At 67.8% G+C, this 55593-nt stretch carries 56 protein-coding genes and 1 pseudogene (1 of these 57 running past the window's edge); 35 read left to right on the top strand and 22 right to left on the bottom strand.

Annotated elements, in window-relative coordinates; translation table 11 throughout:
- Nucleotides 1–118: 118 nt before the first annotated feature.
- The 5 genes from KTR9_RS18635 to KTR9_RS18615 all read right to left on the bottom strand — a co-directional run bounded on the left by KTR9_RS18635 (nt 119) and on the right by KTR9_RS18615 (nt 6013).
- The gene (locus KTR9_RS18635; protein WP_014927671.1) at nt 119–1411 is read right to left on the bottom strand and encodes a vWA domain-containing protein; all 1293 of its coding nucleotides are present in this window, start codon (nt 1409–1411) and stop codon (nt 119–121) included.
- Complete coding sequence (locus KTR9_RS18630; RefSeq protein ID WP_014927670.1) at nt 1408–2712, bottom strand: AAA family ATPase; 1305 nt, start codon at nt 2710–2712, stop codon at nt 1408–1410. Before KTR9_RS18630 ends, KTR9_RS18635 begins: the two co-directional genes overlap by 4 nt.
- Before the next feature lie 40 nt (nt 2713–2752).
- Nucleotides 2753–4057 (bottom strand): hypothetical protein, encoded by a 1305-nt coding sequence (locus KTR9_RS18625; protein ID WP_148281212.1) that lies wholly within the window; start codon nt 4055–4057, stop codon nt 2753–2755.
- 212 nt (nt 4058–4269) lie between these two features.
- Nucleotides 4270–4704 (bottom strand): DUF1801 domain-containing protein, encoded by a 435-nt coding sequence (locus KTR9_RS18620; RefSeq protein ID WP_014927668.1) that lies wholly within the window; start codon nt 4702–4704, stop codon nt 4270–4272.
- 109 nt (nt 4705–4813) lie between these two features.
- The gene (locus KTR9_RS18615; RefSeq protein ID WP_044507050.1) at nt 4814–6013 is read right to left on the bottom strand and encodes an NAD(P)/FAD-dependent oxidoreductase; all 1200 of its coding nucleotides are present in this window, start codon (nt 6011–6013) and stop codon (nt 4814–4816) included.
- An 88-nt stretch (nt 6014–6101) separates the two neighbouring features.
- Between KTR9_RS18615 and KTR9_RS18610 the strand changes: the two genes are divergently transcribed.
- Nucleotides 6102–7763: an ABC-F family ATP-binding cassette domain-containing protein gene (locus tag KTR9_RS18610; RefSeq protein WP_014927666.1), complete on the top strand. Its 1662-nt coding sequence runs from the start codon at nt 6102–6104 to the stop codon at nt 7761–7763.
- Nucleotides 7764–7765: 2 nt separating this feature from the next.
- Here KTR9_RS18610 and KTR9_RS18605 read toward each other — a convergent pair.
- Nucleotides 7766–9136, bottom strand: a pseudogene (locus KTR9_RS18605) (LLM class flavin-dependent oxidoreductase).
- A gap of 176 nt (nt 9137–9312) precedes the next feature.
- On the opposite strand from KTR9_RS18605, the gene KTR9_RS18600 reads away from it, so the two are divergent.
- Both KTR9_RS18600 and KTR9_RS18595 read left to right on the top strand, forming a co-directional pair.
- Complete coding sequence (locus KTR9_RS18600; RefSeq protein ID WP_010843435.1) at nt 9313–9684, top strand: ArsR/SmtB family transcription factor; 372 nt, start codon at nt 9313–9315, stop codon at nt 9682–9684.
- Between the two features lie 3 nt (nt 9685–9687).
- Nucleotides 9688–10176: an SRPBCC family protein gene (locus KTR9_RS18595; protein ID WP_014927663.1), complete on the top strand. Its 489-nt coding sequence runs from the start codon at nt 9688–9690 to the stop codon at nt 10174–10176.
- A 3-nt stretch (nt 10177–10179) separates the two neighbouring features.
- Here the strand turns inward: KTR9_RS18595 and ygiD are convergent, their stop codons facing one another.
- Nucleotides 10180–11022, bottom strand: coding sequence for a 4,5-DOPA dioxygenase extradiol (gene ygiD, locus KTR9_RS18590; protein WP_083888986.1), 843 nt, complete (start codon nt 11020–11022; stop codon nt 10180–10182).
- 137 nt (nt 11023–11159) lie between these two features.
- On the opposite strand from ygiD, the gene KTR9_RS18585 reads away from it, so the two are divergent.
- From KTR9_RS18585 to KTR9_RS18560, 6 genes are all read left to right on the top strand, one after another.
- Nucleotides 11160–12395, top strand: coding sequence for a serine hydrolase domain-containing protein (locus KTR9_RS18585; RefSeq protein WP_014927661.1), 1236 nt, complete (start codon nt 11160–11162; stop codon nt 12393–12395).
- Nucleotides 12396–12484: 89 nt separating this feature from the next.
- Nucleotides 12485–13084, top strand: coding sequence for a DUF1707 SHOCT-like domain-containing protein (locus KTR9_RS18580; protein ID WP_044507048.1), 600 nt, complete (start codon nt 12485–12487; stop codon nt 13082–13084).
- A gap of 99 nt (nt 13085–13183) precedes the next feature.
- Nucleotides 13184–14035: an ABC transporter permease gene (locus tag KTR9_RS18575; RefSeq protein WP_014927659.1), complete on the top strand. Its 852-nt coding sequence runs from the start codon at nt 13184–13186 to the stop codon at nt 14033–14035.
- Between the two features lie 40 nt (nt 14036–14075).
- Entirely contained in the window at nt 14076–14864 is a 789-nt protein-coding gene (locus KTR9_RS18570; RefSeq protein ID WP_010843429.1) for an ABC transporter ATP-binding protein, read from the top strand.
- 39 nt (nt 14865–14903) lie between these two features.
- On the top strand, nt 14904–15974 hold the full coding sequence (locus KTR9_RS18565) for an ABC transporter substrate-binding protein (RefSeq protein WP_014927658.1): 1071 nt from the start codon (nt 14904–14906) through the stop codon (nt 15972–15974).
- Between the two features lie 80 nt (nt 15975–16054).
- The gene (locus KTR9_RS18560; RefSeq protein ID WP_014927657.1) at nt 16055–17149 is read left to right on the top strand and encodes an LLM class flavin-dependent oxidoreductase; all 1095 of its coding nucleotides are present in this window, start codon (nt 16055–16057) and stop codon (nt 17147–17149) included.
- 39 nt (nt 17150–17188) lie between these two features.
- On the opposite strand, the gene KTR9_RS18555 is transcribed toward KTR9_RS18560, so the two are convergent.
- The 3 genes from KTR9_RS18555 to KTR9_RS27025 form a co-directional block, all read right to left on the bottom strand.
- The gene (locus KTR9_RS18555; protein WP_014927656.1) at nt 17189–18235 is read right to left on the bottom strand and encodes a PHP domain-containing protein; all 1047 of its coding nucleotides are present in this window, start codon (nt 18233–18235) and stop codon (nt 17189–17191) included.
- A 90-nt stretch (nt 18236–18325) separates the two neighbouring features.
- Nucleotides 18326–18670, bottom strand: coding sequence for a histone-like nucleoid-structuring protein Lsr2 (locus tag KTR9_RS18550; protein ID WP_010843425.1), 345 nt, complete (start codon nt 18668–18670; stop codon nt 18326–18328).
- A 191-nt stretch (nt 18671–18861) separates the two neighbouring features.
- Complete coding sequence (locus tag KTR9_RS27025; protein ID WP_014927655.1) at nt 18862–19755, bottom strand: hypothetical protein; 894 nt, start codon at nt 19753–19755, stop codon at nt 18862–18864.
- Between the two features lies 1 nt (nt 19756).
- Here KTR9_RS27025 and trhO point away from each other — a divergent pair, with 1 nt between their 5' ends.
- From trhO to KTR9_RS18515, 6 genes are all read left to right on the top strand, one after another.
- Complete coding sequence (gene trhO / locus KTR9_RS18540) at nt 19757–20602, top strand: oxygen-dependent tRNA uridine(34) hydroxylase TrhO (protein WP_014927654.1); 846 nt, start codon at nt 19757–19759, stop codon at nt 20600–20602.
- Nucleotides 20599–21657, top strand: a complete 1059-nt coding sequence (locus KTR9_RS18535; RefSeq protein WP_014927653.1) for a CobW family GTP-binding protein — start codon at nt 20599–20601, stop codon at nt 21655–21657. The genes trhO and KTR9_RS18535 overlap by 4 nt, the downstream gene beginning before the upstream one ends.
- A 207-nt stretch (nt 21658–21864) precedes the next feature.
- Nucleotides 21865–22887: an N-acetylmuramoyl-L-alanine amidase gene (locus KTR9_RS18530; protein ID WP_010843422.1), complete on the top strand. Its 1023-nt coding sequence runs from the start codon at nt 21865–21867 to the stop codon at nt 22885–22887.
- Between the two features lie 91 nt (nt 22888–22978).
- Nucleotides 22979–23902, top strand: coding sequence for an SDR family oxidoreductase (locus KTR9_RS18525; protein WP_014927651.1), 924 nt, complete (start codon nt 22979–22981; stop codon nt 23900–23902).
- A gap of 4 nt (nt 23903–23906) precedes the next feature.
- Nucleotides 23907–24704 carry a fructosamine kinase family protein gene (locus KTR9_RS18520; protein ID WP_014927650.1) on the top strand — a complete coding sequence of 266 codons (798 nt, stop codon included), beginning with the start codon at nt 23907–23909 and terminating at the stop codon, nt 24702–24704.
- On the top strand, nt 24701–25309 hold the full coding sequence (locus KTR9_RS18515; RefSeq protein WP_014927649.1) for a nucleosidase: 609 nt from the start codon (nt 24701–24703) through the stop codon (nt 25307–25309). The genes KTR9_RS18520 and KTR9_RS18515 overlap by 4 nt, the downstream gene beginning before the upstream one ends.
- 4 nt (nt 25310–25313) lie before the next feature.
- Here KTR9_RS18515 and KTR9_RS18510 read toward each other — a convergent pair whose 3' ends face one another.
- The 4 genes from KTR9_RS18510 to KTR9_RS18495 all read right to left on the bottom strand — a co-directional run bounded on the left by KTR9_RS18510 (nt 25314) and on the right by KTR9_RS18495 (nt 29914).
- Nucleotides 25314–26285 carry a DUF6542 domain-containing protein gene (locus tag KTR9_RS18510; protein ID WP_014927648.1) on the bottom strand — a complete coding sequence of 324 codons (972 nt, stop codon included), beginning with the start codon at nt 26283–26285 and terminating at the stop codon, nt 25314–25316.
- 4 nt (nt 26286–26289) lie between these two features.
- Complete coding sequence (locus KTR9_RS18505) at nt 26290–27543, bottom strand: DNA recombination protein RmuC (protein ID WP_035717750.1); 1254 nt, start codon at nt 27541–27543, stop codon at nt 26290–26292.
- Nucleotides 27544–27604: 61 nt separating this feature from the next.
- Nucleotides 27605–28249 (bottom strand): methylated-DNA--[protein]-cysteine S-methyltransferase, encoded by a 645-nt coding sequence (locus KTR9_RS18500; protein ID WP_148281211.1) that lies wholly within the window; start codon nt 28247–28249, stop codon nt 27605–27607.
- Between the two features lie 108 nt (nt 28250–28357).
- Nucleotides 28358–29914, bottom strand: a complete 1557-nt coding sequence (locus KTR9_RS18495; protein WP_014927645.1) for a DNA-3-methyladenine glycosylase 2 family protein — start codon at nt 29912–29914, stop codon at nt 28358–28360.
- Between the two features lie 119 nt (nt 29915–30033).
- On the opposite strand from KTR9_RS18495, the gene KTR9_RS18490 reads away from it, so the two are divergent.
- The 5 genes from KTR9_RS18490 (at nt 30034) to KTR9_RS18470 (ending at nt 33973) form a co-directional block, all read left to right on the top strand.
- Nucleotides 30034–30381 (top strand): hypothetical protein, encoded by a 348-nt coding sequence (locus KTR9_RS18490; protein ID WP_193363201.1) that lies wholly within the window; start codon nt 30034–30036, stop codon nt 30379–30381.
- 83 nt (nt 30382–30464) lie between these two features.
- Entirely contained in the window at nt 30465–31763 is a 1299-nt protein-coding gene (locus tag KTR9_RS18485) for an AI-2E family transporter (RefSeq protein WP_014927643.1), read from the top strand.
- 58 nt (nt 31764–31821) lie between these two features.
- Nucleotides 31822–32901, top strand: a complete 1080-nt coding sequence (gene ychF / locus KTR9_RS18480) for a redox-regulated ATPase YchF (protein ID WP_014927642.1) — start codon at nt 31822–31824, stop codon at nt 32899–32901.
- Nucleotides 32902–32908: 7 nt separating this feature from the next.
- Nucleotides 32909–33400, top strand: coding sequence for a peptide-methionine (S)-S-oxide reductase (locus KTR9_RS18475; RefSeq protein ID WP_044507044.1), 492 nt, complete (start codon nt 32909–32911; stop codon nt 33398–33400).
- 135 nt (nt 33401–33535) lie between these two features.
- A complete protein-coding gene (locus KTR9_RS18470; protein WP_044508095.1) occupies nt 33536–33973 on the top strand; it encodes a VOC family protein in 438 nt (145 codons plus the stop codon).
- A gap of 2 nt (nt 33974–33975) precedes the next feature.
- Here KTR9_RS18470 and KTR9_RS18465 read toward each other — a convergent pair whose 3' ends face one another.
- Complete coding sequence (locus tag KTR9_RS18465) at nt 33976–35343, bottom strand: S1C family serine protease (protein ID WP_014927639.1); 1368 nt, start codon at nt 35341–35343, stop codon at nt 33976–33978.
- A gap of 326 nt (nt 35344–35669) precedes the next feature.
- On the opposite strand from KTR9_RS18465, the gene KTR9_RS18460 reads away from it, so the two are divergent.
- From KTR9_RS18460 to KTR9_RS18450, 3 genes are all read left to right on the top strand, one after another.
- On the top strand, nt 35670–36122 hold the full coding sequence (locus KTR9_RS18460) for a GNAT family N-acetyltransferase (RefSeq protein WP_014927637.1): 453 nt from the start codon (nt 35670–35672) through the stop codon (nt 36120–36122).
- 22 nt (nt 36123–36144) lie between these two features.
- Nucleotides 36145–36693 carry a putative immunity protein gene (locus tag KTR9_RS18455; protein WP_010843407.1) on the top strand — a complete coding sequence of 183 codons (549 nt, stop codon included), beginning with the start codon at nt 36145–36147 and terminating at the stop codon, nt 36691–36693.
- 394 nt (nt 36694–37087) lie between these two features.
- Nucleotides 37088–38065 carry an arabinofuranosidase gene (locus tag KTR9_RS18450; protein ID WP_238553938.1) on the top strand — a complete coding sequence of 326 codons (978 nt, stop codon included), beginning with the start codon at nt 37088–37090 and terminating at the stop codon, nt 38063–38065.
- 95 nt (nt 38066–38160) lie between these two features.
- Here the strand turns inward: KTR9_RS18450 and KTR9_RS18445 are convergent, their stop codons facing one another.
- Nucleotides 38161–39132 carry an isopenicillin N synthase family dioxygenase gene (locus KTR9_RS18445; protein ID WP_014927635.1) on the bottom strand — a complete coding sequence of 324 codons (972 nt, stop codon included), beginning with the start codon at nt 39130–39132 and terminating at the stop codon, nt 38161–38163.
- The gene (locus tag KTR9_RS18440) at nt 39129–39629 is read right to left on the bottom strand and encodes a nucleoside deaminase (protein WP_238553937.1); all 501 of its coding nucleotides are present in this window, start codon (nt 39627–39629) and stop codon (nt 39129–39131) included. Before KTR9_RS18440 ends, KTR9_RS18445 begins: the two co-directional genes overlap by 4 nt.
- 89 nt (nt 39630–39718) lie before the next feature.
- On the opposite strand from KTR9_RS18440, the gene KTR9_RS18435 reads away from it, so the two are divergent.
- Complete coding sequence (locus KTR9_RS18435; protein ID WP_049942629.1) at nt 39719–41299, top strand: PucR family transcriptional regulator; 1581 nt, start codon at nt 39719–39721, stop codon at nt 41297–41299.
- Here the strand turns inward: KTR9_RS18435 and cynS are convergent.
- Nucleotides 41287–41739, bottom strand: coding sequence for a cyanase (cynS, locus tag KTR9_RS18430; protein WP_044508091.1), 453 nt, complete (start codon nt 41737–41739; stop codon nt 41287–41289). The genes KTR9_RS18435 and cynS overlap by 13 nt on opposite strands.
- A 255-nt stretch (nt 41740–41994) precedes the next feature.
- On the opposite strand from cynS, the gene KTR9_RS18425 reads away from it, so the two are divergent.
- Complete coding sequence (locus tag KTR9_RS18425) at nt 41995–42861, top strand: formate/nitrite transporter family protein (RefSeq protein ID WP_014927631.1); 867 nt, start codon at nt 41995–41997, stop codon at nt 42859–42861.
- A 27-nt stretch (nt 42862–42888) separates the two neighbouring features.
- Here KTR9_RS18425 and KTR9_RS18420 read toward each other — a convergent pair whose 3' ends face one another.
- The gene (locus tag KTR9_RS18420; protein ID WP_014927630.1) at nt 42889–44901 is read right to left on the bottom strand and encodes a DUF2339 domain-containing protein; all 2013 of its coding nucleotides are present in this window, start codon (nt 44899–44901) and stop codon (nt 42889–42891) included.
- 158 nt (nt 44902–45059) lie between these two features.
- Here KTR9_RS18420 and KTR9_RS18415 point away from each other — a divergent pair, with 158 nt between their 5' ends.
- Complete coding sequence (locus KTR9_RS18415; protein WP_014927629.1) at nt 45060–45569, top strand: carboxymuconolactone decarboxylase family protein; 510 nt, start codon at nt 45060–45062, stop codon at nt 45567–45569.
- Nucleotides 45570–45653: 84 nt separating this feature from the next.
- Entirely contained in the window at nt 45654–46901 is a 1248-nt protein-coding gene (locus KTR9_RS18410) for an MFS transporter (protein ID WP_044507039.1), read from the top strand.
- Nucleotides 46902–46930: 29 nt separating this feature from the next.
- Here KTR9_RS18410 and KTR9_RS18405 read toward each other — a convergent pair whose 3' ends face one another.
- Entirely contained in the window at nt 46931–47536 is a 606-nt protein-coding gene (locus tag KTR9_RS18405; RefSeq protein ID WP_014927627.1) for a TetR/AcrR family transcriptional regulator, read from the bottom strand.
- 114 nt (nt 47537–47650) lie between these two features.
- On the opposite strand from KTR9_RS18405, the gene KTR9_RS18400 reads away from it, so the two are divergent.
- From KTR9_RS18400 to urtE, 6 genes are all read left to right on the top strand, one after another.
- Entirely contained in the window at nt 47651–48697 is a 1047-nt protein-coding gene (locus KTR9_RS18400; protein ID WP_014927626.1) for an oxygenase MpaB family protein, read from the top strand.
- A gap of 279 nt (nt 48698–48976) precedes the next feature.
- A complete protein-coding gene (gene urtA, locus KTR9_RS18395; protein WP_014927625.1) occupies nt 48977–50290 on the top strand; it encodes an urea ABC transporter substrate-binding protein in 1314 nt (437 codons plus the stop codon).
- 100 nt (nt 50291–50390) lie between these two features.
- Nucleotides 50391–51278 carry an urea ABC transporter permease subunit UrtB gene (gene urtB, locus KTR9_RS18390; protein WP_010843391.1) on the top strand — a complete coding sequence of 296 codons (888 nt, stop codon included), beginning with the start codon at nt 50391–50393 and terminating at the stop codon, nt 51276–51278.
- A complete protein-coding gene (gene urtC, locus KTR9_RS18385) occupies nt 51275–52387 on the top strand; it encodes an urea ABC transporter permease subunit UrtC (RefSeq protein WP_014927624.1) in 1113 nt (370 codons plus the stop codon). Before urtB ends, urtC begins: the two co-directional genes overlap by 4 nt.
- Nucleotides 52384–53265: an urea ABC transporter ATP-binding protein UrtD gene (gene urtD / locus KTR9_RS18380; RefSeq protein ID WP_014927623.1), complete on the top strand. Its 882-nt coding sequence runs from the start codon at nt 52384–52386 to the stop codon at nt 53263–53265. Before urtC ends, urtD begins: the two co-directional genes overlap by 4 nt.
- Nucleotides 53266–53268: 3 nt before the next feature.
- A complete protein-coding gene (urtE, locus tag KTR9_RS18375) occupies nt 53269–53961 on the top strand; it encodes an urea ABC transporter ATP-binding subunit UrtE (RefSeq protein WP_014927622.1) in 693 nt (230 codons plus the stop codon).
- Between the two features lie 11 nt (nt 53962–53972).
- On the opposite strand, the gene KTR9_RS18370 is transcribed toward urtE, so the two are convergent.
- Nucleotides 53973–54713, bottom strand: a complete 741-nt coding sequence (locus tag KTR9_RS18370) for a hypothetical protein (RefSeq protein ID WP_014927621.1) — start codon at nt 54711–54713, stop codon at nt 53973–53975.
- A gap of 47 nt (nt 54714–54760) precedes the next feature.
- Here KTR9_RS18370 and KTR9_RS18365 point away from each other — a divergent pair, with 47 nt between their 5' ends.
- On the top strand, nt 54761–54940 hold the full coding sequence (locus tag KTR9_RS18365; RefSeq protein ID WP_010843386.1) for a hypothetical protein: 180 nt from the start codon (nt 54761–54763) through the stop codon (nt 54938–54940).
- Nucleotides 54941–55026: 86 nt separating this feature from the next.
- A complete protein-coding gene (locus KTR9_RS18360; RefSeq protein ID WP_010843385.1) occupies nt 55027–55452 on the top strand; it encodes a hypothetical protein in 426 nt (141 codons plus the stop codon).
- Nucleotides 55453–55569: 117 nt separating this feature from the next.
- On the opposite strand, the gene KTR9_RS18355 is transcribed toward KTR9_RS18360, so the two are convergent.
- Nucleotides 55570–55593, bottom strand: the 3' end of a protein-coding gene (locus KTR9_RS18355) for a transglycosylase family protein (protein WP_014927620.1). It continues 309 nt past the right edge of the window; the window shows 24 of its 333 coding nt (coding positions 310–333); its start codon lies off the right edge, out of view; it ends in the stop codon at nt 55570–55572.

Below are 55593 nucleotides of genomic sequence, written 5' to 3'. Positions count from 1 at the left end.
ACCAGCGCGCCTCGGCCTCGTGACCGACAGACCTCAACTCGACTCCTGGACTTCGATCGAAGTCCATCGGTCGAGTTGAAGTCCGCCGGTCGCGGCCCGACCGCCGAACCGGGCTCGCTCACCGACCCGGCTCGCCGATGCGCACGACGTGGGCCCAGTCGGGTGGCGCCGACCACCCGACGGGATGGGCGCCACCGCCCCCGAATCGGGAGACGGGCGAACCGGTGAGCGGAACATACGCACGGTGGTCGCGCGCGAAGAGGCCGACGATGGTGCGACAGCCGGGCCGGTGACTCGGCCACGGGGTGTGGCCGTCGGTCAGTGCGACGACGACGTCGGGTCGGGTGCGCAGGGCGCTGTCGAACCCGGTGCGCAGGTCGGTTCCACCGCCGCCGTTCAGCGGGATGTGCTCCGCACCGCAGATGGGTTGCGCGACATGCGCTGCGGCGTCGCACGACACCACGGTGAGCCGGTCACGCCGGCCGCTCACGGCGCGCGAGATGGCGGCGACCTCGAGCAGGGCGCTGCCGAGTTCGGCATCACTGACCGACCCCGAGGTGTCGATGACGACGCTCACCTTCGGTGGCGTGCGCCGAAGGCTGGGAACGATCACGCCGGGCAGCGCCACCGACCGTCTCGCCGGCCGCCCGAAGGTGTAGTCGTCTCCGACACCGGAGGTCGACACCGCGGCTCGTATCGCGGCGCCCAGTAGTGCCTGCCAGGGTTGTGGCGGGTGCACGGCGTCGCGTGCCCACCGCCGCCAGCCGGCCGGCACGTCGCCTGCGCGGTCGGAGATCGACGTCGCCACCGCGAACCGGACGGCTTCGCGTTCCTGATCGCTCAGACCGTCGGCGCCATCCGGTCCCACTTCCCAGTCCCGATGACGGCCGTCGCTTCCGCTACCGCACTCGAGCCAGGCCATCTCATCGGTTCCCGGGCCCAGGCTGAACCACCGGAGGTAGTCCTCCATCAGCAATCCGGTGTCCAGATCGAGCGCGGATGGGTGAACGGCGTCGTCGGGCGTGATGAGTCCGTCCCCGTATACGTCGTCGTTGACCTCGAAGTCGGCGGCGATGTTCATCCGCAGCCGTTCCGACGGACCGTCGGAGCCGTGGTCGTCGGCATACCGGTCGCTTCGGGCGGCGTGATCCCGGAGGAGATGAGAGACCAGGTGTACCAGGCGTGCTGCGATCTCCTCCTCGGGTCGGCTTGCGACGAAGGCGGGCGACAGATAGCAGCGCCAGTGACGGTCGACGCTCATGGTCGGGACGCGCGGCGATTCGACGAGGTGCAGGGCGTACAACGCGGATGCCATGTACGGCCGGGCACGGACCGCTTGCAGACGAGCCGCGTAGATCTTGTCCGAGATCGACTCCGATGCCGTCGACGCCGGTGCCTCCCTCATCGTCATCGCATCCGGCCCCGCCCGGGTCGAGCGGCGACCCGCTCGGCGGCGTCGTCGGCTGCGCGAGACACCGACACCACCCCGGCCAGCTGGTCGATCGTGCTGGGGATCTGCCAGTCGTCCCGGCGCAGGCTCGCCAGGGTGGTCGCCGGGACCACCACGAGGTCGGGAGCGCCGGTCTGCACCGCGACGGCCAGCACTTCCCATGCGGCGTCCCACCGGTCGCGGTCGGGTCGGCGCCGAACCGCCGCGACGACAGCATCGAGTGTGGCCTGACGCAGGTCGCCTCGATCGGGGAGCGTGGCCGCGGACGGATCGGCGAGCAGCGTTTCGGGGTCCGGGAGGTCCATGTGATCGATACTCGCCAGCAGTTCGAAGCCGGGCCCGTCGCCGACCGTGCCGCGGATGAGCAGCGACAGCACGTCGGATGACGCGGAGGCGGCTGTGGCGAACGCGATCAGTCGCACCGTCGCGGCCCAGCTTCGCGGCGATGGCCAGGCGCCGCCCCGACGGGTCTGGCTTCCCGGGAGCTTGTGGACCAGCGCGGGCCGCGCTGCCAGGAGTGTGCACACGGCGCGGCGGGCGAAATCAACAGCACTGGGGAACTTCTCCGGGTCCAGGGTCGGCAATGTCGCCGTGGGCCAGGTGCCTCCGAGACCGCGCACGACAACCTCGTGGTCGTGCGTCCAGTGCAGGTGGACGAATCGGTTGGCCAGCGGTGCGCTCAACTCCCAACCATCCGCCGCCGACGACGGTGGGTTCGCGGCGGCAACGATCCGGACTTCGGGAGGCAGTTGCAGTGCGCCCACTCGTCTTTCGAGCACGAGTCGCAGGAGCGCCGCCTGCACCGCGGGAGGTGCCGTGGAGAGCTCATCGAGGAAGAGCAGTCCGCGGCCCGCGTCGGCGAGTCGGACGGCCCAGTCGGGCGGCGCCATGGGAACGCCCCGAGTCGCCGGGTCGTCGCCGACGATGGGTAGTCCGGAGAAGTCCGACGGTTCGTGGACGCTCGCGATCACGGTCGTGAGGGGGAGATCCAGGGACGCGGCGAGTTGCGTCAGCGCCGCGGTCTTACCGATTCCCGGTTCACCCCACAGCAGGACCGGGAGGTCGGCGGCCACGGCGAGCGTGAGCGCCTCGAGCTGGTCATGGGACCGCTGCTCGGTGGTCGTCTCCTCGAGCAGCGCGAGTAATCCGGCGGCCCTGTCGAGTTGAGCGCTGCCGGATCGATCGCTGCCGGTCTGAACGTTGTCGTCGTCTGGTTCGGACTCGGTGGTCCGGGGGAGTGTGGTCGAGGCATGTGCGGGCATGGTTCACCTACGGGTTGTGGAAGGGAAAGGATTATCGGCGTCAGCGATGAGTCGCATGTCGTGGACGTGCGCGTCTACGTCGGCCGGTGTGGCCGCGGCGGCGGGGTCCACCGGGAATGGGTTGTGGGACAGTATCTATGTTGCCGGCGCGATAGGCGTCGTGGATCTCCAGCTGAGCGCGAGCGCGTTCGACGGCGTCGCGTAACGGTCCGTTCCGCAGGATCGCCTCAGGGCCGAGCAGGTGCTCGACGATTGCGAGTGCGCCATCGATGTCGCCGAAGTCGAGTCGTTCCTGTACCCCGGTGAGACAGTCGGGCCGACGATGGGCGCGGTCGATCGCCTCCAGACAGGGTAAGGGCGTGCCCGTGAGGGACGCCAGCATCCCCTCGCGGCGAATCTCGTCGCGGTCGTGATCCAATGCCGACAGGACTCCGTTCGCGACCCCGATGCGATGCAGCTCGCCGCGACATCGAACCTCCTGATAGGAATTGTCGACAAGCGCTTTTCGACGATGGGGTGACGAAGGGGAGTCGGGCGTCAATGCGGCCGCAACCAGAGGGTGCAACCGATCGGGAGTGATGGCGCCGTGTCGGAGCAACTCGAGGTCCGGGAGCGTTCTGGTCGCGGCGTCGGGCAGAACCGGGAACGTCGGGATCTCCCCTGGCGGCGGGTCGTTCACCCAGTGAGCAGCGGTGGGGTCGTCGATATCATTGTGCAGGAACAGATCTCCATGTGTTCCGAGCCGTATCCGCACGCACCCGGACCGGTGCCCCTCGGCGCGGAGCACCACAGTGGCTTCGGCCGCCCACCGTTCGACGGCGCAGCCGTCCGGCAGGTCGGGAGGCGGGGACAGGATCGGCGTCGACGGTGAAGAGTCAGCGCCGCAACGGATTCGGAGCTCACCGGTGTACCGGACGTCCCACAGGTGGCGGTGCAGGTCGAGCCGGTATCTGCGATCGGGTCGAGGGTGGGGGTGTGGGTCGGGCGTCGATCCGTCCCACATGGCCAGCGACACTCGCTGGCCCGCGTCGGCCCATCGCGGTGCGGTCCGTGCGACCAGATACGTCGAACCCACTGTGCCGAAACGATTTCCGTGTTCTGGCTCGTACCGTGCCAAGGCGATGGTGAGGCCGGGTCGTAGGTGTCCTGCGGGACCTGTTCGCGGCAGATGCCAGCGCAATAGGTCGGGGGCGAGATGGAGAAGGTTGTCCCGTAGGTGTTCGGCCAGGTCGGGGCCGCACCTTCGACGGATGTCGGCAAGGTCGATATCGGGCTCGAAACCCGCTGCGGCGCAGGCGCCGATCCAGTCACCGGCGCGGCGCGCAGCGGTGGCGGCTTCGATCATGGAGGGCGGCACCGCGAATTGACGGGCGCGGAGCCAGGGGGAGAGGCGGGGAGGAATTCCAGTCGTGGGCGGGAGGCGCATCAGCACTCACCGCGCACGACGTGGACCCCCAATCTTTCTTCTGAGGAAGTCAACACCCGTCGAAATATACCGTGTCGCAGTCCTCTTGGCCAGGGGTGGGCCCCAATGACCTGCCCGCGGTCCTCGAACGGTCAGCTCACAGCCTTGGCGACGAGCGTCGTGATCGTCTTCTCGACCTCGGCGTCCACGGTGCTGACAGCGAACGACGTGGACCAGAAACCGCCGTCGTCGAGGTGTGCGTTCTGGGTGAATCCGAACGTGGAATAGCGCTCGTTGTCGTCGTGGCCGCTGCGGAAGAAGCACACGACCTTGCCCTTGAGCGCGTACGCGGGCTGCCCGTACCAGAGTTTGGGGGCGAGGTCCGGCGCGGTCGCGGTGACGATCGCGTGGATGCGTTCGGCCAGCGCGCGATCGGCCGGGTCCATCTTCTCGAGCTTGGCGAGCAGATCGAGTTCCTCGGCCGCTCTCTTGTTGCCACGCCCGCGGGTCTTCTCCTTCTCGAGTTCCGCGGCGCGCTCCTTCATCGCGGCACGTTCCTGATCGGAGAATCCTCCCGAGTTGCCCATTCGCGTTCCTCTCGTGGTCGTCACCCCGGGGCCGAGGTGTTTCCACGGTAGTGCGCGGCGGGGAACAGGGCTTCTCGATTCCGAACCGATCGACCGTGTGTACGTGGGTTCACACGCGTCCGCGCAAGATCGCGTTCCAGTACAACCGCGGCAGCACGTAGCGGTCGAAGGCCCACGCGCTCCGACGCGGCTTCAGTGGGTCGATGACCGACGGCAGCGACGAGGTGATGGTTCCGTCGCGGTCGAACTCGGCGGCGATCAGATGGTGGGCGTCGGTTGCGATCGGCGCGACGGTGTACCCGTCGTAGGTGGTGAGTTCTTCGCCGGCGCGCGCGGCCGCGAGGTTGTCGACGAGTACCGCGACCTGGCGCCGCAGCCCGCCACCCGACGGGTCGGTGGCGATCGCGGCACCGTCGCCGGCAGCCCAGATCGATGCGTGGGTGCGGTGGCGCAGCGTGTGGGGATCGATGTCGACGAGTCCCCGGTCGCGAGTGCCGGCCAGACCCGAGTCGGTCACGAGGTCGGCGCCCCGGAAAGGCGGGACGAGATGCAACATGTCGTACTGCACGTCCTGGGTCTCCGAGCCGGTCACCACGGTGACCCGGCGATCGACCGGATGCAACCGGACGGTGCTGTCGAGCAGGACACGCACCCCGAGCTCGTCGAGGCATTCCGACAGGCGGGCGTCGAGGCCGTCGACGCCGAGCAGATGCGGCCGGTCGACGATCAAGGTGATGTCGAGGGACTCGAGGATGCCCGCGCGTCGCCAGTGGGCTGCCGCCAGGAACAGTGGTTTGAGGGTCGTGCCGGTGCAGCTGACGGGTGGGCGCGGGACGGTGAACACCGCGCGGCCACCCCGCGGCATCGAGGTCACCAGGTCCCAGGTCTGTTCGGCGCGGTCGAGGTAGTTGCTGGCGACCGCACGGTCGGCGATCGCGAGATCGACTCCCGGCATCGCGTCGCAATCCGGCACGAGTCCGACGGCCAGGATCAGGTCCCGGTAGCCGATGTCGGCACCCGAGGAGCAGCGGATCGTCCGCTTCCCCGCGTCGACGACCACGGCCGTGTCGCGCACCCAGGTCACCCCGTCCGGCGTCACCGATCGCTGGGTGCGTTCGGCCTCCCGAAGTGTCGCCTGACCTCCGCCGACGTAGGAGAGGAGCGGGCGGTAGGTGTGGACGGCCTGCGGTTCGATCACCGCGACATCGGGAAAGCCCAGACGCAGCAGCCGCGCCGCTGCGCTGAGGCCGGCATTTCCGCCGCCGACGATGACGACGTCGAAGTGTCGGGTCTCGCGAGTTGAGGTCATGCGGGCGGGTACCCGATGGGCAGGTCGGGAAACCGCGGGCCGGTCTGCCGGCTCCGGGCGGTCGACGACGTGGTGCGACCATGGACCGATGACCGCCACGCTCGTTGCCAAGGACGTCGCCGGGGGATATGCCCACCGCGTCCTGTTCGATCACCTCGATCTCACGGTGGCACCCGGGGACGTGGTCGGCGTGGTCGGCGCCAACGGTGCCGGGAAGACCACTCTCCTGCGGGTGCTCGCCGGTGACCTCGCGCCGCTGGAGGGCACGGTGACGCGAGCGCCGGCCGATGCCTTCGTCGGATGGTTGCCGCAGGAGCACGAGCGACTTCCCGGCGAGGTCGTGCGCGCATATGTCGCCCGGCGGACCGGCTGTGCAGAGGCCACCGCGGCGATGGACGCCGCGGCCGACGCGCTGGCCGACCCGGACGTGACGGTCTCGGGAGACCCGGCCGAGACGTATGCCGCCGCGCTCGACCACTGGCTGGCCACCGGGGCCGCCGATCTCGACGAGCGGTTGCCCGCGGTCCTCGCCGATCTCGGGCTCGGCGACGGCGTCATCGACCCGGACGCCACCCTGATGACGGATCTGTCCGGCGGTCAGGCCGCGCGGGTCGGGCTGGCCGCGCTGCTGTGCTCGCGGTTCGACATCGTGCTCCTCGACGAACCGACCAACGACCTCGACCTCGACGGTCTCGCGCGACTGGAGGAGGTCGTGGCCGGGATGCGCGGTGGCGTCGTCCTGGTCAGTCACGATCGAGAGTTCCTCGCGCGCAGCGTCACCCGGGTCCTCGAACTCGATCTCGCGCAACACACCAACACCGTCTACGGAGGCGGTTACGAGAGCTACCTGGAGGAGCGGGCCGTCGCCCGGCGTCACCGCCGCGAGGAGTACGAGGAGTTCGCGGCCAAGAAGGCCGATCTCGTGTCCCGGGCGAGGACGCAACGGGAGTGGTCGAGTCAAGGCGTCCGCAATGCCATCCGCAAGGCGCCGGACAACGACAAGATACGACGCCGCGCCGCAACCGAATCGAGTGAGAAGCAGGCGCAGAAGGTCCGGCAGATGGAGAGCCGGATCGCGCGGCTGGACGAGGTCGCCGAACCGCGCAAGGAATGGGTGCTCGAGTTCACCATCGGCTCCGCGCCTCGCTCCAGCTCGGTGGTCGCCACACTCAACGGAGCGGTTGTGCGGCAGGGTGATTTCGTACTGGGTCCGGTGTCATTGCAGGTGAACGCCGGCGAGCGCATCGGCATCACCGGCCACAACGGCGCCGGTAAGACGACGCTGCTGCGACTGCTCCTCGGGCGGGTCGAACCCGACGAGGGGAGTGCCCAGCTCGGCGCCAACGTCGCGATCGGTGAGATCGACCAGGCGCGTGGTCAATTCACCGGGCCCCGGCCGCTCGCCGAACGGTTCGAGGCCCTCGTTCCCGAATTGTCCACCGCGGACGTGCGGACTCTGCTCGCCAAGTTCGGTCTGCGCGCCGACCACGTCGACCGTCCGGTGGGAGACCTGTCGCCCGGCGAGCGCACCCGGGCCGGCCTCGCACTGTTGCAGGCGCGTGGCACCAACGTCCTGGTGCTCGACGAGCCGACCAACCACCTCGACCTGCCCGCGATCGAACAACTCGAGTCCGCCCTCGACTCCTACGACGGCGCAGTGCTTCTCGTGACACACGATCGGCGCATGCTGCAGAACGTGCACGTCGACCGGCACTGGGACGTCGACGGCGGGCGGGTCACCGAGCGCTGAGGTCAGCCCGCCAGCCGGGTGTCGACCCCGCGGATGTCCGCGGGCAGGTCCTCCTCGGCGCTCCCGAGCCCGAGGTGTTCGCGCAGGGTCGCGCCCTCGTACTCGGTGCGGAACAGTCCGCGGCGCTGCAACTCGGGGACCACGTAGTCGACGAAGTCGTTGAAGGTGCCGGGGGTCTGGGCGCTCGAGACGATGAATCCGTCGGCCTCGCCGCCGGTGAAGGACTCCTCGATCTGGTCCGCGACGTCGGCGGCCGTACCGACGAACTGTGGCAGCAGAACTCCCTGCGCATACAGTTTGCCGATGTCTCGGAGGGTGAGTCTGTCGCGCTCGGAGAGGCGTCGGGCGACGTCGAACAGCCCCTGGGTGCCGCTCACCTGAACGTCTTCGACGGGGGCGTCGAGATCGTAGGCGGAGAAATCGTGGTCGGTGTGGACCGACAGGGTGATCAGGCCCGAGATCGGGTCGGCGAGCTCGTTGTGGAACGCCTGCTTCTCCCGGGCGATCGACTCGGTCTCACCGATGAACGGGATGAAGGACGGGAATATCTTGACGTGGTCGGGATTTCGGCCGAAGTTCACGGCCCTCGACTTCACGTCGTCGTAGTAGGCACGGCGACCCTCCGGCGTCGGGTCGATCTCGAAGATCGCCTCGGCCCATCGCGCGGCGAAGTCCTTGCCGGTGTTCGACGATCCCGCCTGGATGAGCACCGGGCGATGCTGCGGTGAGCGGGGCTGGTTGAGCGGCCCCCGCGTCCGGTAGTGCGTGCCCTCGTGGTCGACGGTGTGGATCTTCGACGGATCCGCCCAGACGCCGGACTCCTTGTCCGCGGTCACGGCGTCGGCGTCCCAGCTCGACCACAGCTTGATCGCCGTGCTGACGAACTCCTCGGCGCGCACGTACCGCTCGTCGTGTCCGACGTGGTCGTCGAAGCCGAAGTTCTGGGCCTCGGCCTGCGACAGCGACGTCACGATGTCTTAGGCGATGCGGCCGCGGGTGAGGTGGTCGAGGGAGCCGAAGACGCGCGCGAGCTCGTAGGGGTGGAAGTAGGTGGTGGACTTCGTGACCGCGATGCCGAGTCGGGTGGTGACCGCGGCGATGCTCGCCGCCACCAGGCTCGGGTCGATCGTCGCCGCGGCCTGCGTGCCCCGCCGGAAGGGTTCGGACTGATCGCCGCCGAATCGGACCGGTGCGGCGAGCAGGTCGGCGAAGAAGGCGAAGTCGAACTTGCCGCGTTCGAGGATGCGCCCCACCCGGTGATAGTGGTCGGGCCCGAAGTAGTCCGTCACCGAGCCGGGATGACGCCATGCGGCGTGCGAGTGGGTGACGGGGGAGGCGATCAAGAATCCACCGAGGTGAAGCTGACGGGTCACGTGTGGGTGTCCTTCGTTTCTGGTGTAGCCGTGCCGAACGGGAGTGTCGCCACGGCGTGCGCAGGCTGGCGTGGTCGGGACAAGTCAAGGCCCACCGAACGAGAGTGGCCATGGTTGCGCCCGACGTGATCGCAACAGCCTCTTGACATACAACCGATTGGTTGTATGTTTGAGATGTGGCCGAGAACGCAGGCGAACCGACAGACGAGGACCGGGCCGACGCCCTGTTCCACGCGCTGTCGGACCGCACCCGTCGCGACATCTTGCGACGTGTGCTCGCCGGTGAACACTCGGTCTCGGTACTGGCCGCGAAATACGACATGAGCTTTGCGGCCGTGCAGAAGCACGTCGCCGTCCTGGAGAAGGCCGGCCTGCTCACCAAACGTCGTCACGGGCGGGAGCAGCTGGCCAGTGGCGACGTCGCGGCAGTGCGTTCGGTGGCAGCGATGCTCACCGAGCTCGAACAGGTGTGGCGCGGTCGTATCGCCCGCATCGACGATCTGCTCTCGATCGAATCACCCTCACCCACAACACCATCGGAGGATTGAACAATGCCTGTCATCGACGTGACGCCGGACCTCGACGCCCGCACCATCACCATCAACGCCGAATTCGCGGCGCCGATCGACCGCGTGTGGCAGATCTACGCCGACCCGCGCCAGCTCGAGAAGATCTGGGGTCCGCCGACCTACCCGGCCACCGTCGTCGATCACGACCTGCGTCCGGGTGGCCGGATGACCTACTACATGACCAGCCCGGAGGGCGAGAAGTTCGGCGGTTACTGGAAGGTCGAGTCCGTCGACGAACCCCACGGCTTCACCTTCCTCGACGGCTTCGCCGACGCGGACCTCAACCCGATCACCGACATGCCGGAGTCCCGCAACTCCTACGCCTTCACCGAGAAGAACGGCACCACGGTCGCCACGTTCATCAGCACCTACGATTCGGCCGAGGCCTTGCAGAAGGTGCTCGACATGGGAGTCGTCGAAGGTGCGTCCTCGGCGATCAACCAGATCGACGACTTCCTGGCGGCGGCCTGAGGCTCACAGGTTCGAATCGAGTGTCGGAAACCCCTGGGGCAGTTCGGCGGCCGGTCCACCGATCCCGGATCCCGGGGGTTCGACCTCGAGCCCCAGCGTGTAGGCGGCCATAGAGATCGACCCGGCGGTATGACCATCCACGAGCAGGTCCAGGGGTGAGTCACCGGCGAGTCCGGCGATGTAGAGCAGCGGAAGATAGTGGTCGGGAGTCGGCACGGATCTGTCGAAGTCGGGATGCCCGTCCAGGCTCAGTACATTCGACGGATTGTCCTGCAACACTTCGCGTGTGGCGTCGTCGAAGCGATGGGCCCAGTCGAATCCGCTGTCAGACCTTCCGAAGTCGACCGCCCGCAGATTGTGCACGATGTTGCCGCTGCCGATGATCAGCACGCCCTGCTCCCGGAGCGGGGCGAGTCGGCGACCCAGCTCGTAATGGTGTTCGAGGTCCTTGAAGGCGTTGAGCGACAACTGCAGTACGGGTACCGAGGCATCCGGGAACGTGTGCACGAGAACCGACCAGGTCCCGTGGTCGATGCCCCAGCTGTCGACGTCGTGGCCGCACCACGTGGGTTTGACGACATCGGAGACCATCTCGGCGACCTCGGGGTCTCCCGGAGCGGGGTACTCGACGTCGAAGAGGTCCTGTGGGAATCCGTAGAAGTCATGGATCGTCCGCGGTCGCCGCATCGCGGTGACGGCAGTGGCGTTGGTGTACCAGTGCGCCGAGATCACCAGGATCGCACGAGGTTTCGGCACCGACGCGCCCAGTGCTGTCCAGGCCTCGGTGTACCTGTTGCGCTCCAGGGCGTTCATCGGGTTGCCGTGCCCGATGAACGCGGCCGGCATCGGTCCCGACGCCGGGCCCGTTGCGTGTCCTGCTGTCATCGTCGACCTCCTCCGCCGGTGCCACCGACCAGCACGACGGTACTCCGGAAATGGCGAAGGCACCGACAGGGGTTCGGTGCTCGTGGGACAATGCGGGGATGCAAAAGCGCTGGTCGATGCTGATTGTCGCGGTCCTGGCGATCGCGCTGGCGGCTTGTGGTACCGACAGCGGCTCCGATGGCGCGTCCTCGTCGGCCGCGTCGTCGAACCCACAGCAGGCGGCGGAGATCGAGCGGATCGTCGAAGGGCTGATGGAGTCCAAGCACCTGAAGGCGGCGATCGTGCGCGTCACCGACGACGGCCGGGACGTGATCACCAAGGCGTTCGGCGAATCCCAGACCGGCATCCCGGCCACCCCGGACATGCACTTCCGCAACGGATCCGTCGCCATCGCCTACGTCGCGGCGGTGCTGTTGCAACTCGTCGACGAGAAGGCCGTCGGCATCGACGACATCATCGCGAAGTGGGTTCCCCAGATCCCCAACAGCGACAAGGTCACTCTCCGGCAACTGGCGACGATGACTTCCGGGTACCAGGACTTCGTGCTCGGGAACGATGCGTTCGAGACCGAGGAACTGACGAACCCGTTCAAGGCGTGGACCACCGAGGAGATGCTGTCCTACGCCGTGAACAAGCCGTTGCTCTACGAGCCGGGAACGAACTGGAACTACGCGCACACCAACTACGTGATCCTCGGGCTGGCCCTGGAGAAGATCACCGGTGAATCGGTCGCCGATCTGCTCCGGCAGCGGATCTCCGAACCGCTCGACCTCGGCAACACCGTCTCGGATCTGACCGCGGTGATCCCCGAACCAGCCCTGCACGCCTACTCCTCAGAGCGGCGCGGGATTCTGAACCTCCCGCCGACGACTCCCTTCTACGAGGAGACCACCGGCTGGAACCCGTCGTGGAGCATCACCCACGGCGCCATCCAGACATCGAACATCTACGACGTCGAGGCGACGGCGCGCAAACTCTTCGCGGGCGAGACACTGGCATCGGAGTCCTACGACACGATGGTCTCCACAAGCACGCGTGACGTGGCGCGCCCACTGGCCGGCTGCGCAACGTGCATGCCGATGAGTGACCGATACACCTACGGGATGGGCGTCGTCCTCACCGGTGACTGGATCGTGCAGAACCCCTTGTTCAACGGGTACTCCGCGGTCGCGGGATATCTGCCGGCGGAGAAGATCGCCATCGCGGTGTCGGTGACGTACGAGCCCGAGGCATTCGGACCCGACGGCTCCTACGACAACGGCGGCAACCCGATCTTCTCGCAGATCGGCGCGCTGATGGCACCCGACGCCGCGCCGCCGATCCCGCGGAACTGACCGGGCCGCACCCGTGCCCCGGTGGCCGCGAGGACCACCGCGAAACGGTGCGACACACCGTCGCGAAGCGGTGCAATAAAGTGGCAGGCATGGTCGACCGCCTCCCCGACGACGATCTACGGGTCGGGAACCCGGAACGCGAACGAGCCGTCACCCTGCTCAATGACGCGTTCTCGTCCGGATACCTGGAGATCGCGGAGTTCGAGGAGCGTTCGGGCCTGGTGTACACCGCCAAGACCCGAGCCGATCTGCGGGCGGTCCTGGAGAACCTGCCGAACGCCGGCCGTCTGTTCAACGATCCGACCCACGCCGTGACCACGATGCCGGCCGTCGCCGTGCCGCCGACGTCGCCTCTGCACCTGGAGGCCGAGTGGGACACGGTTCGACGCAAGGGGACCTGGCACGTCCCGCCGTCGACCCTCGTCACCGGCAGCATGGGCACCGTCGATCTGGACTTCACCCACGCGTCGTTCCCCGGGCCGTCGACGACGCTGCAATTCCAGGTGTCCACCACCACCGTGAAGCTCCGGATCGGTCACGATCACGAGATCCGATACGGCGACCTGCAACTGTCCGGGTGGTCGAAGGTGAAGGACAAGGCCGGCGCACCGACGCGTCCGGGCGGACCGGTGATCGAGCTGACCGGATCGGCGTCGGGGATGACCGGGATCACGATCAGACGGGGCTGACCGCTCGTCGGTACGCGAACAGCGGATCCATGGCCTACTTGTGCTCAGGCTGAACTCAATGGTGTCGCGAGTGTTTCCCGATTCGTAACGTAGCCGCACGTGGCCGACCCAACACTCAGTATCAGCGCGCCCGGCGACCCGCGGGCGGTGGAACCGGGTTCGACCGACGCCTCGTCGGCATCCGCCAAGTCGGGCAGATCGTCGCGGCTGCACACGATCCTGCGTGCGTTGTCGCCCATCGCCGTCCTCGTGCTCTGGCAGGTCGGCAGCGCACTGGGGGTCATCCCGCAGGACAAGCTGCCCGCTCCGTCGCTGATCGCCGAGGCCGGATGGGAGGTTCTCGCCAACGGGCAGCTCGTCGATGCCATCGCGGCGTCGGCCCAGCGAGTCGCGATCGGGCTGACCATCGGCGTCGCGGTCGGAATCGGCCTCGGTCTGCTGGTGGGCCTGAGCAGGATCGCCGACTCGGCCATCGACCCGAACATGCAGGCGATCCGCGCACTTCCGCTGTTCGGTCTCATCCCGCTGTTCATCTTGTGGTTCGGCATCGGTGAGACGCCCAAGGTCCTGCTCGTGTCCCTCGGCGCTCTGTTCCCGCTCTACCTGAACACGTCGGCCGCGATTCGCCAGATCGACGGCCGGCTGGTGGAAACCGCTCGCGTGCTGGGCTTCTCACGACTGACCACGATCCGGGATCTCATCATCCCGGGCGCCATGCCGCAGATCCTGGTCGGCCTACGACAGGCCCTGGCCATCGCGTGGCTCAGCCTGATCGTCGCCGAACAGATCGCGGCGACGTCCGGACTGGGATACCTGATCAACAACGCGCGCGACTTCCTGCGCACCGACATCATCTTCTTCGGCCTGATCGTCTATGCCGCAGTGGGATTGATCACCGACGCCATCGTGCGTGCGCTCGAGCGCTACACCACGCGATACCAGAACCGGTGACGCTCGCAGCCCGTACACCCCGAGTAGAGGAGGCCCGACCATGACCGCCATCGCCACCCGAGATCTCGAGGTTCCGCTCGCCGAGGAGCGTGCCGGCGCCGTGTCATACGCCGCGGAGGTCGAGCACGCGAGCCTGCGCTACGGGGACAATGTCGTGCTGCGGGACGTCTCGCTGCGAGTGGGCGCACGCGAGATCGTCGCGCTCATCGGACGCAGCGGCAGTGGCAAGTCGACCCTTCTGCGACTGCTCGCCGGGCTGTCGACCACCGAGTCGGGCAGCGTGCGGACCGCCGGTCACCCGGCGGTGTCCTTCCAGGAACCACGGCTCTTCCCATGGCGCACCGTGCTGCAGAACGTCGCCTTCGGCCTCGTCCGCGAGAAGGTCGGCAAGACCGAGGCCCGGGAACGGGCGCGCCGCACCCTCGACGAGGTCGGCCTCAGCGACAAGACGGGTGCCTGGCCGGCGCAGCTCTCCGGCGGCCAGGCACAACGGGTCTCCCTCGCCCGTGCCCTCGTGGCACGTCCGCAGCTCCTGCTGCTCGACGAGCCGTTCGGCGCGCTCGACGCCCTCACCCGGCGCACGATGCACGAACTGCTCATCAGACTCTGGCGCGACAACGGCTTCGGCGCACTTCTCGTCACCCACGATGTCGACGAGGCGCTGCGGCTCGCCGACCGTGTCGTCGTCCTGGCCGGCGGCGAGATCGTCGAAGACCTCGCCGTGCCCCGGCCGCGGCAGACCGGCGACCCCGACGACGCCGACTCCGAGATCCCGCGCCTGCGAGCCCGATTGCTGACCGCCCTCGGCGTCGCCGATCCCGCGCACTGACCCGCTCACCACCCATCCGCTTCAACCGAAGGCACTCCGATGACCGACGCCCATCTCTCCGTGCGCGCATCCCGGCCCCGGCGCCGTGTGCTCGCCGCCGTCCTGGCCACCGCCGCCCTCACTCTGGGCCTCGCCGGATGCGTGCAGCGCGAGGACACCGCCGAGTCGATCGCAAACGACACGGTCGACGTCGCCTCCCTACAGGACCTCACCCTTCGTGTCGGGGACCAGAAGGGCGGCACGGAAGCCCTGCTGCGTGCCTCGGGCGAACTCGAGAAGCTCCCGTTCACCGTCGAGTTCTCCACCTTCACCTCCGGCCCGCCCCAGATCGAGGCGGCGACCGCCGGCAAGATCGATTTCGCCGTCACCGGGAACACACCGCCCATCTTCGGCGCAGCGGCGAACGCCAAGGTCAAGATCGTCACCGGCTACGCGAACAATGCCAGTGGCGATGCGATCCTGATCCCGGGCAACTCGACACTGGCCTCCGTCGCCGATCTGAAGGGCAAGAAGGTCGCCGTCGCCAAGGGCAGCTCGGCACACGGACACCTGTTGCTCCAGCTGAACAAGGTGAATCTGACCCTGGGGCCCGGCAAGGACGTCGAGCCGGTCTTCCTGCAGCCCGCAGATGCGTTGTCGGCGTTCACATCCGGCAATGTCGACGCATGGGCGATCTGGGACCCGTACACCGCGATCGTCCAGCTCGAGAACAATCCGAAGACGCTCGTCACCGCCGAAGGCGTGTCCAACGGCTTCGGCTTCGGCATCGCCGGCGACGAGGCGCTGGCCGATCCGCGGCGCAACACCGCGGTACGAGAACTGGCCCTCGGTATCGCGCGTGCCGCCAACTGGGCCAAGGCCAACCCCGACGTATGGGCCGAGAAATACTCGGCCGAGGTCGGAATCGACCCGCGGGCAGGCAGGATCGCCCAGGGTCGGAGCCTGCGTCCGGCCATCGCACTCGACGACAGCGTCGTGGCGTCCGAGCAGACTCTCGCCGACGCCTTCGCCGACTCCGGGCAGCTGCAGGGGCAGGTCGACGTCGCGAAGTTCGTCGACAACCGCTACGACGCGTCTCTCGCACCGCTGTTCGGCGCGCCTCAGTCCTGAGGGTCGTTCGGAGACCGGACGCCCATCTCCGAGACCACCCAGAACACCGGCCCGTCCACCCGTAGGAAGGGAACACGCCCATGAGTCATTTCCACTGGTTTCTGCCGACCGCCGGTGACAGTCGCGGAATCGTCGGAGCGTCGCACGCGTCGGCGACGAAGCGTCATCCGCCGGGTTATCGGGCGCCGGAACTGCCGTATCTGATCGATGTCGCGCGCACCGCCGATCGGCTCGGCTACGAGAGCGTACTGACCCCGACCGGAACCTGGTGTGAGGATGCGTGGCTCACGACCGCGGCCGCGATCACGCACACCGACCAGCTGAAGTTCCTCGTGGCGTTCCGTCCCGGCCTGATCTCACCGACCCTCGCCGCCCAGCAGACCGCGACGCTACAGCGTTTCTCCGGTGGGCGAATCGCGGTCAACATCGTGACCGGCGGCGACGAGGTCGAACAACGACGCTTCGGTGACTGGGTCGACCACGACCGCCGATATGCGCGCACCGACGAGTTCGTGCAGATCGTCGAGGGACTCTGGGCCGGTGAAACCGTCGATTTCGAGGGTGAGTTCTATCAGATCGCCGGGGCGTTCCTGCCGGACCCGCCGGCCGTCAAGCCGCAGATATTCTTCGGCGGTTCGTCGGATCCGGCGCTGACGGTGGCCGCTGCGCGGGCCGAGGTCTACCTCACGTGGGGTGAACCGCCCGCGGTGGCGGGGGAGAAGATCGCCGAGGTGGCGCGCCGCGCGGCGACGGTCGGCCGGTCACTGGAATACGGTGTGCGACTCCATGTCATCGCGCGCGAGACCTCGGAGGAGGCGTGGCGGGTCGCCGACACCCTGCTGCAGGGAATCTCCGACGAGGAGATCGCGACGGCCTTCGCCCTGCACTCGGGTTCGGACTCGACCGGCCAGCGCCGGATGGCGCAACTGCACGGCGGCCGTCGCGACGCACTCGAGATCCATCCCGGCCTGTGGGCGGGCGTCGGCCTCATCCGCGGCGGAGCCGGCACGGCACTCGTGGGCAGCTACGACGAGGTGGCCGGGCTGATCGGCGAATACGAGTCCGAAGGATTTTCACACTTCATCCTGTCGGGATACCCGCACATCGAGGAGGCGCACTGGTTCGCCGAAGGCGTGCTGCCGGTGATCCGGGACCGGGTCGGCGCCCTGAGCTGACGACCGAGCGCGGCGCATTTCCCACCCGATTCTGCCGGCTCATCGAGAGAGCCACTCCGACAACCGCTCCGACGACCACGTCGTGACGATCTGCTCGGGATCGATCCCGTGCGCCGCGGCCCGCTGGGCGCCGAGGATCTTGAAGTCGAGTTGTCCGGGCGCGTGTGCGTCGGAGTCGATCGCGAACAGACATCCCGCGTCCAGGGCGATCGCGATCAATTCGTCGGGCGGGTCGACCCGCTCCGGCCGGGAATTGATCTCCACGACGGTGTCGTGGGCCGCGCACGCGGCGAAGACGGCCTCGGCATCGAAGGTCGAGGGCGGACGGTGGCCCCTCCCGCTGAGCACCCGCCGGCCCGTGCAGTGGCCGAGGACGTGCACCCGGGGGTCGGAGGCCGCGGCGACGAGCCGGGCGGTCATGGCATCGTGTGCCATCCGCAGATTGGAATGCACAGATGCGGTCACGACGTCGAGCCGGGCGATCATCTCGTCGGACTGATCGAGCGCGCCGTCGTCGAGGATGTCGATCTCGATGCCACGAAAGAGACGGAAGTCGCTTGTGTGACCGGCGTTCCAGGCATCGATCGCCTCGATCTGAGAGGCGAGCCGCTCCGCGCTGAGCCCGTTCGCGATCGTCAGGCGCGGCGAATGGTCGGTGATCGCGAGCCAGTCGTGACCCGACGCCTCCGCGGCGGCAGCCATCTCGTCGATCGGCGCCCCGCCGTCGCTCCATTCGGTATGGGCGTGCAGGTCACCGACCACGGCCTCGACGAGGTTCTCGGCCTCGCCCGGGGCGGTGGGCGGATCCTCGCTCTGCAGCCGTGCGAGGTACCCCGGCAACTCGCCGTCGATGGCCTCGGCGATGACGGCCGCGGTGGTCTTGCCGATGCCCTTGATCGCGGTCAAGGTGCCGGCGACGGCCCGCGCATGGAGTTCGGACGGATCCAGCCCGGCCGCCGCCTGCCCGGCGCGGCGGAAGGCCTCGACGCGGTAGGTGCTCTCTCGACGACGCTCGAGCAGCCACGAGATGCGCTCGAGCGCACGAACCGGGTCCACGGGAGCCGACAGCGGGGTGAAGGACCTCACCGTGAACAGCCCTCCCAACGCCTACCGCCCGGCGCGCGAAGTGCGGCCGGGCAGTAGGTCTCGTCGTCGGTGACGGTCAGGTCTGACCGATCAGTGTGCGGCTTCGAACGCCTCGATGATGCTTTGCGGGATACGGCCGCGGTCGCTCAGTTCGTAGCCTTCTTTGATGGCCCATTCCCGAATCGCCTTGGTGGTCTCCTTGTTGCGGCCGCTTCCGGTCGCAGTCGAGGCCGTTGCTGCACGCTTGGTCACGCGGCCGGTCTGACGGGAGATGTCGAGGTACTTCGACAGCGAATCGCGGAATTGCTGCGCATGCTTCGACGATGTGTCGAACTCATAGTTCTTTCCATCGAGCGACCACCGGACGGTTTCGTACTGATCCAGTACCTTGCCGTCGAGATCGTCGATGACCTGAACGATTTCCTTTTTCGCCATGAAATACTTGTCCCCTCGAATTGTGTCATCCGACCAAGACGGACGCGCGAGGTCCCAAAACCTGCGTCCCCCCGTTTTGATCTATTCCAACTGTGCACAGCTTAGACTCAAACCATGAGTACTTGCTGAGAACCCCCGCCTAGACCATAAATCATTAGAAAGCATTAGGGAAGTCGAGACACGACCGATTGTTAGCGAGTCGGCTCGGTGCTGGTCCGCGACGTCGGGTTACGAGGAGTGGCGGTCCGGTTCGATGTCGGTGTGGTCTCGTCCGTGGGGTCTGCCCCACCCGTCCGCCGGGACGATTCGTCCGATTCCTCGGGGGACACGCTCACCAACGATTCAGGTGCGCGATCTGCCGCATAGATCGTTTGGTAACCGTTCGGGGTGATTGCAAATCCTGATTTGGATCGCGATTCGAGACAAAACATCCCCACGGTCTCAACGAGACAAGAAAAGCGCGATATGGAAATGGTGCGGCCGAAGTCCACAATCGAACTCCGATAGAGAACCGGATATCGATTGGCGCACGCACCACGCTGCGGCCCGTCCGGTCCCAGGACGGCGAGATTCCGCTCCCAGTCGCAGGCCGCCGGGGCAGACGAGGGAGGTCGAGTCGGGTCGTCGTCCCGCTCGTCGTCGATGCGGCACGCAAGTGCCGACGAACCGTTGGTGCCGGTGGAGCAATTCACCGCCCGGTCCGGTGTGGAGAAATGGAAACCGGATGAGTCCTGCAGTGGTGAATCCTCGGTCACCGAGCCCTGATGGAAACGCGAATTGTCGACGCGCGGGGCCATCGCCACCACCCGTCCGATTGTCCAATCGGGCAGATTCTGTGCCGTGTCCTCTCCGGTTGTCGAAGTCGTCGACGAGGACTCGGTCTCGGTCACCGTCGACAACTCGTCGGTGGGCGGAATGACGATTCGAGAGGGGCCCGACTCGGACGGCAATGAGCAGCCGGCGAGCGCGACCGAAACGATCAGCGTCCCGATTGCCGCGGTAGCGCAGATCACGCGCAGGAATCGGCGGTCGCGGGACCCCGATGTGGATTCGGGGTGGGGTCGCTGATTTACGTACCCTTGCACTGTGCCGACCCCCAAGATCGTTCTCTTCTACGTCTTCGTCCCGCTGCCGGATCCCGAGGCCATCCGGTTGTGGCAGCTGGCGGTGTGCGAGTCGCTCGGGGTCCGGGGCAGGATCATCGTGTCACGCCACGGGATCAACAGCACCGTCGGAGGCGACATCGCCGCGGTCAAACGGTACGTCAGGACGACCCGTGCGTACCCCGGGTTCGCCGGAGCGGACATCAAGTGGTCCGACGGCACCGGCCGTGATTTCCCGCGGCTGAGCGTGCGCGTCCGCCCCGAGATCGTGACCTTCGGGGTTCCCGACGAGATCGAGGTCGACGAGAACGGCGTGGTCGGCACGGGGACGAGGCTGAGCCCGGAGCAGGTGCACGAGCTCGTGGACGCCCGCGGTGACGACGTGGTCTTCTTCGACGGGCGCAACGAGATCGAGGCGCAGGTCGGACGATTCGCCGGCGCGGTCACGACCAAGGCGCGCACGACCCGGGACTTCGTGCCGCTGATCGAGAGCGGCGCCTTCGATCACTTCAAGGACCGGCCGATCGTCACCTACTGCACGGGCGGGGTCCGCTGCGAGGTCCTCAGCACGGTCATGCGTCACCGCGGGTTCTCCGAGGTCTACCAACTCGACGGCGGGATCGTGCGCTATGGCGAGCGCTACGGCGACGACGGGCTGTGGCAGGGATCGCTGTACGTCTTCGACGATCGCATGGGCGTGGAGTTCTCCGACCACGCGGAGGTGCTCGGCCGGTGCGTCGACTGCGGCCGTCCGACGAGCAATGTCGCCAATCATCCCGATCGAGACGGACGCGACCTCGCCGTGATCTGTCCCGACTGCCTGGGATGAGCGCCGCGGGGACACCCGAACGTCGCGGCCCGGTCCCGGTCGTCGTGGTGGCCGGGTACCTGGGCTCGGGGAAGACGACGTTGCTCAACCACCTGCTGAGGTCCGCCGGGATCACCGGCACACGCCTGGGGGTGCTGGTCAACGACTTCGGCAAGGTCAACATCGACGCACTGTTGGTGTCGGCGCAGGCCGACGGCACCGTGAGCCTCGGGAACGGGTGCATGTGCTGCACCGTCGACGCCGACGGCCTCGCCGACGCGCTGGCGTCGCTGGTCCGTCCGAGTGTCGGGCTCGATGCCATCGTCATCGAGGCGAGCGGGATCGCCGAACCCAAGTCGCTCATCCGCATGGTGACGTCGGTGGCCGACGCTCGGCTGCGCTACGGCGGACTGGTGTACGTGGTCGATGCGGCGCATCTCGACGAGGTACGTCGGACGCACCCGGAGCTGGACGGTCACGTCGCGATCGCCGATCTCGTTCTCGTGAACAAGGTCGACCTGATCCCGGAGGAATCCCTGCGTGCTGTCGAAGAGCTTGTCGCACAGCTCAATACAACCGCTCCGCGCCTGGCCACGCGGAACGCCGCGATCGACCCGGAGCTGCTGTTCGACGTGGCCCGTCGTGAGGTGGAACAGACTCGTCCCGGTCAGCTGACCCTCGACGAGCTGTTGCTGGCGGACGCCGGTAACGATCATCACGAGCATCTGCACGCGGCGTACGAGTCGGTGTCGTTCTCCAGCGACCGGCCGATGGACCCGCGGCGCCTCGCCCGTTTCCTCGAACGGCCGCCGGCCGGCTGTTTCCGGATCAAGGGAGTCGTCCACTTCGATGTGCCACGGCACCGTCAGCGGTTCGTCGTGCACGGTGTGGGCGGTTTCGTGCGGGTGCTGCGCGAGCCGTGGGGAGACCGGCGCCCGACCACCGACCTGGTCGCGATCGGGCGCGGCCTCGATGTGGCGACGGTGAATGCCGAACTCGAGGCCGCCGTCGCGCGTCCGGAGGATGCGGCCGACGAGAACGGGATCCTCGGGATCCTTCGCCACCTGGTGGACTGACCCGCGACGCGCCGGGCATGTCACGTACACGCCGATGCGTAAGTCACATCTCCCTAACGAAAACCGGTTGTGCCAGGACGACCATTTCGGATTCCCCGGTTCATTTGTTTCACTGTTAAGTCTGTGACCAGTGTGACCAGTGGTACTCAATGGGAGGGAGTGAGGCAAGTGATCACGCATCTGCGTGCGTCACGGCCTCGACAGAGCATGTTCCGAAAGACGACGACACAACGCCTGACCACCATCGCGTTCGCGGTGGCCGCCGCCACGTCGACGGTGGTCGCCTCGAACCTGGTTGCGCCCGCCGCCGATGCGGCCCCCGCACGCGGGACGGCCCTCGCGGGCAAGACGGTCTTCCTCGACCCGGGCCACCAGGCCTCGGCGGCCGGCCACGACCTGAGGGCGCAGGTGCCCGACGGGCGCGGCGGCAAGAAGGACTGCCAGACCAGCGGTGCCACCGGCGTCAACGGCGCCCGGGAGCACACCGTCAACTGGCAGATCGGGCAGCTCGTCAAAGCAGGTCTCGAGAGTCAGGGGGCCCGGGTGGTCCTGAGTCGCCCGGACGACACCGGGTGGGGCGGGTGTGTGGACGAACGGGCCGCGGCGGCCAGCCGTTCCGGCGCCGCGGTCGCGGTCAGTCTGCACGCCGACTCGACCGCGCGGGGAGCCGACGAGTCCAAGAAGGGCTTCCACATGATCGTGCCGTCGCTCCCGGTGCCCGACCCCACTGTCGATCGCGTGCAGTCCGGCGAGGGACGCAAGGCCTCGACGACGATGCGGGACGCCTTCGTCAAGGCCGGGTTCCCGTCGGCCAACTACGCCGGCGTCCGTGACGGCATCCAGACCCGCTCCGACATCGCGGCGGTGAACCTGACCAAGGTGCCGGCGGTGTTCATCGAGATGGGCAACCTGGCCAACCCGGGGGAGGCCAGGGCACTCGCCGCGCGCGAGGGCCAGGTCAAGTACGCCATGGCCATCACCGACGGAATCCTCAACTACGTCAACGGGAACGCCGCCACCGGAGCCGGCCCGGCGCCGTCGACGCCGACCGACGACGCGAGTGGACTGTCCTCGGTGATCCCGTTCGTCGAGCAGCTTCTCGCCACGGAGGATCCCGAAGCGGTGGCACGGTTGCTGATGACTCAGGGGCAAGACGTGTCCGCGCAGGTGCTCAAGGCGATGCTGACCATCGTCTACGGACTGTTCGACGGGAAGCTGCCGATCGGCTGAGTGTGCGGGGTCGGGTCCCGCGAAGGCGGGCCCGACCTGCCGATCCGCCGATCGGCTGAGGTCCGCCGCGGCGGACGGCTAACCTCGCGTCATGGGTCTCAGAGAGCTGCTGTTCATGGACACCCCGGTGCCGTCGCTGCGCGGCCGCAAGGTCCTCATCACGGGCGCGGCGAGCGGAATAGGCAGGGCGACGGCGCAGGCCGCCGCCGCCCGGGGCGCCGAACTCGTGCTCACCGACCTTCACGCCGACCAGCTCGACGAGGTCGTCGCGTCCATCACCGCGGCCGACGGAACGGTTCTCTATCACGTCGCGGGCGACGTCTCGGATTTCGACTGGGTGGCCGGCTTCGCCCGCCAGGTCGACGCCGAGGTCGGGGTCATGGATGTGGTGATGAACATCGCCGGCATCTCGGCGTGGGGGACGGTGGAGAACCTGGAACACCGCCACTGGCGAAAGCTGGTCGACGTCAACCTGATGGGGCCGATCCACATCATCGAAAGCTTTGTGCCGCAGATGATCCGGCGAGGCCGCGGCGGTCACATCGTCAATGTGTCGTCGGCCGCCGGCCTGCTGGCCCTGCCGTGGCACGCCGCCTACAGCGCCAGCAAGTTCGGTCTGCGCGGCGTGTCCGAGGTGTTGCGATTCGACCTGCGGCGCCACGGGATCGGTGTCTCCCTGGTGTGCCCGGGCGGGGTCGACACACCGCTGGTGGACTCCGTCGAGATCGTCGGCCTCGACCGCGAGAATCCCCGGGTCAAGGCCGCCATCAACGGTTTCCACAAAGTCGCGGTGTCGCCGGACGTCGCGGCGGCGGCGATCCTGAAGGGTGTCCGCAAGAACCGCTTCCTGGTCTACACCTCGTTCGACATCCGCTTCGGATACTGGTGGGCGCGAAAGTTCGCACTGCCCTATGAGATCGCCATGCGGGTGGCCAACGATCGGTTCGACCGGCTCGCCCGGGTGAGCGCCAAGAGCCTCGAGGCGAAGGCGGCCGACGAGCATTCGCCCCGGTGAGCCCGTGTCCCCGACCTTCGTCAAGACGCTGCGTGACAGTGGTCCGCCGGGCGGTCATCCGGACTTCTTCGCGGCCGAGGCCGCCGGACTACGCTGGCTCGCCGAGGCGGGAGCACCTGTCGTACGGGTGATCTCGGCCGGTGAGGACACCATCGAGCTGGAACGCCTCGAACCCGGACGTCCGACGCGCGCGGCCGCGCGGGACTTCGGGGCCGCGCTCGCTCGGATGCACGACGCCGGCGCTCCGCACTTCGGTTCTCCGCCTGCCGATTCGGCGGGAACGCCGTTTTCCGGCCAGCTCTTCATCGGTCGGCGGGCGCTCAGCTCCGTCGAATACGAGTCGTGGGGCGAGTTCTACGCCCGTGAACGGGTGGAACCCTATCTGGTTCCCGCCCGCGAGGCCGGAAACCTCACCGCCGCCGACGAGGACGCGGTCCGCGACGCGTGTGAGCTGATCGCCGGCGGCGTGTTCGACGACGACGAGGGGCCCGCGCGGATCCACGGCGATCTCTGGAACGGCAACGTGATGTGGACTCCCGATGGTGTCGTGATGATCGATCCGGCCGCGCACGGCGCTCATCGGGAGACCGATCTCGCGATGCTCGCGCTGTTCGGGTGTCCGCACCTCGACGCGATCGTAGACGGGTACCGGGACGCCCACCCGCTCGTGTCCGGCTGGCAGGACCGCGTCGAGGTCCATCAACTGCATCCGCTCGCCGTGCACGCCGCGGGCCACGGTCCCGGATACGGGTCATCGCTGGGCCGGGCGGCGCGGGCGTCCTCGGCGCTCGCGCGTGGATGACGCACGCGATAATCGACGGCGTGAGTCGTACCGGTGGTCCCTTGCAGAGTGTCCTCGTCGTCTCGGCGACGCGTGCCGAGGCCAGACATGTGCCACCCGGCACGCGGGTGCTCGTGACCGGCATCGGCAAGGTGCGGGCGACGATGGCTCTGAGCCGGGAGCTGGCCGGCGGCCCACCGGTCACCGAGGTCATCAACATCGGCACGGCCGGTGCCCTGCGCGACGGCGTCACCGGCGACGCCGAGCTGGGCCTCTTCCTGCCGTCGGCAGTGCTCGAGCACGACATCAGCAGCACCGAGCTACGGGCGATGGGTTATGAGATGACCGATCGCTGGGAGCTTCCCGGCGGCGATGGCACCGTGCTGGCCTCCGGTGACACCTTTGTCGCCGATCCGGTTCGTCGACGAGAACTCGCGCGGCACGCACACCTCGTCGACATGGAAGGGTGCGCGGTCGCGCATGTGAGCACCGAGTTCGGCGTGCCCTGCCGACTGGTCAAGGCGGTCACCGACAACGCCGACGAGGGCGCGATGGAGTGGCCCGATCTCGTCGACGCCGCGGCCCGTCGCCTGGGGCGATGGCTGGAACTCAACGTCGAGAGCTGAGACCTCAGGACCGGGTGTCGCCGACCCCGGCCGGGGGCGTGTCGGTGGCCGACTCGTAGGTGGGGATGTCCGAGCGGCGCGGTGGGGCGGGCGAGGCGTCCGACGGGGTGAGGTCGGGCGCCGCGAGATCGGCGACCGTCGGTCGCTGTGTGCCCGACGCGGAACGGGAAGCACTCGCCGAGCGAGATGGCGGAGACGGCCGGTCGGGGGCGCCGTTGGTGCGGGGCTTGCGACGGCTGCCCGGAGCGGTCTGGGTCTTCGGGGCCTGCGGTTTCGGTGCGCGGGTGGTCCTCGAGGCGGGCGACTCCGCCGGGGGAGCGGGCGGCGCGCCCTGCTCGGCGGATCGGGTCTTGTCGGCGGGCGACGCCGGCGGGGTATCCGCGGCCGATCCGGCTCCCTTGGCACGGCGATGCGATGTCGCGCGTCCGCGTTGACGGTCGGTGCCGCTGTCGGTCGTGGCCTTGGTGGTCGTGGCCTTGGTAGTCGGGTTGCGGCCCGACTTGTCGCGGTTCGGGGTCCTACGGTTCGTGGACTCGGCGGGGTCGCGGGTGAGGAACCACCGGGCCAGCACGAGCGCCAGCGTCACCAGGAACGTCGTCAACATCCACGGGAAGTCTGCGGCGATCGGCAGCAGGACGTTGAAGATCAAGCTCTTCAGACCCGACGATGCCTGCTCGGAGTTGAGGCCGTAGAGGGTGACGATACTGACGAAGAACGCGATGAGCGGGGGCTGCGCGGCGGCGGTGAACAGCGCCCGGCGGCGGACGGCCAGTGCGGCGATCACACAGCCGACGAGGTAGCAGAACTTGTAGATCGACCCGAGCGAATCGTTGCTGCCGGCGTCGATGGCCGCGCCGAGGCCCGTGATCCCGGTACCCAGGAGAACGGCGCCCCACCACGGCACACCGCGGACCGCGGGCAGTACCGACTGCTGGTCCAGCGGTACCGCGGTTTGGAGACGTTGCGGGGAAGGCACATGGTCACGGTACCGGTTCGTCGACGGAATTCGTTCCACCCCCGGGCCGTGGCGTCGGTGCCGGCTCCGTCGTCGTCCCAGGTGTGACCACCGCCCCCGCGGCGCGGCAGGTGTCGTGGATCACTGGAGGTCGCGGGGCCTCGGGGACGTCGCCCAGGGCGTCGAGCTCGGCCAGACGGCGGGCGGTGACGCCCAGCCGGCTGTCGACCGAACCGATCGTCGAGTTGTAGGCGTCGACCGTGCGCTGCAGGGACGTGCCGAGTGAGCCGAGATGACCGAGGACGCCGGCGAGCCGCTGGTGGAGTTGCAGACCGAGGTCGTGGATGACCGCGGCGTCGCGGGCCATCGCGTCGTGACGCCAGCCGAGCGCGACGGTGCGCAGCAGGGCGATGAGGGTGGTCGGGGTGGCGATGACCACGTTGCGGGCGAAGCCGAACTCGAGCAGATCGGGATCGGTGCGCGCAGCGGCTTCGAGGACGACGTCGCCGGGCAGGAACAGCACCACCATCTCCGGCGTGTTGTCGAAGGCGGACCAGTAGGACTTGGCGGACAGTCGTGCGATGTGGGCGCGTAATGCGCGGGCATGCTCGCCGATGAGTCTGTCGCGAGTGGAGGAGTCGGTGGCCTCGGCCGAACGCAGGTAGGCGTCGAGGGGCACCTTGGCGTCGACGATGATGTCGCGGCCGCCGGCGAGATGGACGACGAGGTCCGGGCGCAGTGTGGTGGAACCCCGGCCGTTCCCCGAACCGTTGGCGCCGGACGTGTCGGTGACCGACACCTGTGTGCTGAAGTCGCAGTGTTTGGTCATACCGGCGAGCTCGACCACACGCTCGAGCTGGACCTCCCCCCACCGGCCGCGTGCGTGGGGACTGTGCAACGCGTTGGCGAGCTGCCGGGTCTGATCGTTCAGCGCGACCGATGCCGAGTGGATTCCGCGCACCTGCTCGGTCAGGCCCGCGTAGGCGCCGATCCGGTTGTTCTCGACCCTGCGCAGTTCGTCGGCGAGTTGCGCCAGGTTGGCGCGCAACGGCTCGACGATGTGGGCGACCGAACTGCTGATCGCCGACGACTGCCGCCGGGCCGCGTCCTCGGTTGCCCACGACAGCGAGGACGCGACGTCCTCCCGGCCGGCGCGCAGCATCTCCACCTCGGCGCGAGCGGCGGACACGGTGGCGGCGCTGCGGGCGGCATGCGCCCACCAACCCAGCGCGATGCCCAGGACGAGGCCGACGACGAGGGAGAGCGCAGCAGCAGTCATGTCGTCGATGGTGTCGGACACCCCCGACAAGTTCGGTCAGACCGTCGGGGTTCAGCGCCGGCTAGTGCTCGTCCGAAGCGTCGCTTGCCCCTGCCTCGAAGTCGAGCAGCCACAGCTTCGTGGGCAGGCCGTACCGGAAACCGCCGAGGGTGCCGTCGCTGCGCTTCACCCGGTGGCACGGCACGAAGAGCGCGGCCGCGTTGCGGGCGCAGGCCGCGGCCGCGGCCCGGACCGCCGCCGGCTGCCCGGCCAGTTCGGCGAAGCGCGTGTAGGTCACGGGGTGTCCGGCCTCGACCTTGCGCAGGGCGTCCCAGGCCGGGCCCAGGAACACCCCTCCGGAGCGTTGGACGACGGGAATGCGCGACGGTGCGGCGAGATCGCCGGCGTAGTAGGCCGACACCGCGTCGGTGATCTCGCCCAGCTCGGCCGATGGCTGTAGTGATCCCGGCCGCAGAGCGCGGTGGACGAGTGCCGTCAGATAGGCGGGGTCGTCGGTCCACCCCGACGCCAGGACGTTGTGGTCGGAGTCGGCGACGACCGTGAACGGACCGTTGGGTGTGGATACGGTGGCATGGATACCGATTGTCGTTGTGGGACCGGTGGTTTCGTGACCGGCCGGGACGGTGCCGGCGGATTCGGTGTCGGCTGGTTCGGTGCCGCTCGCTATGGAGCCGGAGGTGTCGGGGGTGGTGGTCGGTGCGGACATGTCACTCCTGAGAGATCGGTACGGCTGGGGAATCGGTACGGCGGGGATCGGTGAGGTCGTCATCGGTACGGAGACCGAACCGCGACGCGGTCGTCGGAAGTCTGCTCGTCACACGACCTGTCCGGCGGCGTCGAGTCGGTGTCGCCAGAGGTGCATGGTCGCGTACGAGCGCCACGGTGCCCAGTGCCCGGTGTCCCGCAGATCGATTCCGAGGTCGGCGGCCGCGCGGACCACGACGAGGTCGTTCGTGAGCAGGACGTCGGGATCGCCGGTGACCCGCATCGTGACGATGTCGGCGGTCCAGGGGCCGATCCCGGGCAACTCGAGAAGCTGGGCACGAAGATCAGACGCATCGACCCCCACATGCGGTTCCATCCGACCTTCGGCGAGCGCTTCGGCGACGGCGATCACGGCGTCGACCCGGCGCCTCGGCCCGCGCAGGACCTCGTGTCCGCGGGCGGCGATGACGCTCGGCGTCGGAAAGGACTTCGACGGTGGATCGTCATCTGCCGTCGATGCTTCGGACGCGACGGCGAGCGAGTCGCCGACGGGTTCACCGAGGACGTCGACGAGACGGTCGATCTGGTTGCGGGCGGCGGCGAGGCTGACCTGCTGACCGAGCATGGTCCGGATGATGGTCTCGGCCGGGTCCAGACTGCCGGGCGCCCGGAGCCCGCTCGCCCGGTCGAGAAGTCGTCGCATCGTGTCGTCGGCGGCGAGCGCGTCCTGGACGGCGGTGATGTCGGCGTCGAGGTCGAGCAGACGACGTATCCGATTGACCGCTACACCGAGATCGCGCATGTCGAGTCCGCGGAGCGAGACGACGGCGTGGTCGTCTCGCGGTTCCACCTCCGCCGAGGCCGGGCCGTGCGGTAGTGCGAGGACCCGCCGATAGCGCCAGCCATGTGGGCTGCCCGGGGCGTCGACGACCGATTCGACGCCCGCGGCGGCGTGTGCGTGCAGGAACCACCGCATCCACGGCCATCGGTACGGCGCGCGGAACGGCAGGCGCAGGGTGACGCTCCCCGGGGCGGAATCGTTGTCGTCGTTCGGATTTCTCTTCCGGCTGGGAAGTCGACGGAGTTCGGTCGGGGTAAGTCCGAAGACCGCGCGGACGGTGTCGTTGAACTGGCGGACGCTCGCGAACCCGGCGGCGAATGCGATGTCGGTCATCGGCATCGTCGTGCACTGGATGAGCACGCGGGCGTTGGTGGCGCGGTGTGCCCTCGCGAGCGCGAGCGGCCCGGCGCCCAGATGCCGGGTCAGCACTCGGGTGAGATGTCGGGGCGAGTACCGCAGGCGCGTGGCGAGGCCCTCGACGCCTTCGCGTTCGACCACACCGTCGGCGATGAGCCGCATCGCGCGAGCCGACATGTCGGCGTTGATGTTCCACAGCGGGGACCCGGGCACGGCATCGGGTGCGCAACGCCGGCAGGCGCGGAAGCCCTGCTGCTGGGCGGCCGCGGCGGTGAGAACGAACGCGACGTTGCCCGGCCGGGGCGTCTGGGCCGGGCACGACGGCCGGCAATAGATTCCGGTGGTGCGGACCGTGACGAAGAACTGTCCGTCGAAACGGGCGTCGCGGGCCTGTACGGCGCGGTAGCACCGGTCGAAGTCCGGCGCGCCACCTCCGGTGTCGGGTTCTGCTGCGGTGCCTGTGGTCACCCGTTCACTGTGTCACCCGGCGGCGACGCGGTCTGGCGGGATTCGGACACGACAGCATCCGTCCCACCGAGCGGGCGAAAACTGTGATCTGGGTAACATCTCTGTGGCACCATGGCGCCATGACGACCCGGTTCGATGGCCGCCGACGAAGCCGGCACGACGACCTCCCGCTCACCGGACTCCCCGCATGGGGGCTGGAGATGATGATGGGCCTCTACGGCCCCGAGACGATCAGGCGTGTGTGCGCCGAGGAGGCCGAACTCGGTGTCGTGCCTCCGCCGGTCGAGCCGTCGCCGCGGTGTGCCGAGCACGCACTCTCGTCGGCTGACGGCGACCGCCCACCGCGATCGGGCGGGGGGACCGGCGAGGGTGGGGACTGCCCGGCCGTCTTCAATCACGTCGACGCGGAACTCGAGGCGATCAACTCGCTGGTCCGTTTCCTGGGGCGAAAGCTCCGCCGCCGCTGATCGCGTCGTCGGCCGATCGCATGTTCGGCCGATCGTCGCCGCGTCGATGTCGCTTTGTCACCGCGATGTGTGAGGATCCTCGGGTGACCGACAGCTCGGACGACAAGCGCGCGGACGACACGTCCGCCGACGCGAGACAAGAGACCAGCAAGCTCGGTGCCGATGCCGTCCTCGGCGGCGACGCGGTGCTCGGCGGCGGGGAGAAGTCATACCCGACTCGCGCCCAGGTGATGATGTCGGGCCTGCGCTCGAGCGCGACGGTCGGGCTCCAGATCGTGCTGGTCGCCGCCGCGACCTGGGTGCTCTTCTGGCTGCTGGGCAAGTTCTGGGTGATCCTGCTTCCGATCTTGCTGGCGATCATCGTGTGCACCATCCTGTGGCCGCCCGTCCGGTGGATGCGCAACCACGGGGTCCCGGCCGCGGGGGCGTCGCTGTTGATGATGCTGGTCGGACTCGGGGTCCTCGGCGGGGTGGTCGGGCTGATCGTGCCGTCGGTCGTGGATCAGGCTCCCGAACTGGCAAGTCGTGCCACCGATGGTGTGGAACGTCTGCAGGAATGGGTGCAGGGTCCGCCGCTGAACTTCGACGACAAGCAGCTCGACAACATGGTCGACACGATCACCGGCCGGCTCCAGTCGAGCGCCTCGACGATCGCGGCCGGCGTGTTCAGCGGCGTCGGTACCGCAACCTCGGTTCTCATCACGATGTTCACGGCGCTCGTGCTGGTGTTCTTCTTCCTCAAGGACGGCCCGAAGTTCGTGCCGTGGCTCGACCGCACCGTCGGCAAGCCCTCCGGCAATCACCTCGGCGAGGTGCTGACCCGCATGTGGAACAGCCTCGGGGGCTTCATCCGGACGCAGGCGATCGTCAGCTTCGTCGACGCCGCGCTCATCGGTCTGGGCCTGTTCATCCTGGGTGTCCCGCTCGCCGGTGTGCTGGTGGTCATCACCTTCCTCGGCGGTTTCATCCCCATCGTCGGTGCATTCGTCGCCGGGGCCCTCGCGGTCTTGATCGCCTTGGTGTCCAACGGGCTGACCACCGCGCTCATCGTGCTCGGCATCATCCTCGCGGTGCAGCAGCTCGAGGGCAACGTGCTGCAGCCGTGGCTGCAGTCCAAGTCCATGGATCTGCACGCGGTGATCGTGCTCCTGTCGGTGACGCTCGGCGGCACGCTGTTCGGAATCACGGGCGCGTTCCTCGCGGTGCCTGCGGTGGCCTCCTTGGCCGTCGTCCTGCGCTACCTGAACGAGCAGATCGCCGAGCGGGCCGGCGAATCGTTGCCACCGACGAACACCCCGGTGACGACGCAGGTCGGCGTTCCGGACAAGGACCCGCCGAAGGATCCGCCGAACCCGGTGAAGGGATTGCTCGACCGCGACTGAGGCGCTGGACGCCACGCCCCGGCGGACGCCGCACCGCCTGCCGATAGACTGGGCGCCCGTGAGTCTCACCCTGGGAATCGTCGGTCTGCCCAACGTCGGTAAGTCGACCCTGTTCAACGCCCTGACCCGTAACGACGTGCTTGCGGCGAACTATCCGTTCGCGACCATCGAGCCCAACGTCGGCGTGGTCGAACTGCCGGACCGTCGGCTCGATCGGCTCTCGGAGATCTTCGGCAGCGAGCGGATCCTGCCCGCCACGGTGTCCTTCGTCGACATCGCCGGCATCGTCAAGGGCGCATCGGAGGGCGAGGGCATGGGCAACCAGTTCCTGGCCAACATCCGTGAGGCCGACGCCATCTGCCAGGTGGTCCGGGTCTTCGACGACGGCGACGTCGTCCACGTCGACGGTCGCGTCGACCCCTTCGCCGACATCGAGGTCATCGAGACCGAGCTGATCCTGGCCGACATGCAGACCCTGGAGAAAGCCATCCCGCGCCTGGAGAAGGACGCGCGCAAGAACAAGGACCTGGCCGAGACCCTGGCGGCCGCGAAGAAGGCGCAGGAGCTCCTCGACAGCGGAAAGACGCTGTTCTCGCAGAAGGACTCGTTCGACCTGGCGTCGGTGCGCGAGCTGCACCTGATGACCGCGAAGCCGTTCCTCTACGTCTTCAACTCAGACGAGGGCGTGCTGACCGACGACGCGAAGAAGGCAGAACTGCGTGCCGCCGTCGCACCGGCCGATGCGGTGTTCCTCGACGCCAAGGTGGAGAGCGAACTCCTCGAACTCGACGAGGAGGACGCGCAGGAGCTGCTGGACTCCATCGGCCAGGACGAGCCGGGCCTGACATCGTTGGCGCGGGCCGGTTTTCACACGCTCGGTCTGCAGACCTATCTCACGGCCGGTCCGAAGGAATCGCGGGCCTGGACCATCCACCAGGGCGACACCGCCCCCAAGGCGGCCGGTGTCATCCACACCGACTTCGAGAAGGGCTTCATCAAGGCCGAGATCGTCTCCTTCGACGACCTCGACGCCGCCGGATCGATGGCCGCTGCCAAGTCCGCCGGCAAGGTCCGCATGGAGGGCAAGGACTACGTCATGAAAGATGGCGACGTCGTCGAGTTCCGGTTCAACGTCTGATCGAACGATGAGTTCCGCCGCGCCGAACGAAGAGCTCTACCTCGCGGGCGGGTGCCTCTGGGGCGTGCAGGCGTTCGTCGCGACGTTGCCGGGCGTGACGTTCACCGAGGCCGGCCGGGCCAACGGCACGACCCTCACCCTCGACGGTGAGTACGACGGCTACGCCGAATGCGTGCGGACCCAGTTCGATCCGGGCGTGATGAGCGTCGAGCAGTTGGTGGTGCACCTCTTCGAGATCATCGATCCGTACAGCGTGAATCGACAGGGTCCCGACGTCGGCGAGAAGTATCGCACCGGCGTGTACTCCGACAGGCCAGAGCACCTCAAACAGGCGCGAGCCTTCATCGGTGCGCGCGACGACGCGGATCGCATCGCCGTCGAGGTGCTCCCGCTGACGAACTACGTGCGGAGTGCCGAGGAGCACCAGCACCGGCTCGCGCGCTTCCCGGAGAGCGCGTGCCACCTTCCGCATGAGCTGCTCACCAAGTACCGCGGCTGAGCGTTCAGCAATAGGTATCGCTCAGCGATACCTATTGCTGAATTCACGCGCCATTGGCTCCCCGTCTCACATTCAACTGATGCCCAAAGACCGGACAGGTCGTATTCGTCGGGGGCGACCACTAGCGTGGCGGTCATGCCCATCAAATTCGAGAACGTCGCCATCGCCGTGCGCGACCTCGACGCCGCGATCGCCTTCTTCACCGACCTGGGTCTCGACGTCATCGGCCGGGACACCGTGAGCGGGGAGTGGACCGACACCGCCGTCGGGCTCGACGGCAATCACGCGAAGATCGCCATGCTGCAGACCCCGGACGGGCACGGGCGCCTAGAACTCTTCGAGTACATCCACCCGGAGGCCGTCGAGACCCGGCCCACCCAGCCCAACGACATCGGGATGCATCGCGTCGCGTTTTCGGTCGACGACATCGACGCAGCCCTCGAAGTGGCGGCGCGGCACGGGTGTCATCCGTTGCGCGGCGTCGCCACCTACGAGGACCTGTACAAACTCACCTACGTGCGCGGCCCCAGCGACATCATCGTCATGCTCGCCCAGCAACTCTCACCGAGCTGACGTCACGGGATCCGGCCGAAGGGGTTGCCGCCGAACGGCAATGGAGAGCCGCCCGATCCGCTTCCGGACTCCGGCACCGTCGTCTCCTGCTTGTCGACGGCACTGCCCAGCTTCACCTCGACCGTGCGGGCATCGGAGCCCGAACCGATGGTCACCGGTACGGTCTCACCGGGCTTGTGGGTGAGGATCTGCGCCATGAGGTCGGCGTAATCGGCGACGGTGGTGTCCCCGATCTTGGTGATGACATCGCCCTGCCGGATTCCCGCAGCCGCGGCGGGGCCGCCCTGCTGCACCGATGACACCGTCGCGCCCTCGGCCTGGTCGCCGGCCGACAGCGAACCCGACACGCCCAGAACCGGTTTGGTCGCCTGGCCGTCCTGCAACAGCTGATTCGCGATGCGCTTGGCGGTATTGATCGGGATGGCGAAGCCCAGCCCGAAGGACTGCGGACCGCCGGACGCGGCCTGGCCGGTGTCCACCGCCGAGTTGACCGCGATCACCTGTCCCTGCAGATTCACCAGTGGCCCACCGGAATTGCCCGGGTTGATGGGGGTGTCGGTCTGCAGGCCGTTGTACACGGTGAGCGACGAACCGCTCTCGTCCCCGGCGGTCACCGTGCGCGACAGCGCGCTGACGATGCCGGAGGTCACCGTGTTGGACAGGCTGTCGGGGCTGCCGACGGCCACCACCTGCTGGCCCACCTTCAGCGCGTCCGAGTCGCCGAGCGCCGCCGGGGTGAGTCCGGATGCTCCCTCGAGCTTGATCACTGCGAGGTCGTACGACGGGGAGGTCCCGGTGACGGTCGCCTTGTGCTGGTGTCCGTCGCCGGTGGTGACGACGATCGTGCTCCCGGAACCGGCGCCTGCGACGACGTGATGATTGGTCAGAACATATCCGTCGGGGGACAGGACGATCCCGCTGCCCACGGAGGTGCCGTTCGCGGTCTGCACCTTGATGTCGGCCGTCGACTTCGACGCAACGCTCGCGGCATAGGTCACCGAACCGGGTTGCGCGTCCGCGACATTGGCCGCCGCGGCCGACTGCGAGCTGAGGACCGGAACCGAGGCGGCGTCGTGCCCGAGCAGCGCACTGCCCCCGATGCCGACGGCGCCACCGAGTAGCCCGGCAAGCAACGCGGTCACGATGATCGGCCTTGTCACCCCGGCGCGTGGCCGCGACACCGGTGGCATCGCCGGCGGCGGCAGGGGCGACGTGGGCGGCGGGGTGATGTGCTGATTCATCAACCAAGGACCCGGCGGTTGCGCCGGTCCGCGGGGCGGCACAAAGGGTTCGGTGATCGGATCGTGGTCGGGGGTCTGCGGCGTGGGGGTCTGAGGCGTGTTCACGGCACCACGATGCCCGGACCTCATGTGAACAGGGCTACAGATATCCTGCGGATTTCCTGACAAGCTCGACGCGGACTCTCAGGTGTTTCTGACCTGCGCACAGCGGATCTCCCGCGGGGCCGCGAGAAAATCGTTGTCGACCGAATGTGATTACGCGGTAGTGTGGCCCGCCGACCACCCGACACCCGACGCAAACCTTCGAGGGCAGTGACATTTCCATCGACCATGCGACCATCGCGGATCTCGACGATGCCGCCGGCACTCTCGCCGCCGCTTTCGACGCCTATCCCTGGACCAGATGGTCCATTCCCGAGGACCGTTATCATGAACGGCTGCAACGACTTCAACGGATGTATCTGGGATATGCCCTCGACCACGGCGTCGTGTTGGTCACCACGGATCGGTGCGGCGTGATCGCTCTGCTGCCCCCGGATGTGCCGGCGCCGGACGAGCAGTTCCAGGCAGAAGTGGCCGACCTGCACGGCGACCGGTTGGCCGCGGTCACCGGGGCTGAGACACCCGCGCCTCCGGCGGGCGCATGGCACCTGGTGACACTCGGTGTCCGACCGGGCAGCCAGGGCAAGGGTCTGGGGAGCTCGCTGGTCCGCGCCGGGCTGGCCGTGCTCGACGACAAGACTCCTCCGGGTGCACTGGTCGCGCTCGAGACCTCCGACGATCGCAATGTGATGATCTACGAACGCGTCGGGTTCGTCGTCACCGCAACGACTCCGGTCGACACGGGTCTCGTCGTACATTCGATGCTCCGCGACCCGGGTGCCGACGGGTTGTCCACGACCGGGTGAGGACGCTGCTAGCGTTCGGCCGATGGCAGACTTCGAGTTGACCGACGACGACCTGCGCGTCGTCGTGCGTTATGCAACGGAGTGGGCTGCAGAAGTACTGCCGGTCTTCGAGCGAGCGCTGCCCGGTGATGAGCGGCCGCGCGCAGCCATCGAGGCGGCGCGGGAATTCGTCGGCGGTGCACAGAGATCCGCGCTGCAGCGGACTACGGCGTTTGCGGCGCACCGGGCTGCGAAGGATGCGCCGTCGGAAGTCGCGCGACTGGCCGCACAAGCCGCCGGCGACGCTGCGGCGGCCGCCTATCTGCATCCGATCGCGAAAGCGCACCAGGTCGGGCACATCTTGCGGGCGCCGACGAACCGGGCGCTCATCGCCGAACTCGAGAGTGGCAACGACCCCGGTGTAGGCGACGAAGCGATCGAGGCCGTGTGTAGACGGACGCCGCCCGAACTCGTCGACGTGTTGTGCCGATACCCGGAACCGCGCGGTGGGGCGTCGCGATCCACGCATCTGATGGCCGATCTCGACAGGCGATTGCGGGCGTCGAGGCGACGGACCGACTTGGACGCCTGACTGAGACGACCGGCCGTTCGGTATCGCTCAATTACACTGCGCGGGAACGGGTTTGTGGCTCATTTGCCTGACAAACGACACTCGGCCGTGGGAGTGTGTGATCTGGTCGGTGAGCAGTCCGGTTCACCGGCAGTCGAAGTTGACTCATGTCGAAAGGTGTTCAGTGTCCTCGTCTGATATCGGTCTCACCGTCCTGTTCGCGTTCATCGGTCCGCTCCTGGCGCTGTACGCCAACGGCAGCTAGAGACGCCGGGGTCTCCAGCGGACTCCGTGATCCTCGCCGGCCGCACGGACTCGCACTGGTGGTCCGTGCGGCTGGCGGCACGGCGGACGCTTATCGACCTTCCGGGCGAAAGTTGCACATCGCGTGCCGATCGTCGTCGATACTGCACCGGTGACTCTTTCCAGACGAACCGTCCTCTCCGCCGTGACCGTGGTGTTGTTGTCGGTGGCCGGACTGCTCGTCCCGACACCGGCGGGCAGCGACGCCGCCCCTTCGGGCTGGCGTTACACGATGGTGGCGTTCAGCAATTCGAGTGCGCGCGACATGGATGTGTACGAGTCCACCGACGGCCTCGAGTACCGCATGGTGCGCAAGTCCGCCTATCGGCCGCCGACGGGGTACGTCCGAGACGCGAGCATCTTCCGGCACACCGACGGCTGGTACTACGTGACGTATACGACCGCCGACGGGGCCAGCATCGGTTTCGCGCGCAGCCGCGACCGCGTGAACTGGAGCTTCCTGTACAACTGGCCGGTGCCGCTGTGCTGCGCGTTCCTTCCGGGCACGGGTGACGGCCGGGGTCTCGGCTCGTCGAGCGGGCCCGGCTCGTCCGGGTCGGCGGGTTCGAGCGACGGTCCCTCGTTGTCGCCCTTCACGACCAAGGCCTGGGCTCCCGAGTGGTTCGTCGAGGGTGGCCGGGTCAGCGTGATCCTGTCGATGTCCACCGGGGGTGGCTTCGTCCCCTATGTGATGACGGCGCTCGATCCCGGGTTGCGTATCTGGAGCCCGCCCGTCCCGTTGTTGAGCATCGGTGCGGATCACATCGACACCACGGTCATCAAGGTCGGCCCGACCTACCACGCGTTCACCAAGAACGAGACGAAGAAGTTCATCCAGCACGGGGTCGCGACGTCGTTGCTGGGGCCCTACCGCTTCGTGCCGCCGGGCAACTGGGGTCTCCTCGTCGAAGGGCCGGCGGTCGTCCAGCTTCCGAACGGTGCCTGGCGCATGTACCTCGACGCCTACCGGAACGGGCGATATCTGTACTCCGACAGCACCGATGGAATGCGCACCTGGACGCCGGTGAGGCAGATCCCCGGCATCTCCGGGACGGTCCGTCACGTCGGGGTGATGCGCGAGCGGGCCTGACCGGGAGAACGCGCTCGCAACCGGGCACACGCTGCCCCGTGCGCGGCGGTCGATTTCCGGTCGGAACCAGGCCCGAACCCCGCTGGGATCAGGGATCAGCCGACGGTGATCGCGTCCAGGCGCTGCCTGATGAAGTCCCCCGAGACCACCGGCTCGAGTCCGGCGCGGCGCCCGACAGGCGGGGCGAGGGGAGAGACGAGCGCGTCGTGGTCGAGCTCGTAGAAGAAGATCAGCGAGACGAGGTCCTCGGCCGGTGCGTCGGATTGCGGTGGGAGGACGCGGTGCCGACCCGCGGGCCAGCGTCCGGCCGACCAGTATTCGAGGATGTCGCCGATGTTGACGGTCAGGGCCTCGGGGTTCCACGGCGCGTCGGCCCAGCCGGACTGCTCGCTGTAGACCTGTAACCCACCGGCGCCCGGCTCACGGTCGAGAATGGTGACGGTGCCGAAGTCGGTGTGCGGTCCGATGCGGAACTGGCCGGGTTCAGGATGTCCGACGTCGTGCAGCGGCGGGTAGTGGTTGATGTTGGACGACCACGTCGGGTTCGACGCGAGGTTCCGGAACGGGTTGTCCGCACCGGCGAGGCCGAGCGCGGCGGCCATCAGCCCGAGCAGGTCATCGGACAGCTTCCTCATCTGAGAAGTCCACGCGGTGAACAGTTCCCGGAGTTCGGGTGTCTCGTCCGGCCACACGTCCGGAGCGAACCAGTAATCGTCGATCTCGGATGTGCCCACCGGTGTCTGCGCGCCGGAGGTGAATGATTCCTTGAGATCCGGCGGAGTCTCGGTGCCCTCGGAGAAGCCGTTGGCCTCCTTGCCCGGCCCGATCCAGCCGCGACCGCCGACGCCGACGGAGTACTTGGTCTTCACGTCGGTGGGGAGAGCGAAGAAGCGTCGGGCCGCCGCGCGAAGGGACCGCGGCAACTCGGGATCGAGCCCGTGCCCGGTGACGAGGAGGAACCCGGCGCGCTGCAGTGACTCGTCGACGGCGGCGCACACCCGTTGTGCGGCAGCTCCTCCGGAGTGCCACTCGCTGAGGTCGACGGTGAGGACGGGGCTGTCGGTCATGCCTTCCGCTCCGTCGCATCGGCGGGAGCGATCCCGATGTCCTCGTTCCACACCGCGGGATTCGCCGCGATGTACGACGACATCATCGTCGTGCATCGCTCGTCGTCGAGCACGATGACCTCCGTCCCGTGATCGCGCAGCCAGTCCTCGCCGCCGTAGAAGGAGGTGTGCTCGCCGATGACCACCGTGCCGATGCCGAACTGACGGATGAGACCCGAGCAGTACCAGCACGGCGACAGAGTTGTCACCATGATCGTCGAGGCGTAGTCCTGCTGCCGCCCTGCGGCGCGGAACGCATCCGTCTCACCGTGTGCCGACGGGTCGTCGGCCTGCACGCGCCGATTGTGGCCCGCGCCGAGCACGGTGCCGTCCGCGGCGAAGAGGGCCGCGCCGATCGGGATGCCGCCCTCGGCGAGGCCCTGACGTGCCTGCTGGTAGGCGACATCGAGCATCCCGGAGAGGTCGAGACCGGCGCGGTCGGGGAGCGAGAGCGTCATGCAGTCGAGAGTGCCGTGCGGCATCGGCAGCCGCAACTGACAGATCGTCGCCCTGCAGAGGACGTGGCCAGTGCATAGTGTCTCGGTTCATGACATCCGGCCGACACTCGACGAACACCGTCACGCCGACGCTGCGAGAGATCCTCGACAACGAGCTGGCCGCGGCCGAGCCTCGGATTCTCAGCGGCCACGAGCACCTCGACGCGCCGGTGCGGTGGGTGCACTCGAGCGAGATCTACGAGATCGGACCGCTGCTCACCGGTGGCGAGCTGTTGCTGACGACGGGACTCGGGTTGCGTGGGCTGGACGCGGGAACCCGCAAACACTACGTCCAGGACCTCGCGCAGCGTGGCGTCGCGGCGGTGGCGATCGAGGTGGGCCGCACGTTCGAGAGCGTGCCCGAGGAGATGGTGAGGGCCGGCTCGGTGGCCCGGCTGCCGATCATCGAGTTGCGGGCAGTGGTCCCGTTCATCGATGTGTGCCGCGCGGTCAACACCTCGATCGCCGCGCGTGAGGTCGACGAACTGCGTCTTCGCTCCACGCTCGTCGACGCCCTACACGACGACCTGGCGGCGGGTGCCGGCGTCGCACCCATGCTCGGTCATCTCTCCGAGATCCTCGGTGCCCCGGTCGTTCTCGTGTCCACCTCCGACGCGCTGCTGTCCGCACACGGCGTCGACGACGACTCAGCGGCGTGGCGGATCGTCGACCGGGCCGTGGCCGAGGCCGTGGTCCTCAGCAAGGGGCGTCCGATGGCGCGGCTGGTCGTGGGCGAGCGTGCCGACGCCGGCCCGAATCCGTTCGCCGAGAGCCTGCTGCGCGCGGCTGCCGGTCCCGTGGCGGTCGGCCTGACCCGTACCGGTGTCCGCGGATCGGCCCTGGCCGCGCGGCTCGTCGAAGATCTCGTCGACGGCAGGCCCATGCGGCCCGCGGACCTGCGGACACGTTTGGCCGGCGCGGGGGTGTCCGTGGCGGGACCCACCGTGGTGGTGCCCCTGGCAGCCGAAGCTCCCGACCCGCGGATGGCCGACGCCGCGGTCGCCGGGGCCGCGCTGGATTCGGTGGCGCGCAGCATCGTCGACGCCACGGTGTACGCATTGGTCGCGGTGCCGGCCGGTGGCGGCCAGGGCACTCCCGATCCGGTCGACCGAGTGGTGTCGTCACTGGTACCACGGGGCAACCGGCTGCCAGGCGCCACCGTCGTGGTCGGAACTCCCTGCCGCCTGGACGATCTCGGGCCGGGCACGGATACGGCGGCCGTCCTCTCCGAATCGCTGCGCCGGTGCGGGCGACAACTCGGGCTCGCGGCGTCGACCGCTGCTCGCCTCGGGACGGATCGCCGGGTGTTCACCTCTCGCGAACTGCTCGCCGACGATGCCGTCCGTATGCTCGACCCCGCGGTCCGCGCAGAGCTCCGGTCACTGGTGGAACCGCTGGTGTCCAACGATGAACGCTCGTCGTCCGACCTCGTCCGGACGCTGGCGGTGCATCTGTCGAACGGGTGCAGCGCGACTCGGTCGGCCGCGGCGCTGCACATCGGCAGGCAGAGTCTCTACCAGCGCATCGAGCGTATCCGCACGGTTCTGGGTTTCGACCCCACCGAACCGGCCGTGTACGCCTCGATGATGCTCGCGCTGCGATCGCTGACGGGTGACATTCACCAGTTGTAGTCGAGGAACTTGCCGTCGAAGGTCACGATCACCCGGTCGCCGTTCGGGTCCGGCCGGCGTTCGAAACCGATCTTGAAGTTGATCGCGCTCATGATGCCGTCACCGAATTCCTCGTGGATGAGTTCTTTGAGCGCGGGCCCGTAGACGGCGATCGCCTCGTGGAAGCGGTAGATGGTGGGATCGCTCGCCACGGCCTCGTCGGCCACACGTGTGGGCTGCTGACGCAGGCTCTCCGCGACACCTTCGCCGAGACCCAGCAATTCCACGACGGCGGTGGCTTTCGCGGCCGGGACCGGGTGTTTGCCCAACAACGCCGCGACGGTCCAGACCAGGGGGGCGTCGATCTTCTCGGCGATCGTCGCCCAGGTGAGTCCCTGGCGTATCCGTGCGGCGTTGATCAGCTCTGCGGCATCGGCTTTCGGCATGATCGGGGTGGTCATCGTCATCTCCATCGATAGTGTTGGACCACATCCACATTGCCCATCGGCGCGCGCGGTGCCAAGTCGACGCAGCAACATTCGGCAGTGTTCACACGAACGACATGTGGTTCGGCGCGGCCGGCGTCATCTGAATTTCACACCGCGACGTGGCGGGAGTGAGGTCGGTGTAACAGGGCGACTCGTCGATGACACCGGACGGTCATGTGACCTCGGTTCCATGGGGCCCGACAAACTGAGGAATTCGAGGAGAACCACATGTCCTATGTGAAACCGTCCGAATTCGCGGTGAAGATGGTCGACGCCGGCGAGTCGAAGGCGTTCATGTCCACCCGCGACACGCTGATCAGAGCATTCATGGCCGGCGCGATCCTGGCTCTGGCCGCGGCGTTCGCGGTGACGGTCACGGTGCGAACCGGTGAGCCGCTGCTGGGGGCAGTGCTGTTCCCGGTCGGGTTCATCCTGCTCTACCTGATGGGATTCGACCTGCTCACGGGCGTGTTCACGCTGGTGCCGCTGGCATTGCTCGACAGACGTCGAGGTGTGACCGTCCGGTCGATGCTGCGCAACTGGGGCCTGGTGTTCGTCGGGAACTTCCTCGGCGCCATCCTGGTCGCGGTGATGATGGCGGTCATCCTCACCTACGGGTTCAGCGTCGCACCCGACGAAGTGGGGCAGCAGCTCGGCGAGATCGGGCACAGCCGCACCGTCGGGTACGCCGAGCACGGGGCGGCCGGCATGCTGACGCTGTTCATCCGCGGTGTGCTGTGCAACTGGATGGTGTCCACCGGCGTCGTCGCCGCCATGATGTCGACGTCGCTGCCCGGCAAGGTCATCGGTATGTGGATGCCGATCATGCTGTTCTTCTACATGGGCTTCGAGCACTCGATCGTCAACATGTTCCTCTTCCCGTCGGGTCTGATGATGGGTGGCGACTTCTCCATCGCCGACTATCTCGTGTGGAACGAGATCCCCACGGTGATCGGCAATCTCGTCGGCGGACTCACCTTCGTCGGGCTGACGCTGTACCTGACGCATGTCCGGACCGCCCCGGATCGTCGACCTCCCGCCCACGATGCGACGACCGAGGTCGACGTGGCCGCGCCGGTTCGTACGACCACCTAGTCCGTCATCGACAGGGTCAGGCGGCTGTCACGAATCCGGCTCCGAAGGATTCTCCTGCAGGGCGCGTGCGTACCAGGCGCCCAGTCCGAGGAGGATGAGTCCGGTCACGATGAACACGATGACGCGGAAGATGCCGTCGAGGGTGGCCAGGTCGAACAGGAACAGCTTGGCGATCGCCGCGGCGACGAGGACCAGGCCTCCGGTGACCGCGGCGGTGCGTGCCGCGCCGCTGCGACGTCGGGCATATGCGAGCGCCGCGCCGGCGAGCACCATCCAGCAGGTGGTCGCCAGAACATGTCCGGCCAGGAACCCGTCTGGCCCACCGATGAGGACACCTGCGGTCACACTGATCACGGTGAGCGCATAGACGACGACCATCCCGGCGGCGATGTGGGCTGCGCGAGAAAGCGCCTCGTCGGTGAGGCGCACCCAGCCCGCAGCCAGGACGAGCGCTCCAGCAGCCGCGAACAGGCTCGCGACAACGATCTCCAGGTTCGCATCGCGTCCGATCAGGTCGGCGTCGGCGAGCACGTACGGAGGCGCTGCGTGGAGCAGGGCCGCGAAACCGATCGCCCAGATGACCGAGCTGCCGGCGAGAAGCACACGCGAGGTCGTCGACCACGTCCGTGCCACGAGACCGGTCACCGTGGCCAGTCCCAGCAGTACGGCGACCGCCACCGTGCCGTCGAAGGTCTCGAGGACCGCGACGAACAGCAGGAGAAGGGCAGTGGCGGACCAGGTCTGGGCGACGGTGTCGGGCACGAACCGGGCGCGGGTGCCCGAGAGTGCCGAACCGATCAGCACAGTGCCGATGAGCGCGAGGGCGATGGAGGCCTGGAGGATGACCGCGCCCGGCAGATGCATCGCCGACCCGGCGAACAGTGCCGGGATGGTGGTCGCACTCGCCAGGCCCGCCATCGCTTCGGGAAACGCCGTGGTGGGCATGGCCAGCAGGGCGCCGCCGACTGCCAGCACGACGACCACGACGACAGCTGTCGCGAAGACCGGGTCGGAGCCCCCGGGCGCACCCCATCCGACGAGGCCGGAGAGGCCGACCAGGGTGAGCGGGATCGTCGGGGCGGCCAGCCGCACCGCGTGCAACCAGATCCAGTCGCGACCGAGCTGGACCCACGCCGACGCGGCGCAGAGCACCACCATGAACGCGATCAGGGTCGTGTCCAGTCCACCGGTGAGGACCGGTGCCAGGACGATCAGTGGCACCACGACCAACAGGCCCAGGTGTTCGCTGCGCCACCGGTGGGCCAGCACGAGACCACCCGCCGCGACGAGGCCGGCGACGCCGAGGCCCGGGACGATCGGTAGCCACTCGTAGATCTTCGTCGCGGCGAGGACATCGAGGTAGCCGGTTGCGATTCCCGTGGCGGTCAGGGCAATGGCACCGATTCGACCGTCGGTGCGGCCGCGCAGCCACATTCCGCCGGCGACGAGTGCGGCGGCGAGCACCGCGCCGCCGGCGACGCGGAATTCCGGACGGAGGATTCCGGCCTGCGCGGCCAGGACGAGGAGCAGTGCGACACCGATGAGCGTCACGCCGACGCCGGCGGTGGCGAGGATCTTGCCGATCAATCCGCGTTCGGCGGCCGCGCCGATACGGTCGGACATCGACGGTGCGGGTGGTCGAGGCGGCGGGCCGGCCGACGGTCCGGGCGGTCGGTACGACGGCATGGTCGTCGGACGAGGCATCTGCGGTGACACCGCGGCCGCCGCCGGATTCGGGGGAGCGGCCGGGGGCCGATGGGGTGGTGAGAACGGTGGCACCGGCGGGGCCCACGCCGTCACCGTCGGCGGAGTGAAGCCGGGAGGCGGTGTCTGGATCTGCGTCGGTGTCCGGGGCGCGGGTTGCGGGGCGGTGCCCGTCTCGCGGGCGGGTTCGAGCGGCTCGGCGACGATGCGCCGTAGCTCTGCGAATTCGGCTGACACGGTGGACATCTGGCGCGCGATGGCGTCGAACTCGGTCGAGATCCGCGCGAGCGTGGCAGTACCCGGATCGCCGCCGAACATGCTGCTGGGAGAGGTCATGCTCCGACGATGACCGACCGCGTCCCGGCGCGGGTGAGTAGTCCTACCCAGACGGCGTGGGGACTTCGTGTGGTCAGACGGGTGGGTGCTGTTCCCGGACGTCCTCGGCTGACGCAGCGGTTCGTGGGCCGGCGACCGCGGGCGGTTACTGTTGGGCCATGCCTGCGCAACGGGTGCGAATAGACAAGACCACACCGCAGGTCTATCGAAAGCTGATCGCGGTGTCGGCCGAGGTCGCCGCGGCCGCCGAAGCGATCGGATTGAGCCGCTCGCTCGTCGAGCTGGTGAACCTGCGGTGCTCCCAACTCAACGGCTGCGCCTACTGCATGGATCTGCATGCGCAACTGGGCCGTTCCGCAGGTCTGTCGACGCAGCAGATCGACGTCATCGCGGGGTGGCGCGACGCGCCGGACCTGTTCGACGATGTCGAACAGGCCGCCCTGGAGATCGCCGAACTGGTCACCGAGCTGCCCGCGCACGACGCCGCCGACCTGGCCTACGACCGGGCCACAGACATCCTCGACACCGAACAGACCTCGGTGCTGATCTGGGCGGCGGTGACCATCAACGCGTTCAACCGCATGTCCATCGTGAGCGGTTATCGGCCCAGACCCGGACGGTCTCCGCGCAAGGCGGCGGCACCGTTCGCGAAAGACGCGAACGGCTAGCCGGCCGCCCGCACACGAACACGTCTGCGCCGACCCGCCGACGCCGCGTGGGGCATGATGTCACCCATGTCGAGTCCGCGGTCCATGTCGACCCCGCGCTCCGGTCGGCTCGCTGTCGGCACCCTCGTGTTGCTCACAGTCCTCTACTTCGCACAGGGTCTGCCCTATGGGTTCTTCAGCCAGGCGATACCCGTCATCCTCCGCGAGGAGGGTTACTCGCTCACCCAGATCAGCGTCTACGGACTGCTGTTCGCGCCCTGGGGCCTGAAGTTCCTGTGGGCGCCCTACGTCGACGCCTACGGAACCCGGCGCAGATGGCTGCTGACCCTGCAGTTGTCGTCGGCAGTCGTCGCGCTGGTGCTGGCGTGCCTCGACCTGTCCGGGACCCTGGTGTGGTTGCTGGTGGGCATCGCGGTCATCAACCTGCTCTCGGCGACGCAGGACATCGCGACCGACGGCCTCGCCGTGTCGATGCTCGAGCCGCGTCAGCGTGGTCTGGGCAACGGAATCCAGGTGGGCGCCTACCGGATCGGCATGATCGCCGGGGGCGGCGGCCTGCTCTGGCTGTTCTCACTCGCCGGGTGGCGTGCCCTCTTCGTCGTGATGTCGGTGCTGCTGTTCGCGGTCACCGTCGGGGTGTGGTTTCTCGCGCGTGAACCCGGGCCGCGAGCCGGCGATGTGCCGTCGGCGTCGACTTCGGTGTCGCCGCGTTTGTTGCTGACGGGGTGGTGGTCGCGGCTCCGACGCCCGGGCGTGATCGGTTTCATCCTCGTCGTCGGCGCGTTCAAATTCGGCAACTCGATGGCGTCGGCACTGGTCGGGCCGTTCATGTCCGACATCGGACTCACGCTGGGACAGATCGCACTCGTCGAAGGTGCGCTGTCGTCGGCCGGGGCCCTCGGCGGGGCAGCCCTCGGCGGGTGGCTCGCCTACACCTACGGCCGGCGGCACGCGCTGCTCGTCGGCGGTGTCACCCAGACGCTCAGTCTCGGTCTGTATCTGGTGGCGTCGATGGGGGTCGGCGGCTTCTGGCTCGTGGTCACCGCCAGTCTCGCCGAGCACATCCTGGGTGGGGCGGCGACTGTCGCGGTCTTCACACTGATGATGGACGCGTGCCAGAAGGGTTACGAGGGCAGCGACTACACCCTGTTCGCCTGCGCCGTGGTCGGCGTACAAGGCGCTGCCGGGTTCGCCGCGGGGATCATCGGTGACCTGTTCGGGTTCCCGGCGGTCTTCGCGACCGGGCTCGTGCTGTCCGGTCTCGGGTGCCTCATCATGATCCGCGCCCTCGACCGCGGTCTCATGAAACGCCTAGAACCCGCGATTCGGTAGCGGGAATGCGCTTTTGGCGCGCGTTGTCGCTACGGAATCCGGGTGGGCAGCAGGGTGGCCATCGCCTCGTCGACGACGCGGTCCAGATCGTCGCCCAGGCTCCCGGCCAAGAACTGCTGCACCAGTTCGGCCATCGCGCCGGTGAAGATCGCGGCTCGGACCCGACTGGTGAGCGGGTCGGCGTCCCGGGCGTCGGCCTCGGCGAACGCCATGTCGCGGAGCATCGCCTGGGTGACGGCACGCCGTTGGGCAAGAACAGGATTGGTGACCCCGGCGGTGAACAACACGCGGCCGCGACGCGGATCCGAGGAGGCATGGCCCAGCACCGCACGGATTCCCGCGCGCGTGCGCGACCGGACCGAGGGATCCGCCTCGCCCATCGCCGCGGCGACCACCGTGCCGAGTTCCGCGGCGGTGGCGTCGTACACGGCGCCCAGCAGCTCGTCGGTGCCGGTGAAGCTCTCATAGAAGTACCGGGTGTTGAAGCCGCAGTGGCGACACACCGAGCGGACCGACAGTTCGGACTCGGCGCCGCCGCCCCCGAAGATGTCGAAGGCGGCCGCGATCAGGTCGGACCTACGCTCTGCGCGCCGGTCCGCGAGCGGCACGCCAGCCCAGCGGGTCGGTAGGGACATCGTCTCACCATAGTCGGCGGTGACCCGGCCGGGCCAGATCTGGTCACACCCGTAGCCAAAGAGTTAGTCTGGACACGACCGTCTCCAAAGGTCGCCCCGAGCGGAAGGTCTCCGATGACTGTGTCCATGGCTCCTCTCCGGTTGCCGTCCACCGACTGGGTACCCGTTCCGCTCCCGCACGAGTTCGTCGGTTCCTGGCTCAACGGCAAGTTCGACGCCCACGTGCGTGCGAAGTTCTTCCGCGGGATGGACTTCGAGAATCCCGCGGGGGACCCGGGCTGGTTCGGCCCGGACAGCGCGACCTGGTACGTCCACTCGCACACGCCCGCGCTGATCTTCGGCCTGCAGTGCGCGTCGTACCTCGAGCGTCTGGACCCGAGCATCTTCTGGATGGGCGTGCAGCACTCGCGACTGGTCCGGCGGCGCGAGGACGGTACCCCGACCCTGTCCATCGACCCCGACGGCGCCATGACCAGGCTCGGGCACTCGCTGGCCTTCTTCATGGGGACGGCATACGGCTCGACGGAGTCGGCGGAGCGATTGGCCCGAACGGTGCGCGCGATGCACCACACCATCAAGGGCGTCCGGCCCGACGGTGCGACCTACGACGCCGACGATCCGGCCTGGTTGCGATGGAACTACGCGACGGTCGTCTGGGGTATCGCGACCGCGCACGAGATCTATCACCCGCAGCCGCTGCGTGGCGACCAGCTCGACTGCTATTACCGGGAATTCGTACGGGTCGGTCATGCGCTCGGTGGTACCGACCTGCCCACGACCAAGGCCGACACCCTTGCCTGTCTTACGGAGTATCTGCCGAAACTCGCACTGACACATGGCAATGCGATGGCGACCGGGTTGAATGTGCGCAACCCCGCCCAGGCGGCCGTGGACTGGGCGATCCGGGACACGATGCCTCGCTGGGCCAGGGAGTTGATCATGTACCGGGCGCCCAATTCGATCGAGCGGCGCGCCCGGCGGAGCGTGGTGTGGAGCATCATCAACTCCGCGCATCTGACGATGGGAGAGGCTCCCGAGTTCGCGGCCGCGCGCCGCCGTGTGGCGCCGGGAACCACCGTCCCGCACACCCTTCCCCGATATGAGCTCGGATCTGACCCCGAGCGTACCCGCGCCGAGATCGAGGCATCCTTCGCCCACTAGCGCCTGCGGGCCGTCGTGTCAAACCGGACCTCTCTGAATCATCAATGAAGGCAACAGAATTCGGCGACGCCCGGCCGCGGTGACGCATCCGGAAGCGGAAACATCGATTTCATCTCACGTCACGCCGGCGTAACAAAGTCAAAATACGTTTACCCCCCATACGCCAGATCGCAAGCTTCTTGCGGCGCGTATCTCATCGGGGGTCATGCGGTGACATGCCGCGTGTTCGTCGTGCCCCCACCTGAGTGGACCTGAGACGTAGTGAGAAAGGCTTCGCCGATGCCGTCTGTTCCGTTGCCGTCCGGCTCTTCGCCGACGGACACCCCGCCGCCCGCCACCACCCGCTCACGCCGGCGGCGGTACGGCATTCTCGTCCCCGCGGCCCTGTCCGCGGTGGCGCTGGTCCTCAGCGCGTGTGGCAGCTCGGCCAGCGATGAATCGGCGTCGAGTGCCGAATCGTGTGTCGACACCTCCGGGAGCACCATCAAGGTGGGGTCGCTGAACTCCCTGTCGGGAACGATGGCGATCTCCGAGGTCACCGTTCGCGACTCGATCAAACTCGCCGTCGACCAGATCAACGACAACGGCGGCGTCCTGGGCAAGCAGCTTCAGCTCATCGGCGAGGACGGCGCGTCCGAGCCGACGATCTTCGCGGAGAAAGCCGAGAAGCTGATCTCCAGTGACTGCGTCGCAGCGGTGTTCGGCGGCTGGACGTCATCGAGCCGCAAGGCGATGCTGCCCGTCTTCGAGGACAACAACTCACTGCTGTACTACCCGGTGCAGTACGAGGGACTCGAATCGTCTCCGAACATCTTCTACACCGGTGCGACCACGAATCAGCAGATCGTGCCCGCGCTCGAATACCTGAAGGAAAAGGGCGTCAAGTCGCTCTACCTGGTGGGTAGCGACTACGTGTTCCCGCAGACGGCCAACCGGGTCATCAAGGCATACGCAGAGGCCAACGGCATCGAGATCAAGGGTGAGGACTACACCCCGCTCGGCTCGACGGACTTCTCGACCATCGTCAACAAGGTCCGTACCGCCGACGCCGACGCCGTGTTCAACACTCTCAACGGCGATTCCAACGTGGCGTTCTTCCGCGAGTACAAGAACGTCGGACTGACCCCGCAGGCCATGCCCGTCGTCTCGGTATCCATCGCCGAAGAGGAAGTCGGCGGCATCGGTGTGGACAACATCGAGGGCCAGCTGGTCGCGTGGGACTACTACCAGACCGTCGACAACCCGGCGAACGCATCGTTCGTCCGTGATTACAAGGCCGCCTACGGCGCCAACAAGCCGACCTCCGATCCGATGGAGGCCGCCTACGTCTCGGTGTACCTGTGGAAGAACACGGTCGAGAAGGCCCAGTCCTTCGCGGTCGCGGACGTCCAGAAGGCTGCGGGTGGAGTCACTTTCGACGCCCCGGAGGGACTTGTCACGATCGACGGCGAGAACAATCACATCACCAAGACCGCGCGTATCGGTGAGATCCGCGGCGACGGACTGATCTACAGCGTGTGGGATTCGGGTCAGCCGATCGAGCCGGACCCCTACCTGAAGTCGTACCCGTGGGCCGAGGGCCTGAGCAACTGACACCGTCGACGACCCGTCCCGCGTCTCGAGACGTGGGACGGGTCGCGTACGGCCCCTCCCTGGAGTAAGCGGCGCACGCCGACGACGAACGGAAAGTCACGTGGAAACCGTTATCGGACAGCTCTTCACCGGGCTCAGTCTCGGTTCGATTCTGCTCCTCGCAGCTCTCGGCCTGTCTCTGACCTTCGGGCAGATGGGCGTGATCAACATGGCCCACGGGTCGTTCATCATGGCCGGGTCGTACACCGCCTACTCGGTGCAGGAGTACCTGATCTCCGATGCCGGGGTGTCCCTACTGGTCTCGCTCGTCATCGGCTTCCTGGTCGGCGGGCTGATGGGGGTCCTGCTCGAGGTCACCCTGATCAAGCGTATGTACGACCGACCCTTGGACACGCTCCTCGTCACCTTCGGCGTGGGACTGATCCTCCAGCAACTCGCCCGGGACATCTTCGGCGCACCGGCGGTCGACGTGGTCGCGCCGTCGTGGTTGTCCGGCGGCGTCGACATCCTCGGCGCGGTCGTCCCCAAGACGCGTCTGTTCATCATGCTGCTCGCGATCGTGGCGGTGACCGCCATCGCGGTCACCATGAAGTACACGCCGATGGGCCGTCGTATCCGTGCCGTCGTCCAGCACCGCGATCTGGCCGAGACGAGCGGGATCTCCAGCCGTCGCACCGACATCACGACGTTCTTCATCGGGTCGGGACTGGCCGGCGTCGCGGGCGTGGCGCTGACTCTGATCGGCTCCACCAGTTCGAACACCGGGATGACGTACCTCATCGACGCATTCCTGGTGGTCGTCATCGGCGGTCTGGGCCAGATCAAGGGCGCGGTCATCGCGGCCATCGCCCTCGGTGTCCTGAACTCGTTCATCGAATACAACACGACGGCGTCGGTGGCGAAGGTCGCCGTGTTCGTCATCATCGTGATCTTCCTGCAGATCCGGCCGCAGGGTCTTTTCACGGTCCAGTCGAGGAGTCTTGTGTGAAGGACTATTTCAGCGGTTCCTGGAAGGTCTGGGCGGGGTTCGGGTTCGCCGCGATCCTGCTGTTCGCGGTCGCACCGGCCGTCTTGTCGGACTTCCGGCTCAACCTGCTCGGCAAGTTCCTGTGCTTCGGCATCGTCGCGGTCGGCATCGGCCTGGCGTGGGGACGCGGCGGCATGCTCACCCTGGGCCAGGGCGTGTACTTCGGTCTGGGTGCGTACATCATGGCGATGCACCTGAAGATCTCCGACGCCGAACTCCGCGGCGACGACGTGCCGGACTTCATGCAGATCGCCGGGATCACCGAGCTGCCCGGGTACTGGAAGCCCTTCGCCTCGCCCCTGGTGACGATCCTGGGCATCCTGCTGGTTCCCACGTTCCTGGCGATCCTGCTGGGCCTCGGTGTGTTCAAACGGAGGGTCAAGGGCGCGTATTTCGCGATCCTGTCCCAGGCGCTGGCCGCGGCCTTCGCCATCCTGCTCATCGGTCAGCAGACCACTGGTGGCAGCAACGGGCTCAACCGCTTTCGCAGTTTCTTCGGTCTCGCGCTCAACGACCCGGTGAATCGGCAGCTGCTGTTCTTCATCACCGCGGCCATCCTGCTCGCCGTCGTCGCCATCACGCGTCAGCTGATGTACAGCCGATACGGCGAACTGCTGGTCGCCGTCCGCGACCAGGAGGAACGCGTCCGGTTCCTCGGCTACGACCCGGCCAACGTCAAGGTCGTCGCCTACGCCATCGCTGCGCTGTTCGCCAGCATCGCGGGTGCCATGTTCGTCCCCATCGTCGGCATCATCTCGCCCGCGGACGTCGGGATCGTGCCGTCGATCGCGTTCCTGATCGGCGTCGCGATCGGTGGGCGCACGACGCTTCTCGGTCCGGTCCTCGGCGCCATCGCGGTGGCCTGGGCGCAGACGAGTCTGTCGGAGAGTTTCCCGTCCGGGTGGACCTACGCCCAGGGCATCCTGTTCATCGTGGTCGTGGGCTTCTTCCCGGCCGGGCTGGCCGGGCTCGGAGCACTGGTCAAGTGGCGTCGGAGAAGAACGCCGGACCCGACCCCGACCGGTGACATCGATGAGCACAGCGTCAGCAAGGTAGGAGCGTCGTCATGACCGAGACAGAATCGACGGTCGTCGAACACCTGCCGGTCGCCGGCGGCAATGCCGGAATGGACAGCGACTACCTCCAGGTGCGCGGTCTCAGTGTCGAGTTCGACGGATTCAAGGCGGTCTCCGATGTCGACCTCACCCTGCTGCAGGGTGACCTTCGGTTCCTGATCGGACCGAACGGTGCCGGGAAGACCACGATCATCGACGCGATCACCGGTCTGGTGAAGCCGACCGGGTCGATCCAGAAGTCCGGTGTCGAACTCGTCGGCAAGAAGGTGCACCAGATCGCGCGTCTCGGTGTCGGCCGGACCTTCCAGACCGCCAGCGTCTTCGAGGAACTGAGTGTGCTGCAGAACCTCGACATCGCGGCGGGTGCCGGGCGTTCGGTGTGGACGATGCTGCGGCGTCGGCCGACGCAGATCCCCGACTCGATAGCCGAGGCGCTGGAGACCATCGGTCTGCAGGACCTCGCCGACACCCCGGCAGGCGTGCTCGCGCACGGCCAGAAACAGTGGCTGGAGATCGGGATGTTGCTGGTGCAGAACGCCTCGGTGCTCTTGCTGGACGAGCCGGTCGCCGGCATGAGCCATGAGGAGCGCGAGGAGACCGGGAACCTGTTGCGCCGCATCGGTGGTGAACGCACCGTGGTGGTCGTCGAACACGACATGGATTTCATGCGGTCCTTCGCGACCTCGGTGACGGTGCTCGCCCGCGGCCGGGTGCTCGCCGAGGGCACGGTGGCCGAGGTCCAGGCGAACCCGAAGGTCCAGGAGGTGTACCTCGGAACCGCCGCCGGCGGCGAGGAACTCGAGGAGATCGCCGCCGAGACCGACGCCGACGTGGCGGGCACCCCCACACAATCGACTCAGGACAAGGGCTGAATCATGCTGAAACTCTCCGGAGTCCACGCGGGCTACGGTCGTACCGAGGTGATCCACGGGGTCGACATCGAGGTACCCACCGACGGCGTCGTCGCGGTGATGGGACACAACGGCGCCGGGAAGACCACCCTGCTGCGCGCGGCCGTCGGACTCGTCAAGACGACCAAGGGGTCGATCACCTTCGACGGCGTCGACATCACCCGGGCGCGCCCCAGCGCCCGGGTGGGGCACGGCATCGCCTATGTGCCGCAGGGCCAGCAGAGTTTCGGGCACCTCACCACCGCCGAGAATCTGCAGGTCGTGGCCGACGGCCGCAAGCGCGGCAAGGAGCTGGTCGCCGAGATGCTGGACATGTTCCCGGCACTCACGGAACTGCTGGGACGACGCGCCGGCCTGTTGTCCGGAGGACAGCGTCAGCAGCTGGCGATCGCTCGCGCGCTCATCACCGAGCCTCGCATGCTGATCCTCGACGAGCCGACCGAGGGCATCCAGCCCTCGGTCGTCGCCGAGATCGAGCAGACCATCACCACGCTCACCCAGCGTGGCGGACTGGGAGTGCTCCTCGTCGAACAGCACATCGGTTTCGCACTCGAGGCGGCGCAGCGGTACTACGTGCTGGAGAGCGGACGCGTCACGTCGTCGGGTGACGGCGGCTCGGCTGCCGAGACTGCTGTGCGCGAGGCGATGACGATCTAGTCGCCGGACGGTCAGTCCAGGCGGACCCCCACCTCCGAGCTGAGTTCGTGGGGCGGATGGAGGGGAAGTTGATCGCCGCTCCAGAATCGCCCGGGGTCGAACCAGTTGGAGTCCTTGGAGGCATCGAGGATGCCCATCTCGCGATAGGTGATCGCGACCACCTCGGCGCAGTAGGCGGCTTCGAGTCCGACGCCGTCGGTCTTCTGGCTGCGGCGCTGCTGCCGTTCGTCGCGTCGTTGACGGACCTTGCGGTCGAGGTAGGGGATGCCCCGGACGAGGTCGGTCGAGTTGGGCACCCGGCCGCGAAACCACCGTCCGGCGAGTCGTGCGGTCGTCGGGAACGGGGTCCCGTCGAGTTCGGCGATCACCTTGAGCAGAGCGTTCTCCTGATCCGGGGTGGCCTCGGGGGTGAGCTGGCGAAACCAGCATGCCTGCTTGTAGCGGATCATCCACTGCTCCACGGCTTCGCGCGCGTCATGTAGCTGAACGCCGCGATGATTCGACCCGGTCCACACGTCGGTCAGCCGATCGCCGAGTTCGGCGTGCCAGAGCAGCGGCGGCAGGTCGTCGATGCACACCGCCATCGCGACATGGTTGACCGGCGCGTTGGTCAGGGTGCGGATGGCCCGGTCCGGCCCGGAATGGCCTCGGAAGAGCCAGATGTCGCCGGTGCGGGTGGCGTCGAGCGCGTCGGTCAACGAGATCCCGGAGTCGGCGCGGTCTCGGCCGAAGAGAATTCTGCTGCTGGGCACGAGAGAAGGCTAATGCGTCCGCGTGCCGCGCGACCTATCCTGCCCGCATGAGGAACTTCTGGAAATGGCTGGGACTGGCGGGCGCGGTCGGGGTGGCCACCGGCGGGGCGATGGTCGCGCGGGATCAGCGGCAGCGGAAGTCCTACTCGGCCGACGACGTCCGCGCGCGTCTGCATCAGCGGCTCGACGAGACCGGGACCGAGGATGGCGGACCTGCTGATCGGTGAGGGCCGGGTGGCGGAGCCGCTGATTTCTGAGGACACTGGGCAGTGTTGCCCGACGCTCGTCAGAGTGAACGGAGAAAGGTGGCACCATGCCCGACAACAGCGGTTCCGGCGGATCGTTCAATTTCGGCCCCGAGGACTTCGACCGGTTCGCACGTGAGGCCGGGGAGGGACTGCGTGACGTCTTCGGCAAGCTCTTCGAGGGGCAGGCGGGACCGGCAGCCTTCTCGATGTTCTTCGACGAGGCCTCGCGTGGCCGGACTCGTACCAAGCCGCAGCCGCGCGAAGAGACCACGGGGGAGGCCGGCTCCGGAGTCTGGGCGGTCTTCGTTGTCGACGACGACGGCGGTGCCCGGGTCGAGCAGGTCTACGCCACCGAACTCGACGCCTTGCGTGCCAACAAGAGCAACACCGATCCGCGCCGCAACGTGCGGTTCCTGCCGTACGGCATCGCGGTCAGCGCGTTGGACACGACGGTCGGCGACTCCGGCGACGACACCCCGACGGTGACGTAGGAGCCTGAAAGACGAGCGAGGCCGGCGGGTCCCTGGTGGACCCGCCGGCCTTGCTGTCACCGGTGCTGCGACATCACGGGATGTGACGCGCCGGTGCGGTGGTCAGAAGTGCGTGCGTCAGAGGTTGGCGCCGCACGTCGG

Origin of the sequence: Gordonia sp. KTR9, from assembly GCF_000143885.2 — a bacterium.
Lineage (GTDB): Bacteria > Actinomycetota > Actinomycetes > Mycobacteriales > Mycobacteriaceae > Gordonia.
Note: the sequence above shows the minus strand (reverse complement) of the source record. Positions and strands in the feature narration are given on the sequence as shown.

What these genes read in the sequence shown, in the direction of transcription:
- KTR9_RS18610 (WP_014927666.1), top strand. Translation starts at nt 6,102, where the DNA reads ATGACCGCCACGCTCGTTGCCAAGGACGTCGCCGGGGGATATGCCCAC.
- KTR9_RS18440 (WP_238553937.1), bottom strand. Translation starts at nt 39,629, where the DNA reads ATGACGCTCTCGCTCCCCGACCGCGCCGGTCTCGACCTCTCCGGGATG.
- cynS (WP_044508091.1), bottom strand. Translation starts at nt 41,739, where the DNA reads ATGACCACCCCGATCATGCCGAAAGCCGATGCCGCAGAGCTGATCAAC.
- KTR9_RS18445 (WP_014927635.1), bottom strand. Translation starts at nt 39,132, where the DNA reads ATGACCGACAGCCCCGTCCTCACCGTCGACCTCAGCGAGTGGCACTCC.
- ygiD (WP_083888986.1), bottom strand. Translation starts at nt 11,022, where the DNA reads ATGCCGGCCGCGTTCATCGGGCACGGCAACCCGATGAACGCCCTGGAG.
- KTR9_RS18410 (WP_044507039.1), top strand. Translation starts at nt 45,654, where the DNA reads ATGTCGACCCCGCGCTCCGGTCGGCTCGCTGTCGGCACCCTCGTGTTG.
- KTR9_RS18535 (WP_014927653.1), top strand. Translation starts at nt 20,599, where the DNA reads ATGAGCGCCGCGGGGACACCCGAACGTCGCGGCCCGGTCCCGGTCGTC.
- KTR9_RS18460 (WP_014927637.1), top strand. Translation starts at nt 35,670, where the DNA reads ATGTATCTGGGATATGCCCTCGACCACGGCGTCGTGTTGGTCACCACG.
- KTR9_RS18615 (WP_044507050.1), bottom strand. Translation starts at nt 6,013, where the DNA reads ATGACCTCAACTCGCGAGACCCGACACTTCGACGTCGTCATCGTCGGC.
- urtD (WP_014927623.1), top strand. Translation starts at nt 52,384, where the DNA reads ATGACCGAGACAGAATCGACGGTCGTCGAACACCTGCCGGTCGCCGGC.
- KTR9_RS18525 (WP_014927651.1), top strand. Translation starts at nt 22,979, where the DNA reads ATGGGTCTCAGAGAGCTGCTGTTCATGGACACCCCGGTGCCGTCGCTG.
- KTR9_RS18630 (WP_014927670.1), bottom strand. Translation starts at nt 2,712, where the DNA reads ATGCCCGCACATGCCTCGACCACACTCCCCCGGACCACCGAGTCCGAA.
- KTR9_RS18470 (WP_044508095.1), top strand. Translation starts at nt 33,536, where the DNA reads ATGCCCATCAAATTCGAGAACGTCGCCATCGCCGTGCGCGACCTCGAC.
- urtE (WP_014927622.1), top strand. Translation starts at nt 53,269, where the DNA reads ATGCTGAAACTCTCCGGAGTCCACGCGGGCTACGGTCGTACCGAGGTG.
- KTR9_RS18635 (WP_014927671.1), bottom strand. Translation starts at nt 1,411, where the DNA reads ATGACGATGAGGGAGGCACCGGCGTCGACGGCATCGGAGTCGATCTCG.
- KTR9_RS18465 (WP_014927639.1), bottom strand. Translation starts at nt 35,343, where the DNA reads ATGAGGTCCGGGCATCGTGGTGCCGTGAACACGCCTCAGACCCCCACG.
- KTR9_RS18550 (WP_010843425.1), bottom strand. Translation starts at nt 18,670, where the DNA reads ATGGCGAAAAAGGAAATCGTTCAGGTCATCGACGATCTCGACGGCAAG.
- KTR9_RS18435 (WP_049942629.1), top strand. Translation starts at nt 39,719, where the DNA reads ATGACATCCGGCCGACACTCGACGAACACCGTCACGCCGACGCTGCGA.
- KTR9_RS18515 (WP_014927649.1), top strand. Translation starts at nt 24,701, where the DNA reads ATGACGCACGCGATAATCGACGGCGTGAGTCGTACCGGTGGTCCCTTG.
- KTR9_RS18620 (WP_014927668.1), bottom strand. Translation starts at nt 4,704, where the DNA reads ATGGGCAACTCGGGAGGATTCTCCGATCAGGAACGTGCCGCGATGAAG.
- KTR9_RS18365 (WP_010843386.1), top strand. Translation starts at nt 54,761, where the DNA reads ATGAGGAACTTCTGGAAATGGCTGGGACTGGCGGGCGCGGTCGGGGTG.
- KTR9_RS18530 (WP_010843422.1), top strand. Translation starts at nt 21,865, where the DNA reads ATGTTCCGAAAGACGACGACACAACGCCTGACCACCATCGCGTTCGCG.
- KTR9_RS18360 (WP_010843385.1), top strand. Translation starts at nt 55,027, where the DNA reads ATGCCCGACAACAGCGGTTCCGGCGGATCGTTCAATTTCGGCCCCGAG.
- KTR9_RS18420 (WP_014927630.1), bottom strand. Translation starts at nt 44,901, where the DNA reads ATGACCTCTCCCAGCAGCATGTTCGGCGGCGATCCGGGTACTGCCACG.
- KTR9_RS18580 (WP_044507048.1), top strand. Translation starts at nt 12,485, where the DNA reads ATGGTCGACCGCCTCCCCGACGACGATCTACGGGTCGGGAACCCGGAA.
- urtA (WP_014927625.1), top strand. Translation starts at nt 48,977, where the DNA reads ATGCCGTCTGTTCCGTTGCCGTCCGGCTCTTCGCCGACGGACACCCCG.
- KTR9_RS18490 (WP_193363201.1), top strand. Translation starts at nt 30,034, where the DNA reads ATGACGACCCGGTTCGATGGCCGCCGACGAAGCCGGCACGACGACCTC.
- KTR9_RS18415 (WP_014927629.1), top strand. Translation starts at nt 45,060, where the DNA reads ATGCCTGCGCAACGGGTGCGAATAGACAAGACCACACCGCAGGTCTAT.
- KTR9_RS18585 (WP_014927661.1), top strand. Translation starts at nt 11,160, where the DNA reads ATGCAAAAGCGCTGGTCGATGCTGATTGTCGCGGTCCTGGCGATCGCG.
- KTR9_RS18400 (WP_014927626.1), top strand. Translation starts at nt 47,651, where the DNA reads ATGACTGTGTCCATGGCTCCTCTCCGGTTGCCGTCCACCGACTGGGTA.
- KTR9_RS18455 (WP_010843407.1), top strand. Translation starts at nt 36,145, where the DNA reads ATGGCAGACTTCGAGTTGACCGACGACGACCTGCGCGTCGTCGTGCGT.
- KTR9_RS18570 (WP_010843429.1), top strand. Translation starts at nt 14,076, where the DNA reads ATGACCGCCATCGCCACCCGAGATCTCGAGGTTCCGCTCGCCGAGGAG.
- KTR9_RS18475 (WP_044507044.1), top strand. Translation starts at nt 32,909, where the DNA reads ATGAGTTCCGCCGCGCCGAACGAAGAGCTCTACCTCGCGGGCGGGTGC.
- KTR9_RS18425 (WP_014927631.1), top strand. Translation starts at nt 41,995, where the DNA reads ATGTCCTATGTGAAACCGTCCGAATTCGCGGTGAAGATGGTCGACGCC.
- KTR9_RS18625 (WP_148281212.1), bottom strand. Translation starts at nt 4,057, where the DNA reads ATGATCGAAGCCGCCACCGCTGCGCGCCGCGCCGGTGACTGGATCGGC.
- KTR9_RS18560 (WP_014927657.1), top strand. Translation starts at nt 16,055, where the DNA reads ATGAGTCATTTCCACTGGTTTCTGCCGACCGCCGGTGACAGTCGCGGA.
- KTR9_RS18500 (WP_148281211.1), bottom strand. Translation starts at nt 28,249, where the DNA reads ATGTCCGCACCGACCACCACCCCCGACACCTCCGGCTCCATAGCGAGC.
- KTR9_RS18565 (WP_014927658.1), top strand. Translation starts at nt 14,904, where the DNA reads ATGACCGACGCCCATCTCTCCGTGCGCGCATCCCGGCCCCGGCGCCGT.
- KTR9_RS18405 (WP_014927627.1), bottom strand. Translation starts at nt 47,536, where the DNA reads ATGTCCCTACCGACCCGCTGGGCTGGCGTGCCGCTCGCGGACCGGCGC.
- KTR9_RS18595 (WP_014927663.1), top strand. Translation starts at nt 9,688, where the DNA reads ATGCCTGTCATCGACGTGACGCCGGACCTCGACGCCCGCACCATCACC.
- KTR9_RS18505 (WP_035717750.1), bottom strand. Translation starts at nt 27,543, where the DNA reads ATGACTGCTGCTGCGCTCTCCCTCGTCGTCGGCCTCGTCCTGGGCATC.